This window comes from Streptomyces sp. NPDC055506 (genome assembly GCF_053643595.1).
This window is the reverse complement of record NZ_JBSHKH010000005.1, coordinates 55655-111069: the sequence shown is the minus strand read 5'-3', so window position 1 is coordinate 111069 and position 55415 is coordinate 55655. Positions and strand designations below refer to the sequence as shown.

The following is a 55415-nucleotide window of genomic DNA, read 5'->3' as shown; positions in this document are numbered from 1 at the left end:
ACCGGTAGGGACAGGGACGGCACCCCGGTGATATTGGCGGGTGCGGAGAGCCGCACATAGGCGTCCGAGACCCCCTCGACGGTACCGTCGGCCCAGGTGATCGTCTCCCGGCCGGCCGGGACCGCGGTCGCGGGGAGGGTGGGGGCGGCGATCAGGTCGACCTCGCGCAGCATGTCCGCCCACTCCTGCCGCATGAGGGTGCGGGAACGCTGGGCCCGCAAGTAGTCGCCGGCGGGCATCAGTTCGCCGGCCTCCAGGAGGATGCGGACGTCGGCCTGGTAGAGCTCGGGGACCGTGCGCAGGGTGCTCTCGTGGTAGGCGGTGGCCTCGGGCACCATCAGGCCCCACTGGGTGGCCTGGATGTAGCGGGTCATGGGGATCTCGACGTCGACGAGCCGGGCACCGAGATCCCGGAGCCGGTCGATCGCCTTCCGGACGGCGGCTTCCACCTCGGCGTCGACGTGGTCGAAGTACCAGGTGCGCGGCACGCCGACGCGCAGTCCGGTCAGGTCGGTGCCCTCGGCCGGCCGGTGGTCCGCCGGGGGTGTGACCAGGGAGGCGGGGTCGTGGGGGTCGGGGCCGGCCAGGGCGTCGAGGACCAGGCCCGCGTCCTCGACGGTGCGGGTGATCGGGCCGACGTGGTCCAGGGACCAGGACAGCGAGGTGACGCCGTGCCGCGGGACGAGGCCGTAGGTCGGCTTGAGGCCGACGACGCCGTTGAGCGCGGCGGGCACCCGGATGGATCCGCCGGTGTCGGTGCCCAGGGCGAAAGTGGCGGTGCCCGTGGCGACGGCGACCGCCGATCCGCCGCTGGAGCCGCCGGCGACCCGGTCACGGTCCCAGGCGTTGCCGGTCTGCGGGGTGGTCAGCCCGTAGGCGAACTCGTGGGTGTGGGTCTTGCCGACCAGGACGGCTCCGGCCGCCCGCAGACGCGCGGCGACGGTGCTGTCGGTGTGGGCGCGGTGGCCGGCCCTGACCCTGGAACTGGCTGACGTCGCCAGTCCGGCGGTGTCGATCAGGTCCTTCAGCCCCATCGGGATGCCGTGCAGCGGACCGCGGTGCCGGCCGGCCGCGATGTCCTGCTCGGCTTCGAGGGCGGCCCGGCGGGTGTGCTCGGCGGTGACGGTGACATAGGCCCCGAGCCGAGGCTCCACCTGTTCGACGCGCTCCAGCACGGAGTCCGCCAGCTCGACGGGAGACAGCCGCCGCGCCCGGATCAGCTCGGCGGCGGCGCCGAGGGTCAGTTCATACGGCTGCATCGTGGGCCTCCTGTGCCGCGCGATACGCGGGGGCGGGCGGGGTGTCGCCGAAGTCGAGCTCGCGCAGGACGGCGACCACGGAGTGGATGTGGTCGGCGGTGGCCGCGACCGCGGCATGGCGGTCGGCCGGCAGGACGAGCCCGGCGCGGTGGGCCCAGCGGGCCGCTTCCGGGGGTGTGAGTTCGGTGCGGGACATGGACTCCCCTGTGAGCGACAAAAGCTAACTGTTTGCGTTAGTGGACTGTAGGACCTACGGTCGACTTAACGCAAACACGTTGCTTTAACCGATCGCTTCAAGCTCTCGAGGAGAGACCGATGACCACATGGACCGTGGGCGACCTCACCGTCCACCGCGTCGACGAGGTCCCGCTGCCGCCGGCCACCGGACCGTGGCTGCTGCCCGACGCCACACCGGACGTCGTGGCGGGACAGGACTGGCTGCGCCCCCACTTCGCGGACGGCGACGGCGTCCCGCGCCTGGACAGCCACAGCTTCGCGTTCACCGCCGGCGGGCTTCGCGTGCTGGTGGACACGGGCATCGGCAACGGCAAACAGCGGGCCAATCCCGCCTGGCACGACCTCGACACCGACTACCTGCGGCGCCTCACCGCCGCCGGATTCCCCCCGGACTCGGTGGACTTGGTGATCCTCACCCATCTGCACGCCGACCACGTCGGCTGGAACACCCGGGAGGTGAACGGCGCGTGGGTGCCCACGTTCCCGCACGCCCGCTACCTGACCTCCCGCGCCGAGCGGGAGTTCTGGGCCGGGTACGCCATGGACGAGGCACGCGCGCAGATGTTCCGCGACTCCGTGATCCCGGTGGAGGAGGCCGGGCGGCTCGACCTCGTCGACGTCCCCGCCGAGGGTGCCGAAGTCGCTCCGGGCCTGCGTCTGATCCCGACCCCGGGGCACACCCCCGGCCACCTCGCCGTAGAACTGACCAGTCGCGGACGGACGGCGCTGATCACCGGCGACTGCGTCCACCACCCCGTCCAGCTCGCCCACCCCGGCATCGGCGCGTGCGTCGACATCGATCCCGTACAGTCCGAGGCCTCGCGCCGGAGGCTGCTCGACTCTCTGGCCGGCACGGACACCCTCCTGCTCGGCACCCACTTCGCGCCGCCCACCGCGGGTCGGGTCGTCGCCCACGAGGGCGCCTACCGGCTGGCACCCGCCCCCGCCGACTCGCCCTGAGCACCCCCCGGAAGGACTTTGCCCATCCTTTAACCTTGGATGGCCACTCGGTTCTGCATGAAAGGTTGTGAGCGTCCGCCCATGGGCGTGCCTCCCCGTGCGCGACACCGCGCGTTCCGCCCCGTCCTGGAGAACCATGGAACGGGGGTGAACCGATGACCGAAGTGCTGCTCCTTCTGGCGGCGATCCTGCTCTCGCTCGCCTGCGGCGCCTTCGTGGCGGCCGAGTTCTCCCTCACCACGGTCGAGCGCTCCGAGCTGGAGCGGGCGGTGGAGCGCGGCGATCGGGGCGCGCAGGGCGCGCTGAAGGCCGTACGGAGCCTGACGTTCCAGCTGTCCGGGGCGCAGCTCGGCATCACCGTCACGAACCTGGTCGTCGGCATGCTCGCCGAGCCGTCGATCGCGGCGCTGATCGCCGGGCCGCTGGAGGACGCCGGTGTCTCGCGGTCGGCGTCGCACAGCCTCGCGCTGGTGCTCGGCACGGCCGCCTCGACGGTGTTCCTGATGGTGGTCGGCGAGCTGGTCCCGAAGAACTGGGCGATCTCCTCTCCGCTGACGGTCGCCAAGACCGTGGGCAATGCCCAGCGCTGGTTCAGCGCCGCGTTCCGCCCCTTCATCACCCATCTCAACAACACGGCGAACCGGGTGGTGCGCCGGATCGGTGTGGAGCCCGCCGAGGAGCTGGCCTCGGCGCGCGGGCCGCAGGAGCTGGCGGCGCTGGCCCGCCACTCGGCCAAGGAAGGCGCGCTGGAGGCCGACACCGCGGAGCTGTTCGTGCGGACGCTGAACCTCGCCGACCTGACCGCCGAGAACGTGATGACGCCCCGGGTGCAGGTCGTCGCCCTGGAGGTGCAGGCGACCCTGGAGGACGTGGCGAACGCGACCCGGGCGACCGGTCTGTCACGGTTCCCCGTCTACCGCGGGACCCTCGACTCGGTCGTCGGGACCGCGCACGTCAAGGACGTACTGGCGGTACCGGCCGAACGCCGGACCCGGATCTACGTCTCCGAGCTGATGCGCGAACCGCTGCTGGTCCCGGAGACCCTCACCGTCGACCGGCTCCTGGACCGGCTCTCCGGCAAGCGCACGATGGCCGTCGTGATCGACGAGTACGGCGGCACGGCGGGCGTGGCCACCCTGGAGGACATCGTCGAGGAGGTCGTCGGCGAGGTGCGCGACGAGCACGACCCGCACGAGCTGCCCGACCTCGCCCCGGCCGGCACGGACGAGGCCGGCCATGCCCTGTACTCGGCCGACGGCTCCGCGCGCGTGGACCGTCTGGAGCGGGTCGGGCTGCGCGCGCCGGAGGGGCCGTACGAGACGCTCGCGGGGCTGGTGGCGACGGTGCTGGGCCGGATACCGGACGTCGGTGACACCCTCGAGGTCGCCGGCTGGCGGATGGAGGTCCTGGACGCGACCGGCCGCCGGGCGGCGCGCGTCCGGCTGCGGGCGCCGCTCGACGACGAGAAGCCCGACGAGAGGGGAGCGGAGCTGTGACCGCCGTACAGCTGCTGATCGGTCTGGCGACGCTCGTCGTCAACGCCTTCTTCGTCGGCGCCGAGTTCGCGCTGATCTCGGTGCGCCGCAGCCAGATCGAGCCCTACGCCGACCGGGGCGACCGGCGCGCCAAGAGCGTGCTGTGGGGCTTGGAGCACGTGTCGGCGCTGATGGCGGCCGCACAGCTCGGCATCACGCTGTGCACGCTGGTGCTGGGTGTGGTGGCCGAGCCGGCGATCGCGCATCTGCTGGAGCCGGTGTTCCACGCGGTGGGCGTGCCCGAGGGCGCGGGACACGCGGTGTCCTTCGTGATCGCGCTGGCCCTGGCCACGTATCTGCACATGCTGCTCGGCGAGATGGTGCCGAAGAACATCGCGCTCGCCGAGCCGGTGCGCAGCGCGCTGGCCCTCGGCCCGCCCCTGGTGGCGCTGTCCCGGGCACTGCGCCCGGTGATCTTCACGATCAACGCCTTCGCCAACACACTGCTGAAGCTGCTGCGCGTGGAGGCCCGGGAGGAGGTCGCCGCCTCCTACTCGGACGCGGAGATAGCGCAGATCGTGAAGGACTCCAGCGAGGCCGGCCTGATCGACGACCGCGCCCAGGAGCGGCTGCACGACGCGCTGGAGCTGGGCCGCCGCCCGGTGCGCGACGTGGTCCTGCCCCTGGAGAGAGTGGTGTACGCGAGGGTGGGCGTCACCCCGGACGAGCTGGAGCAGCTCACTGCGGACTCCGGGTTCTCCCGCTTCCCGGTGGTGGACGAGGGGCGGCGGATCGTCGGCTATCTGCATGTGAAGGACGCCCTGGACGCCCTCGGGCGCGACGTGCCGTTCCGGCTGCGGGACATGCGGCCCATCGCGCGCGTGCGGGAGCACACACCGCTGGACGACGTCCTCACCGCGATGCGCGGCAGCCGTACGCATCTCGCGGCCGTCCTCGGGGCGGACGGCCGGCTGGCCGGGCTCGTGACCATGGAGGACGTACTGCGGGAGCTGTTCGGCCAGCGGACGTGAGGGGTCTCTCGCCGGCCGACCGACTGCTGGGTATGTGCACGGGATATCATTTCCGGCGCCATGCACACGAACCCCACCCACAGCAGCCTCGTCGCGGTCGGCGACTCCTTCACCGAGGGCATGTCGGACCTGTTGCCCGACGGCACCTACCGCGGCTGGGCCGACCTGCTCGCCGCACGGATGGCGGCCGGCACTCCCGGCTTCCGCTACGCCAACCTCGCGGTGCGCGGCAAGCTGATCCAGCAGATCGTCGACGAGCAGGTGGACGTGGCGGCGGCCATGAAGCCCGATGTGATCACCCTGGTCGGCGGGCTCAACGACACGCTGCGGCCCAAGTGCGACATGGGCCGGGTGCGTGCCCTCCTGGAGGAGGCCGTGGAGCGGCTGGCCCCGTCGTGCAAACAGCTGGTGCTGATGCGCAGCCCGGGCCGGCGGGGCCCTGTCCTGGAGCGGTTCCGGCCGCGTATGGAGGAGCTGTTCGCCTGCGTCGACGAACTCGCCGACCGGCACGGCGCGCTCGTCGTCGACCTCTACGGCGCCCCCTCGCTCGGCGACCCCCGGCTGTGGGACGTGGACCGGCTGCATCTGACGGCCGAGGGCCACCGCCGGGTCGCCGAGGCCGTGTGGCAGACGCTCGGCTACGAGCCCGAGGACACCGAGTGGCGCACGCCGATGCCGACGACGCTGCCGCCGGGCTGGGTCATGCGCCGCGCCGCGGACGTCCGGTTCGCCCGGCAGTACCTGCTGCCCTGGATAGGCCGCCGTCTGACGGGCCGCTCCTCGGGCGACGGCCTGCCGCCCAAGCGCCCCGAGCTGCTGCCGTACGAGCTGTAGGTCCCGCCGTACCACCCCCTCGCCTACGGCATCGCGAGCCTCTCGTAGGTTCCGACGAAAAGGCCGGTGCGCTGGCCTGCACGAATCGCCAGTAGAATCCGTCCACGTGACTTCCGCTCCCGCCAAGCCCCGCATCCCGAACGTCCTCGCCGGACGGTACGCCTCCGCCGAGCTCGCCACGCTCTGGTCCCCCGAGCAGAAGGTGAGGCTGGAGCGGCAGCTCTGGCTCGCCGTGCTGCGCGCCCAGAAGGACCTCGGGATCGAGGTGCCGGACGCGGCGCTCGCCGACTACGAGCGGGTGCTCGACCAGGTCGACCTGGCCTCCATCGCCGAGCGTGAGAAGGTCACACGGCACGACGTGAAGGCGCGGATCGAGGAGTTCAACGACCTCGCCGGGCACGAGCACGTGCACAAGGGCATGACCTCCCGCGACCTCACCGAGAACGTCGAGCAGCTGCAGGTCCGGCTCTCGCTGGAGCTGATGCGCGACCGCACGGTCGCTGTCCTGGCGCGGCTGGGCAAGCTGGCCGGCGAGTACGGCGAGCTGGTCATGGCCGGCCGCTCGCACAATGTCGCCGCGCAGGCCACCACCCTCGGCAAGCGCTTCGCGACCGCCACCGACGAACTGCTCGTGGCCTACGGCCGCGTCGAGGAGCTGCTGGGCCGCTACCCGCTGCGCGGCATCAAGGGCCCGGTCGGCACCGCGCAGGACATGCTGGACCTGCTGGGCGGGGACGCCGCGAAGCTCGCGGAGCTGGAGCAGCGGATCGCCACCCACCTGGGCTTCTCGCAGGCGTTCACCTCGGTCGGCCAGGTCTACCCGCGCTCGCTGGACTACGAGGTCGTGACGACGCTGGTGCAGCTGGCGGCGGCGCCTTCGTCGCTGGCGAAGACGGTCCGGCTGATGGCCGGGCACGAGCTGGTCACGGAGGGCTTCAAGCCGGGCCAGGTCGGCTCCTCGGCGATGCCGCACAAGATGAACACCCGCTCCTGCGAGCGCGTCAACGGCCTGATGGTGATCCTGCGCGGCTACGCCTCGATGACGGGCGAGCTGGCGGGCGACCAGTGGAACGAGGGCGACGTGTCCTGCTCGGTGGTGCGCCGGGTCGCGCTGCCGGACGCGTTCTTCGCGCTGGACGGTCTGCTGGAGACGTTCCTGACGGTGCTCGACGAGTTCGGCGCGTTCCCGGCGGTCGTGGCCAGGGAGCTGGACCGGTACCTGCCGTTCCTCGCCACCACCAAGGTGCTGATGGGTGCCGTGCGCGCGGGCGTGGGCCGGGAGCTCGCACACGAGGCGATCAAGGAGAACGCCGTCGCCTCCGCGCTGGCGATGCGCGAGCAGGGCGCCGAGCGCAACGAACTGCTCGACAAGCTCGCCACCGACGAGCGCATTCCGCTCGACCGCGCCCAGCTGGACGCACTGATGGCCGACAAGCTGTCCTTCACGGGTGCCGCGGGCGACCAGGTCGCCACCGTGGTCGCCCGGGTCGAGGAGATCGTGAAGCAACACCCCCAGGCCGCGGGCTACACGCCCGGCGCGATTCTCTGACGCGCCGCATGGCGCGCTTCACGCCCGAGGAGCTGGAGGCCGCCCGCGACCGTGTCGTGCCCGACGTGGTCGCGGACGGTCTGCGGGTGCTGTTCTGCGGGATCAACCCCGGGCTGATGACGGCCGCGACGGGCCATCACTTCGCCCGCCCCGGCAACCGCTTCTGGCCCGTACTGCACCGATCCGGCTTCACGCCCCGGCTGCTGAAGCCGTCCGAACAGCGGGAGTTGCTCTCGTACGGGCTCGGCATCACCAACGTCGTGGCGCGGCCCACCGCTCGGGCCGACGAGCTGAGCGCCGAGGAGTACCGGGAGGGCGGGCGGCTGCTCGCGCTGAAGGCGGGGCGGCTGCGGCCGGGCTGGCTGGCGGTGGTGGGTGTGACCGCGTACCGCGCCGCGTTCGACGACCGGAAGGCTCAGGTCGGGCCGCAGTCGCGGACCTTCGGGGAGACGCGCGTGTGGGTGCTGCCCAACCCGAGCGGGCTGAACGCGCACTGGACGGCCGAGACCATGGCGGAGGAGTTCGGACGGCTGCGGGAGGCCGCGGAGGCCTGACCGGTCACGGCGGGTCCGTCTCCGTGATCACGGCCAGCAACCGCACGTCGTGGGAGGGGTCCTGGTCCGTGACCGCCACGGCGACCCAGCGGCCGGTGCCCTCCACCTCCCACACGTGCGCCACTCCGGCCCACGCGCTCAGCTCGGCCCAGGGCCGGGGTATCTCCTCCCGCTCGGTGCGCAGGAGGACGGTCTGCAGGTTGTAGGGGTCCGTGTCGCCCCAGCGCGAGGCCAGCAGTTCGTAGACGGCGTCACGGTCCTTCTCGAACTGGTCGACCGTCACCGCCCAGGTCGCGGGGTCGCCGTAGAGCCCGCTCTCTAACACCGCCACGTGGTAGCCGGGTCCTGACATGCCGACGTCCGACGGGCCGTGCTCCACCGGAAAGGGGCGGTAGCACAGCTCGTCGACGAGGGCGATGTGCTGTGCGATGCTCATGGGTCCAGTAAACCCGCCCCCACTGACACTTGGCGGGGCATCACCCCTGTCATCGGTCAGGCGTCCCGGCGGCGCACGCTCCACGCTCCCGCGAGCAGCGCGGCGGCCGTCCAGAGCGCGGTCACCGCGAGCCCCGACCACGGCCCGAGGGACGATCCCTCGGGCGTCCCACGGATGACCAACTGCCCCGCCTTGTCGGGCAGGAAGTCGGCGACGGTGCCCGTGGCGTCGCCGATCACGAACCCTACGACGAGGATGAACGGGATCAACAGCGACAGCGTGGCCACGCCGCTGCGCAGCAGTGCGGCCAGCCCGGCCGCGAACAGGGCCATGAGCATGAGGTAGACCCCGCAGCCCACGACGGCGCGCGCCTGCTCACCGGTGCCGAGCCCGTCGGCTGCCGGTCCGAGCCCCGCCCGTGCCACGAGGAGAGCGGCGAGAGCCGTCACCAGCCCCACCAGGAGCGCGGGTACGGCGATGACCGCCGCCTTGGCCGCGAACCACCGGCCGCGCCGGGGAACCGCGGTCAGCGAGAGCCGCAGTGCCCCCGAGTGGAACTCCGCCGACACGGCCATGGCCCCGAAGGCGATGGCCGCGATCTGGCCCGGTATGACACCCGAGAGGGAGGTGAACAGCGCGTCGAATCCCGGGTCCGAGGTCTCGGAGACACCGGCGATCGCGGAGAACGCCGTGGTCGCGGCGAACAGGGCCAGGAGGGCTCCCGGCAGCGAGCGGAGCGTACGGATCTTCAGCCACTCGGAGCGGAGTAGGGGCGTGATTTCCATGGTCAGGCCTCCTGGGGCTGTGCGGTGAACTCGGTCTCGGCGGACGTGAGGTCGAAGTAGGCCTGCTCCAAGGTGCCTTCCTCGGCCGCGAGTTCCAGGACGGGCACGCTCGCGGCGGAGGCGATGCGGCCGATGTCGTCCACGCGTGCGTGGGGCACGGTCCAGTGGCCGTCCGGGTGTTCCTCGGCCTCGTGGCCGTGCCGGGCGAGGGCGCTCTTGAGCGCGGCGGGGTCGCTCGTGCGGATCCGTACGAGCGGCCGCACGCGTGCGTGGATGAAGTCCCGCATCGGGGTGTCGGCCAACAGCCGGCCCCGGCCGAGGACGACGAGATGGTCCGCGAAGGACGCGGTCTCGTTCATCAGATGGCTGGAGACCAGGACCGTCCGTCCCTCCCCCGCGAGCCGTCGCAGCAACTGCCGGATCCACACGATGCCTTCGGGATCGAGGCCGTTGGACGGCTCGTCCAGCATGACCACCTCGGGATCGCCCAGCAGGGCGGCGGCGATGCCGAGTCGCTGGCGCATGCCCAGGGAGTACGTCCGCACACGGCGCCGGGCCACCGAGGCCAGGCCCGTCTCCTCCAGTACCTCGTCGACGCGGCGGTCCGGGATGCGGTTGCTCGCGGCCAGGACACGGAGGTGGTCGCGGGCGGTACGGGAGCCGTGCGCGGCCTGCGCGTCGAGCAGGGCGCCGACGTGGCGCAGGGGTTCGCTCAGGGCCGGGTAGGCGCGTCCGCCGATGGTCGCTGAACCGGCGGTCGGCCGGTCGAGGCCGAGCACCAGCCGCATGGTGGTGGACTTTCCGGCGCCGTTGGGGCCGAGGAAGCCGGTGACGCGACCGGGCAGCACACGGAACGTGAGGTCGTCGACGGCGCGCTTGGTGCCGAACTCCTTGGTGAGGGACTGGACGTCGATGCTGGTCATGACAGCAGCCTGACCCCTCGTGCGGGGTGCGGGCCTCCCCCGGCCGTGGAGATCGTCTCCCCCGTGCGGGGGAGGTCCGCTGTCAGTGGCGGCTGGCACGATGGCGCGATGGTCCGCATGCTGCGCCCGCTCACGCGGGCGGTGACGTACACGCGGTGGCTGCACATGATGGTGGCCATCGTGTGGCCGTCGCTGTGGCTGTTCATCCAGGAGGCGTGGTGGACCCAGGTCACGGCCGCGGTCCTGCTCGGACTCGCGGGCCTCGTGCCCGCCACACGGGTCGTGGAGGGGTTCCAGGCCAGGCTGCTGCTGACCGGTCACCGGCGGGACGGTGGGAGCGAGGAGATCGTGACCACCCCGTCGGTCACGTGGGCGGACCGCGGGCGGACGGTGGTGTGGCTGGAGACGCGGCTGTGCCTCGGCTGGATCGTGGCTCACCTCTCCGTCCAGTTACCCCTCCTCGCGGTCGACCTGCTGACGACCGGGCTCGGTTTCGAGCCCTTGGCCGACGGATTCGTGACCGTCGAGGAGAACCGCTGGTGGCACGCCGTGCTCGCACCTGTGCCGTTGGTTCTGTTCCCCGTGGTCGTGGTGTGGTCGGGCCACCTCATCACCGCGCTGGCCAGACGGCTCCTCGGACCGTCACCCGCCGAGCGGATGGAGGCGCTGGAGGAACGCACCGAACAGCTCCTGGAACGCACGCGTATCGCCCGCGAGTTGCACGACTCCATCGGCCACGCGCTCACGGTCGCCGTCGTGCAGGCGGGAGCCGCGCGGGCCGCCGGTGACGCGGAGTTCACCGACCGCGCCCTGGTCGCCATCGAGGAGACGGGCCGGGCCGCCCTGGAGGACCTGGAGCGTGTGCTCGGCGTCCTGCGCGAGTCGGAGAAACCGGTGAGCAGCAGGCCGACCCTCGTGGACGCCGACCGACTGCTGGAGTCCGCGCGTGCCTCCGGGGCGAAGGTCGACGCCGAGGTGACCGGCCCCGTGGACACCGTGCCGGGGCCGGTGTCCCGGGAGGGCTACCGGATCCTCCAGGAGGCGCTGACCAATGTGCTGCGGCACGCGGGCGCGGTCCCGGTGGAGGTCCGCGTCCGTGCCTGCGACGACACCCTCGTCCTCGCGATACGCAACCCGATGCCCGAGCCGATACCCGGCCTCGGACGGGGCAGCGGCCTGCGCGGCATACGCGAGCGCGCCGCCCTGCTCGGCGGACGGGCCAGAACCGGCCCCGACCAAGGTGACTGGCAGGTCCATGTCGAACTGCCGTTGAGTTGATCTACGCTGTCCGGATGTCGGTCACCGTTCTCCTCGTCGACGACGAACCCCTGGTACGCGCGGGTCTGCGGGCCGTGCTGGAGGCACAGCCCGACATCGAGGTCGTCGGGGAGGCCGCGGACGGGGCGGCGGTGATCCCGCTCGTGCGGCGGTTGCGGCCCGACGTGGTCGCCATGGACGTACGGATGCCGCTGCTGGACGGCATCGAGGCCACCCGGGCGCTGCTGCGGACGGTCGACGAGCCGCCGCGGATCCTGGTGGTGACGACCTTCGAGAACGACGAGTACGTGTACGAGGCGCTGCGGGCCGGCGCCGACGGGTTTCTGCTCAAGCGGGCCCGGCCGGCCGAGATCGTGCACGCGGTGCGGCTGATCGCCGAGGGCGAGTCCCTGCTGTTCCCGGCCTCGGTGCGGCAGCTCGCCGCCGAGTACGGCGACGACGGCGGGAACCGCGCGGCGCGGGCCGTGATGGAGCGGGCCCAGCTGACCGAGCGCGAGGCCGAGGTGCTGCGGCTGATGGCGCGGGGGCTGTCGAACGCGGAGATCGCCGCCCGGCTGGTCGTCGGGACGGAGACCGTGAAGTCGCATGTGAGCGCGGTGCTGGCGAAGTTGGGGGCGCGGGACCGGACCCAGGCGGTGATCGCCGCGTACGAGTCGGGGTTCGTGGCGCCGGGCTGATCGGCGAGGGCCGGTGCCGGACCCTCGCCGGGGCGCGCCGCGCCGAGTACGATCCGGCCAACACGCGCGCGACCTGGGAGGACGGACGGTGGGGCGGCTGACCGGCGGGGATCCCTCGCTGCTGCGAAGGATCAATTCCGCGGTGGTGCTGCACGCGCTGCGTGCCACGGACTGCGCGACGCTGACCGAGATCACCCGGGTGACAGGGCTGTCCCGGCCAACCGTCGAGGGCGTCGTCGAAGGGCTCATCGAGGCCGGGCTCGTGGTCGAGAAGGCGGCCGAGGAGGGTGCCGCGCGACGGCAGGGGCGCCCGGCGCGGCGGTTCCGGTTCCGGGCGGAGGCCGGGCATCTGCTGGGGCTGGAGATCGGGGCGCACCGGGTGGCGGCCATGCTGGCCGACCTGGACGGCCGGGTGATCGGCGCCCAGGCCAAGGAGGTGCCCGAGACGGCGGGGGCCGACGAGCGGCTGGAGCGGCTGCGCGGGGCGGTGGCCGAGCTGCTGCGGCGGGCCGGTGTCGCACGGGGCTCGCTGCGGGCCGTGGGCGTGGCGACGCCCGGGATCGTCGAGGCGGACGGCACGGTACGGCTGGGCACCGCGCTGCCGGGGTGGACGGGGCTGCGGCTGGGCGAACGGCTGAGCCGGTCCTTCAAGTGCCCGGTCCTGGTCGAGAACGACGCCAACGCGGCGGCCGTCGCCGAGCACTGGAAGGGCGCGGCCACCGAGTCGGACGACGTGGTGTTCGTGCTGGCGGGGCTCAGCCCGGGCGCCGGTGCGCTGATCGGGGGGCGGCTGCACCGGGGCTACGGCGGGGCGGCCGGCGAGATCGGCGCGCTGCATCTGCTGGGCAGGGAGGTCACGCCGGAGACCCTGCTCTCCACCACCGACGAACCCCTGCACCCGCTCGACGAGCAGGCGGTCGCCGAGGTGTTCGCGCAGGCCCGCGAGGGCGACCAGCGGGCCCGCGCTGCCGTCGACCGCTTCCTCCAGCGCCTGGTCCACGACGTGGCGGCGCTCGTCCTCGCCCTGGACCCGGAACTGGTCGTCATCGGCGGCTGGGCAGCGGGCCTGGACGGCGTCCTGGACCCCCTCCGCCAAGAACTCTCCCGCTACTGTCTGCGCCCCCCACAGGTCGCCCTCTCCCGCCTCGGAGACGCGGCAGTGGCGACCGGCGCCCTACGCCTCGCCTTGGACCACGTGGAGGAACAACTCTTCGCGGTGGAGCAACGGCCGCTCTTCTAAGGGCGCGGGGCTGTGTCGATATGCGGCTCCGCCGCGTGAGCGCGAGCAACCACAACGAACCCGCAGCCCCGACTCACGACACCCCCACGGCGCAAAGGTTCAGGACGCCCGCTGCTCAGGCCCGTCATGAATCTCCACCCCACCCGAGTCACCGAAGGTCAACCGGCACGTGTCAGCGCGATACGTCGCAACCGACAGCGCAGCCGTACGCCCCTCGGACACGAAACGAGTCGTGACCACAAGAACGGGTGCCCCAGGAAGCCGATCCAGCTCCTTCGCGTCATCGGCGCCGGCAGAGCCGAGCTCCACCGCGTTCTCCTGACGCCCCAGCTCCAGCCGCTGCAGCTCACGCAGTACCGCACGCGCACGTGCCGCCCCCGACGGCGCGTCTATGCCGGAGAGCTCGGGCACCGAGGACTCGGGGATGTAAAGCAGTTCCGCGGCCACCGGCCGGCCGTTCGACACACGGGAGCGGCGCACGACATGGACGGCCTCGTCACGGCCGGTCGCCAGCGCCTCGGCGACAGCGGCCGGCGGCACCGCCGCCACGCAGTCGACCGGCTGCCAGGCGTCCTCGGACCCGCCGGGCCAGGTGTGCGGGCCGGCACCGAGGGAGACGCCCATGCGCGGCGGGGCGACGGTCGTGCCGACACCGCGGCGGCGCTGCAGCCTGCCTTCCAGTTCGAGCTGCTCCAGGGCTTGGCGGAGCGTGGCGCGGGCGACGCCGAAGCGGGCCGCGAGGTCGCGCTCGTTGGGCAGGATCTCCCCCACCGAGAACTCCGAGTCGAGCGCTTCGCTGAGCACGGTCTTGAGATGCCAGTACTTCGGTTCCGGCACCGATTCCAGCTGCGTGGTCCCCACCCTGTCCTCCGCAATCGCCGTGGTCGGCGGCGTTTTAGCGCCCTTGTTTTTTAAAGGTTGTTTCACTTCTCTGCGACCATAGGGCGGCCCTGATCCTTGGTCAAGACCAATGGCCGGGAACGTTCACGGGGCGTTCATGCGAGGTCCCCGGGGCTGCCGGGGCGCCGCCTACCCGGCGGCCAGCGACCGGAGCTTGTCAGGGTTCCGGACGATGTAGACCGCTTGGACCCGCCCGTCGGCGACGTCGAGCTGGAAGACGGAGTCGGGCTTGTCGCCCGACAGGACCAGCATGGCCGGGCCGCCGTTGAGCTCCAGGAAACGCACGGAGAAGTCCGGGACGTCGCCCTTGCGCGCGGCGCCGACGAGGAAGCGGCCCACCTTGTCCGCCGTCCGCAGGACCCGCAGCGGCGCCCGCGCCTTGCCGCCGCTGTCGCCGACGAGACGGACGTCCGGGGCGAGCAGCGCCATCAGCCCTTCGAGGTCGCCGTCGGCCGCCGCGGCGAGGAACCGTTCGGTGAGGTCACGGCGCTGGGCGGGGTCGACCTCGTAGCGCGGCCGCCGCTCCTCGACGTGCTTGCGGGCCCGTCCGGCCAGCTGGCGCACCGCCGCCTCGCCGCGGTCGAGCATGGTGGCGATGTCGGCGTACGGGAAGCCGAAGGCCTCGCGGAGCACGAACACGGCCCGCTCCAGCGGTGAGAGCGACTCCAGCACGACGAGGACGGCGAGGGAGACGGAGTCGGCGAGCACGGCACGCTCGGCGGTGTCCGGCACGGTGTCGCCGAAGTCGGTGACGTACGGCTCGGGCAGCCACGGGCCGACGTACGTCTCCCCGCGGGACTTGATCTGGCGCAGCCGGTCGATGGCGAGGCGGGTCGTGATCCGTACGAGGTAGCCGCGCGGTTCGCGCACGTCGCCGCGGTCGCTGCCCGACCACCGCAGCCAGGCCTCCTGGACCACGTCCTCCGCGTCGGCCACGCGGCCCAGCATGCGGTAGGCGACGCCCAGCAGGACGGGGCGGTGCGCTTCGAAGAGGTCGGTCGCGGTCTCGGTGGTCACGGCTCCATCCCAGCCCACCGGTGCGGCCCTGTCCAGGCGGAATCACCCCTTCCCGGACAGAATGGGCGACAGGACGCCGGTGATCGCCGGCAGGGCTTCCGGAGGTGGCGATGCGGTACGCGGTTCTGGGCACGGGCGACGTCGGGCGCACCCTCGGCGGCCGGCTGGTGGAGCTGGGGCACGAGGTGTGGCTCGGCTCACGCACGAGGGACAACCCGGCGGCTCTGGAGTGGGCCGCCACCGCGGGTGCCGGGGCGGACGCGGGGACGTTCGCGGAGGCGGCGGCGTTCGGCGAGGTCGTGGTGAACGCCGTGGGCGGGCGGGTGGCCCTCGCCGCGCTGGAGGCGGCGGGCACGGAGAACCTCGGGGGGAAGGTCCTCGTGGACGTCTCCAACCCGCTGGCGTTCGAGGAGGGCGAGCTGCGGCTGTCCCCCGTCGCGTCGGACAGCGTGGGTGAGCAGATCCAGCGGGCTTTTCCGCACGCGCGCGTGGTGAAGTCGCTCAACACCGTCAACTGCCGGGTGATGGTGGAACCGGGAATGGTTCCGGGCGAACACAACCTCTTCGTCTGCGGGGACGACGCGGGCGCCAAGGAGCAGGTGACGGCCCTGCTCGGGGAGTTCGGCTGGCCGCCGGAGCGGGTGCTCGACCTCGGTGACATCCGGGCGGCGCGCGCCGTGGAGATGTGGCTGCCGCTGTGGGTCGGCCTGATGCAGAAGTTCGGGCACGCGCACTTCAACCTGGAGCTGCGCCGGGCCCGTTGAGCGGCCTGGGGCCGTGAAGGTGGCGACATCTCGGGGCTACCCGTCGGTAGCAATTGCTGACAAGCTGTCTACAGCGTCCGTCAGCGAGTACAGCCGAGGAGCACCCCATGTCCGCCACCGTCTCCTTCAAAGTCGCCTCCGCGCACGGCGAGCAGCACGTCACGCTGTCCTACACGCGCCGGGGCAGCGGCGACCCGTTGCTCCTGCTGCACGGCATCGGCCATCACCGGCAGGTGTGGGACCCGGTGATCCCGGCGCTGGCGGCCGAGCGCGATGTGATCGCCGTGGACCTGCCCGGGTGCGGCGAGTCGCCGGCGCTGCCGGACGGCATGGCGCACGACCTGCCGACGATGAACACCGTCCTCGTCGCGCTGTGCGAGGCGTTGGAGATCGAACGGCCGCATGTGGCGGGCAACTCGCTGGGCGGCCTGCTGGCCCTGGACCTGGCCCGGGCGCGGCTCGTCCGCTCCGTCACCGCGCTGTCCCCCGCCGGGTTCTGGAACGAGGCCGAGCGCCGCTACGCCTTCGCGGTGCTGATGGCCATGCGGCAGATCGCCCAGCGGATGCCGCTGCCCGTCGTCGAGCGGCTGGCCCGTCCGGCGGTCGGCCGTGCGCTGCTGACCAGCACGATCTACGCCCGCCCGGGCCGTCGTTCGCCCGAGGCCGTGGTCGCCGAGACGCTGGCGCTGGCCGGGGCGCAGGGCTTCTCCGAGACCCTCCGCTCCGGCAGGACCGTGCAGTTCAGCGACGACATCGTGGGCACCCCGGTAACCGTGGCCTGGGGCAGCCGGGACCGGCTCCTCATCCCCCGCCAGGGCGTGCGGGCCAAGGGCGTCATCCCCGGGGCCCGGCTGGTACGGCTGCCGGGCTGCGGCCACGTCCCGATGAACGACGACCCGGCACTGGTCGCCAGGGTCGTCCTCGACGGCAGCCGCTGACCCGTACCGGGGCTCGCGCGGGGCGAGGAGCCTCTAGGGTCTCCCTTCATGAAGCCACCGCAAAGCGCTCCGGACGGAGGTGCCGCGTCCGCGGCCTGGGAGCTGCTGCTCCCCGCCGCCGCGGCACCGGCACGCACGCGTGGCCGGTCCCTCCAGGCGGCGCTGCGCGAGGCGGTCCGCTCGGGCCGGCTCGCGCCGGGCACCCGGTTGCCGTCCAGCCGGGATCTCGCGGCGGACCTGGGAGTGTCGCGGGGGCTGGTCACTGAGGCGTACGAGCAGCTGACGGCCGAGGGGTATCTGCGCAGCGGCCGGGGCGCCGGGACCTGGGTCGGAGCGGCCGCGCGGGCCGCCCGGCCGCGGGCGCGCGACCTCGCCCCGCGCTCCCCCGGAACCCGCGCGGACTTCGTGCCCGGGACGCCGGACCTGTCGCTGTTCCCGCGCTCGGCGTGGGCCGCCGCGCACCGCGACGTACTGGCGGAACTGCCGCACCAGGACCTGGGGTACCCCGATCCGCGCGGGCTGCCCCGGCTGCGTACCGCGCTGGCCGGACTGCTCGCCCGGCGGCGGGGCGTGGTGGCCGACCCGGAGCGGATCGTGGTGGTCTCCGGGGTCGCCCAGGCGACGACCCTGCTCGGTTTCGCGCTGCACGCGCGCGGGGTGCGCACCGTCGGCGTGGAGGACCCCGGCAGTCCCCAGCACGACGCGCTGTACGCCTCGGCCGGGGTCACCGCCGTGCCGGTGCCCGTGGACGGCGAGGGAATCGCCCTGGAACCGCTGCGGGCGTCGGGCGTACGGGCCGTGGTGACGACTCCGGCCCATCAGTTCCCCACCGGCATCGCCTACTCGGCCGATTGCCGGGCCGGACTGCTGGACTGGGCACGCGAGGTGGACGGCATCGTCCTGGAGGACGACTACGACGGCGACTTCCGCTACGACCGCGCCCCTGTCGGCGCGCTCCAGGGCCTCGACCCGGACCATGTCGCCTACACGGGCTCCGTCAGCAAGTCCCTCGCCCCCGGGCTGCGGCTGGGCTGGCTGCTGGTGCCCGAGTCCTGGGCGGAGGAGATCGTCGAGCGCAAGCGCACCATGGACCTCGGCCACCCGGCCCTCGACCAGGCCCTGTTCGCCCGGTTCCTGGAACGCGGCGACTACGACCGCCAGCTGCGCCGCTGCCAGCGCGCCTACCGCGAGCGGCGTGACGCGCTGGTCGCCGCCCTGGACGAGCACTTCCCCGGCTCGGAGGTGTCCGGGATCGCGGCGGGACTGCATGTGATCGCCACGCTGCCGGAGCGGTACGGCCCCGAGGAGCGGTTCCTCGCGCGCGTGGCGGAGGCCGGGGTGGCGGTTCGCCCACTGTCGTCCTGCACCCACCCGCGGGCCGGGAGCGCCGAGACGAAGAAGGTGCGGCTCGTCCTGGGCTACGCCCATGTGCCGCCCGCCCGGATCGCCGAGGGCGTACGTCTGATGGCGGAGGCGGCCACCGGGTGACTCCGCCGGGCTCGCCCCCGCGTGCCGGTTCCCCCGCCCCTGCGGTCAGTTGTTCACTTGGGGTTCGTGTGTGCGCTGCGGCGTGCCAGTAGTTGTGGCTCTGCACACTGGCCGGATCCCGTCCCTGGAGGCGTATCCATGTCACACCGTCCGTTCCCCGGGCGCCGTAGCGTCCTGCGGGGCTCTCTCGCCGCGTCGGCGGCCCTGTCCCTGCCCACCGCTCTCGGAGCGGCGCCGGCCTTCGCCCGGTCCGGGCGCCCGAAGGCGGGGTGGGGTGTGCAGGCGGGAGACGTGACCTGCGACTCCGGGCTGGTGTGGGTGCGGTCCGACCGGCCCGCCCGAATGATCGTCGAGACGTCGGCGACCGAGTCGTTCCGCAACCCGCGCAGATGGCACGGCCCGCTGCTGGGCCCGGGCACGGACTTCACCGGCACGACCCCGCTGCGCGGACTGCCGTCCGGCGAGCAGATCCACTACCGGGTGCTGCTGGCCGACCCGGACGACCCGCGCCGCACCGGCGAGCCGGTCACCGGCAGCTTCCGCACCGCGTCCGCCAAGCGCCGCGACGGGGTGCGGTTCGTCTGGTCCGGCGACCTGGCCGGGCAGGGCTGGGGCATCAACCCGGAGCTCGGCGGCTACCGGATCTACGAGGCGATGGGCGCCCTGGACCCGGACTTCTTCCTCTGCAGCGGCGACAACATCTACGCCGACGGCCCGCTCACCGAGACCGTGGCCCTGCCCGACGGACGGACCTGGCGGAACATCACCACCGAGGAGAAGGCGAAGGTCGCCGAGACCCTGGCGGAGTTCCGCGGCAACTTCCGCTACAACCTCCTGGACGAGAACCTGCGCGCCTTCAACGCCCGCGTCCCGTCCATCATCCAGTGGGACGACCACGAGGTCACCAACAACTGGTACCCGGGCGAGATCCTCGGCGACACCCGGTACACCGAGAAGAACGTGGACGTGCTCGCCTCCCGTGCCCGCCAGGCGTTCTCGGAGTACTTCCCGATCTCGACGCTGCGCCGCCCCGGCGGCCGGGTGTACCGCGTGCAGCACCACGGCCCGCTGCTGGACGTCTTCGTCCTCGACATGCGCACCTACCGCAACGCCAACTCGACGGACGACCAGCCCACCGACGCGCAGGGCATCCTCGGCCGCGAGCAGCTGGAGTGGCTGAAGCGCGAGCTGTCCCGCTCCCGCGCGGTATGGAAGGTGATCGCCTCGGACATGCCGATCGGCCTGGTCGTCCCGGACACCGGTGACGGCAAGCCGAACATCGAGGCGGTAGCGCAGGGCGACCCCGGCAAGCCGCTGGGCCGCGAACTGCAGATCGCCGAGCTGCTGCGGTTCATCAAGCACCGGCGGATCACGGGCACGGTGTGGCTGACGGCCGATGTGCACTACACCTCGGCGCAGCACTACCAGCCGTCGAAGGCCGCCTTCACCGACTTCGAGCCCTTCTGGGAGTTCGTGTCGGGCCCGCTCAACGCCGGTGCGTTCCCGGCGAACACGCTCGACGGCACCTTCGGTCCGGACCGCGTGTTCCTCAAGGCGCCGACGACGGCCAATGTCTCGCCCGCCGGGGGCTACCAGTTCTTCGGCGAGGTCGACATCGACGGCGGCAGCGGCGAGCTGACGGTCCGTCTGCGCGAGCAGGACGGCACCGTGCTGTTCACGCAGGTGCTCCAGCCGGGCCGGGTCGGCCAGTAGGTTCCGGTGGGTCCGGCAAGTACGGAGCGCAACGTTTGAAGCGTCGATAAAGGGGGCAGACTGCCCCCTTTACCCGCCAGACACAAAGAGTTCGCGATCACGCAACACCGTTCCGTCACAGTGGGTGCATGACGCGAAAAGTGACTGAAGCGACGCACGCGAACGACAACTGCCGCCCCGCCACGACGATGCGGCGGTTCACCACGGCGTTCCGGGCCTGGCGGACACGACGCCACGAGAACGCGCCGCCGCCGGACCATACCGAGTCCCCGGCACCGGAGCCGGTGCCGGGGGCGAGCACGCTGTGGCGGATGCGGACCACGGTGCGGGACGAGCCGGGGTCACTGGCGGCGCTGTGCACGGCCCTCGCCGGGCAGCGCGTCGACATCCTGAGCCTGCAGACCCATCCGCTGGCCGACGGCACGGTGGACGAGTTCCTGCTGCGGGCCCCGGGTGAGTTGCCGGGGTCCGGGATCACCACGGCCGTCCGGGCGGCCGGCGGCACCGACACCTGGATCGAGCGGGCCGACGCCCACGACCTGGTGGACGCGCCGACCCGGGTCCTGGGCCTCGCCGCCCGCACCGCCCTGGACGCCGCGGAACTACCGCTGGCCCTGCGCCAGTTGCTGGGCCGCTGCACGATCCGCTCCCAGCCGGCACCGGTCGGCGGCGGCCGGGCGCCCGGCGGCGTACCCGTGGAGGGGGCCCTCGACGGCACCGTGCTGCGCCTGCGCGCCCCGGAAGGCGGAGTGATCATCGTGGAGCGGCCGCACCTGCCGTTCACCCCGACCGAGTTCGCCCGGGCCAGGGCCCTGGTGGAACTGGACGCCCGGCTGGGCCCGCGCGTCCCGCACGGCCAGGACACCCTCACTCTCGCCGAAGGCGCCGACATCACCGTGCGCCGGGCCGACACCCGTGATCTGGAGCCGGCCCGGGCGATGCACGAGCGGTGCTCGGACCGCACGCTGAGGCTTCGCTACCACGGTCCGGTCGGGGATGCCGACCGGTATCTGAACCACCTGCTCAGCCCCCGTTTCGGCCGTACGCTCGCCGTGCAGACCGCGTCGGGGCGGGTCGTCGGGCTCGGGCATCTGCTGTGGGACGGAGACGAGACGGAGGTCGCGCTGATCGTCGAGGATGCGTGGCAGCGGCGGGGTGTGGGGGCCGAGTTGCTGCGCAGGCTGGTGGCCATGGCCGTCGACGCCGGGTGCGGGAGTGTGTATGCCGTGACGCAGGCGTCGAACACGGGCATGGTCGCGGCGATGCGGGGGCTGGGGCTTCCGCTCGACTATCAGATCGAGGAGGGGACGTTGGTGATCACGGCGCGGCTGGGTGAGCGGGTTGCGTCGGCCGCGGGTGAGTTGGGGAGTGCATCGACGCCGTAGGGGGTTTCGTCAGTCGGCGGGTGCGGGTGCGCTGTGGCTGGTCGCGCCCACGCGGCGGAGCCGCATATCAGCACAGCCCCGCGCCCCTGAACGCGTAAGCGCACTGTCCAGATCCATCCACAGGTCCTCTACGTCCTCCAAACCCACCGACATCCTCAACAGCCGGTCACTCACCCCGGCGTCGCGACGGTCTGCCGCGTCCACGATGCGGTGGCTGATGGACGCCGGGTGCTGGATGAGGGTGTCGACGCTGCCGAGGCTGACGGCGGGGGTGATCAGGCGGACGCCGGCTATGACCTCGTGGGGATCGCCGTACACCTCGAAGGAGACCATCGCGCCGCCGATGCGCGGATAGTGCACTCGGGACACCCGCGGGTCGGCGGCCAGGCGGCGGACGAGTTCGGCGGCGTTGGCGGAGGCGGCCCGGACCCGTACGGGGAGGGTGGACAGTCCGCGCAGCAGCAGATAGCCGGCCAGCGGGTGCAGCACACCGCCCGTGGCGAACCGCACCTGGCGCAGCCTGCCCGCGAACTCCTCGTCGCAGGCGATCACCCCTGCCAGCACGTCCCCGTGTCCGCCGAGGTACTTGGTGGCGCTGTGCAGCACCAGCCGCGCGCCCTGCTCGGCGGGGCGCTGGAGGACCGGTGTGGCGAAGGTGTTGTCCACGAGCAGCGGCACCGAACCGCAGGCGTGGGCGACGGCCCGCAGGTCGACCTCGGCGAGCGTGGGGTTGGCCGGGGACTCCACCAGGACCAGCCCGGTGTCCGGGCGCAGCGCGTCGGCGATGCCGGCCGGGTCGGTCCAGGTCACCTCCGAGCCCAGCAGCCCGGCGGTCAGCAGATGGTCGCTGCAGCCGTAGAGGGGACGCACGGCCACCACGTGCCGCAGTCCCATCGAGGCGCGGACGAGCAGGACGGCGCTCAGCGCGGCCATGCCGCTGGCGAAGGCGACCGCCGCCTCGGTGCCCTCCAGGCGGGCCAGCGCGGTCTCGAAGCGGGCGACGGTCGGATTGCCCAGCCGTCCGTAGACGGGCGGGCCGTCCGGCTCCGAGCCCGTGGCGGCGAAGGCGTCGATCCGGGCCGCCTCACCGCGGCTGTCGTACGACGGGTAGGTGGTGGACAGGTCGATCGGCGGGGCGTGCAGCCCCTGGCGGGCGAGGTCGTCCCGGCCCGCGTGCACGGCCTCGGTGGCGAGAGCTCTCGGTGTGGTACCCGTGTTCATGTCCGTGTCCATGTCCATGTCCATGGAGGACAGGGTGAACACTGACCGGTTCTGGGCGAGGGCATGCCGTGTTACGTTCGGTTGATGGCCGAATCTGTCGTACTGGACCCGGTGGATCTCCACCTGCTGCGGTTGTTGCAGAACGACGCCCGGGCGACGTACCGGGATCTCGCCGCGCAGGTCGGCGTGGCGCCGTCGACGTGTCTGGACCGGGTGACCCGGCTGCGCCGCTCGGGCGTGATCCTCGGGCACCGGCTGGAGCTTGATCCGGCCAAGCTGGGGCGAGGCCTGGAGGCCCTGCTGTCGGTGCAGGTCAGGCCGCACCGGCGGGAACTGGTGGGGCCGTTCGTGGAGCGGATCCGGGCACTGCCGGAGTCGCGGACCGTGTTCCACCTGACCGGACCTGACGACTACCTGGTCCATGTCGCGGTCGCCGACATGGCCGACCTTCAGCGGCTCGTGCTGGACGGGTTCACCTCGCGGCCGGAGGTGGCGCGTGTGGAGACCCGGCTGATCTTCCAGCAGTGGGAGTGCGGGCCACTGCTGCCGCCTTCGCCCTCGGCTCAATCCGGATGACGTGCGCTTGTCGTCGTACGAGGATGGCCGCATGTCTGAGATCAAGAGCCCGCTGCCCCGTGAGGTCGCCGACGCCTACGTCGACGAACTCGTCGCCCTCGACCCGATCACCGGCACGTTCCTCGGCGTGAAGGAGAGTTCGAGCAGGCTGCCCGACACCTCGCCCGCGGGCCAGGAGGCGTCCGCTGAGCTGGCGCGCCGCACGCTGGCCCGGCTGGACGAGGCCGAGCGGCTGCCCGGCGCGGACAGTGAGATCGAACGCCGTTGCGGGCGGCTGCTGCGCGAGCGGCTCAACGCCGAACTCGCCGTGCACGACGCCGAGGAGAGCCTGCGGTCCGTCAGCAACCTGAGCTCCATCGCCCATGCGGTGCGGCAGGTGTTCACCGTGACGCCGGCGCAGACGGAGGAGGACTGGACGGCGATCGCGGAGCGGCTGCGCGCGGTCCCGGCCGCGCTGGAGGGGTACCGGGAGTCCCTGGCACTCGGCCTGGAGCGGAAGCTGCACGGCGGGCCCCGCGCCACGGCCACGTTCGTGGGGCAGCTCGGCGAGTGGGCCGACGCGGACGGCGAGGGACAGGGCTGGTTCGAGCAGTTCGCGGCCGCGGGCCCCGAGTCGCTGCGGTCCGATCTGGACACCGCCGCCCGCTCGGCCACCGAGGCCGTCCTGCGGCTGCGCGACTGGATGCGGGACGTGTACGCACCGGCGATCGAGGGCGCGCCGGACGTCGTGGGCCGGGAGCGGTACGCGCGCTGGGTGCGCTACTTCAACGGCACGGACCTCGACCTGGACGAGGCGTACGCCTACGGCTGGTCCGAGTACCACCGCCTCCTCGGCGAGATGAGGAACGAGGCCGAGAAGATCCTGCCGGGCGCGGCCACGCCGTGGGTGGCGCTGGCGCACCTGGACGAGCACGGCACGCACATCGAGGGCGTCGACGAGGTGCGGCAGTGGCTCCAGTCCCTCATGGACGAGGCGATCGACGCGCTCGACGGCACCCATTTCGACCTGGCCGAGCGCGTCCGCCGGGTGGAGTCGCGCATCGCCCCGCCCGGCAGCGCCGCGGCCCCGTACTACACCGAGCCGTCGGACGACTTCTCGCGACCGGGCTGCACCTGGCTGCCGACCATGGGAAACACGCGCTTCCCGGTCTACGACCTGGTCTCGACCTGGTACCACGAGGGTGTGCCCGGCCACCACCTCCAGCTGGCCCAATGGAAGCACGTGGCGCAGGACCTCTCCCGCTACCAGGCCGGTGTCGGCATGGTGAGCGCCAACGCCGAGGGCTGGGCGCTGTACGCGGAGCGGCTGATGGACGAACTGGGCTTCCTGACGGACCCGGAGCGCCGGCTGGGCTATCTGGACGCCCAGATGATGCGGGCCGTGCGCGTCATCATCGACATCGGCATGCACCTGGAGCTGACCATCCCGGACGACTCCCCCTTCCACCCCGGGGAGCGCTGGACGCCCGAGCTGGCGCAGGAGTTCTTCGGCTCGCACAGCAGCCGCCCCGCGGACTTCGTGGAGAGCGAGCTGACGCGCTATCTGTCCATGCCGGGCCAGGCCATCGGCTACAAGCTCGGCGAGCGGGCCTGGCTCCTGGGCCGCGAGAACGCCCGCGCCCGGCACGGCGACGCCTTCGACCCGAAGTCCTGGCACATGGCGGCCCTCTCCCAGGGCTCACTGGGCCTGGACGACCTGGTGGACGAGCTCTCCCATCTGTAGACGGGGCTGGCGCCGAACGTCCGCCTCATCCGTGGCCAGCCACGGATGAGGCGGGGTGGTAACGCCCTTCTTGGGGGCGCGGGGCTGTGCTGATATGCGGCTCCGCCGCGTGGGCGCGACCAGCCACAGCCAACCCGCACACGCCAATCGGCCACTCCCCCGCGGCTACCTGGGCGCCAACAAGCGAAGCTGCACCAGCCCCAGCCACACCTCGGGCCCCGGCTGCACCCGAGCCGCCCGAACCGCATACCTCCCCGGCTCCAGAACTACCCGCACCCGGTCGCTCCCCGAGGCCTCACCTCCAGGCCATGCCGCGTCGAACAGCAGCACCGGCCCGGGCACCTGCCAGCTGACCTCCGGCCCCCACTGCGCCGTCGCGACAGCGTCCGGCACACTCGCCAGCAGCTCGCCCTCGGAATCGCCCGCGCACCACCGCACGAAGACGCCCTGGTCGGGAAGATACGCGGTCGAGGCCGGCTCGTCGCCCAGTACCAGGGCCGTGCAGTCGCCGACCGGCAGCAGTCCGACGTGTCCGTCCACCTCACAGGCCCGGTCGTAGTCCGACGCCGTCTCCTCGCCGTCGGCACCCGCCCAGAAGGGCAGAACCGTCTCGGGCACCGCTATCAGCGGTCCGCCGCCCGACTCCACCCACTCCACCGTGCCCGGCTCCGCGTATCGCACCATGGGTCAAGAACCTACAATGCCAACTCGCGCCACGGGGCCTGGGGTTAGGGCCTCCCCACAAATCCCCCTAAGTCCCGCGCTGCCTCAGCACCGATCCGGACCGGCCCTTGACGACCTCCAGTTGCGCGTGGATCCGCCGTCGCAGATCGGGCACATGGCTGACGATGCCGACGCTGCGGTCGCGTTCGCGCAGGGAGTCGAGGACGTCGAGGACCTCGTCGAGGGTCTGGTCGTCGAGGCTGCCGAAGCCCTCGTCGATGAAGAGGGTGTCCAGCCGCACACCGCCCGCCTCGTCCGTGACGACGTCCGCGAGGCCGAGGGCGAGGGCGAGGGAGGCGAAGAACGTCTCGCCGCCCGACAGCGTCGCCGTGTCCCGCTCGCGGCCGGTCCACGCGTCGACGACATGCAGTCCCAGTCCGCTGCGCCCGCGCCCGGTGCGGTCGTCGGAGTGGACGAGGGTGTAGCGGCCGGACGACATGCGCCGCAGCCGTACGGTCGCGGCGGCGGCGACCTGTTCCAGCCGGGCCGCGAGGACGTACGACTCCAGGCGCATCCGGCGTTCGTTGTCGGCCGAGGTGCCCGCGGTGAGGCCGGCCATGCGGGCGACCCGGTCGTACTCCTCGCGCAGCGGCGCCAGCCGGCGCACGGAGGCGGTCGCCCGGGTGGACAGCCGGTCGAGTTCGGCGCAGCGCCGGGCGGCGGCGTCATGGGCGGAGGCGGCGTCGCGGGTCCGCCGGTCCGCGGCGGAGGCTGCCAGCTCCGCGGTCTCCAGGTCGGCGGGCCGCTGCCGGGCGGCGGCCGCGGTGTCGGCCTCGGCGAGGACGGCCCGGGCGGCGGCCTCCTCGTTCTGCCAGGCGTCCAGCCGCCGTTGCAGCTCGCGGTGGACGGCGTCGCCGAGAAGGGCGTCGGCCGCGGCCTGCGGGGTCTCGAAACCGGCGCGGAAGGCGGCGTCGGCGAGCCGGGCGTCGGCGTCCTTGAGCCGCTGGGCGGTGTCCTCGGCGGCGCGGGCGGTGTCGGCGGCGTCCGTGAGCAGCGCGGTCCGCCGCTCCAGCTGCGCGGCCCGGGCGGCGACACTGTCCAGGGTGCCTCTCGCCCGGTCCAGTTCCTCCTCCAGGCCGGCCCGTTCCCGATCCAGCCGCTCCCGGTGCCCGACCCGGGCGGCGGTCCGCACGGCGGCCTCCTGCCGGGCGGCGACGCGCCGTTCCTGCTCGTGCCCGGCCTGCCGCAGCCGCTCCCGCGCGGAGTGCAGCTCGGCGCCGGCACGGCGGGCCTGCTCGTACTGCTCCTCCAGCTCCTCGGCCTCATCGGCGAGTTGCCCGGTGGGTGTGTCACCGGCCTCGGCGGTGGCCGCCGCCAGCGCCTCCCGTACGTCGGCCAGCCGCTGTTCGTCCGCGGTGCGCTGTTCGTCGGCGCGCTGGTAGGCGGCCAGGGCGTGTTCCTCGGCCTCACGGTCGATGTGCCCGGCGACCTTGCGGGCGGGTGCGGGGTGTTCGGTGGCTCCGCAGACGGCGCAGGGCTCGCCGTCGCTGAGGTGCGCGGCCAGTTCGGCGGCGATGCCGGTCAGGCGCTGTTCCTTGAGGTCGAGCCAGTGCTGCTTGGCCCGCAGCGCCTGTTCTCGCACGTCGCGGACCCGGTCGGCGGCGTGGTCGGTGTCCTTGGCGAGCTGGTCGCGCAGCCGGGCCGCCTTCAGGCGCTGCCGCGCGGGCTCGCGCCGTACGGCGAGTTGTTCGGCGAGGGAGGCGGCCTGCTGCGCGGAATCCACCCGGGCCTGGAGCCCGGCGCGGGTCTCCTCCCAGCCGTCGAGCCAGTCCTCCGCCTCCCGCAGGATCTCCGCGTCGGCACGCTCCTCGCGGTCCAGGCCGGCGCGTTCGTCGCGGAGTTCGGCCAGCCGGCGCTCGGCGCGGCGGGCCGAGTCCAGTCCGCCCAGTTCCTCGGCGGCCCGGCGGGCGGCCGTCGCGAGTCCGGCGGCGCCCGCGTCGGCGAAGCTCTCGGGCAGCAGGGCTCGCGCGCGTGCCTCCGCGTCGGCGGCCCGCCGGTGTTCGGCGTCGGCGGACTCCCGCAGGTCCAGAGCGGGTGCGACCTTCTCGGCCTTGCGGGAGCGCTCCATGCGCGCCTGCGCCTCCCGGTAGGCCTCGGCGCCCTCCTCCAGGCGCGCCATCCGTTCCCGCGCCTCCGTGAACCGCCGCTGGAGCCGGGCGAGTTCGCGTACGTCGTCCAGGGCGCGGCCGGTGGCCGCCTGCGCGGACTCGGCGGCGTAGAGCGTGCACTCGGCGACGGTGAGCTGTTCCCGTGCGGTGCTGCGGGCGACGGCGGCGGCGCCCAGTACGGCCTCGGCGAGTCCGGGTTCGCCCGGGGCCAGCTCCGGGAGTTCCATGGCGTCGCCCGCGGCCTGGTGCATGCGGTGGGCGTCGGCCAGCAGGTCGGCGTCCCCGTCCCGCACCTGGGCCTCGGTGGCCCGGCGCCGCTCGGCGAGGCGCTTCTCGACGTCGGCGAAGCGACGGGTGTCGAAGAGGCGGCCGAGCAGTTTACCCCGGGCCTCGGCGTCGGCGCGCAGGAACCGGGCGAAGTCGCCCTGCGGCAGCAGCACGACTTGGCAGAACTGCTCCCGGCTCATGCCGAGCAGCTGCGTGATCTCCTCGCCGATCTCCTGGTGGGAGCGACTGAGGTCCTTCCAGGCCGCGGCCGTCGCGTCGTACTCGCGGAGCCAGGTCTGGGCCTTGTCGAGTGTCGTGCCGGTCCCGCGTTTCTTGGGGCGTTCCCAGGGCGGCTGGCGGGTGACCTCCAACCGGCGTCCGGCGACGGTGAGTTCGAGGGTGACCTCGGTGCGGGTCGCGGGTGCGGCGTGGTCGCTGCGGAGGGTCGCGCCCTGGCCGCCGCCCTGCCGGGCGCCCGGCACCGAGCCGTACAGGGCGTAGCACACGGCGTCGAGGACGGATGTCTTGCCGGCGCCGGTCGGTCCGTGGAGCAGGAACAGCCCGGCCGTCGACAGCTCGTCGAAGTCGACGGTCTGGGTGCCTCCGAAGGGGCCGAAGGCGGTGACCGTCAGCCGGTGGAGCCTCACCGGGCCACCTCCCGCACGGTCTCGTCGGCGCGGACCGCGTCGAACGCGTCCCGCAGCACGCCCTGTTCGTGCGCGTCGGGTCCGGCGCCGCGCACATGGGCGACGAAGTCCTCCGCGATCTGCTGGTCGCCGCGGCCGGCGAGGCGCCGGGCGTAGGACACGTCGGGGTCGTCCTCGGTGCGGTCGGGGTCGAAGACGAGGCTGAGCGTGTGCGGGAAGCGCTCGGTGAGCCGGGCCATCGGGTCGGCCGGGCGGACCGGGTCGGTGAGGGTCGCCTCGACCCACGACTCCTCGTGCCGCGCGTGCTCCGGGTCGGCGAGCAGGTCCTCCAGCGTGCCCCGGATCCGGGCGAGGGGCCGGGGCACGGGGCAGTCGACGCGCTCGGCCCCGACCGACCCGTCGGCCTCCAGGTCGACGAGCCACATGCTCTTGCGGTGCCCGGACTCGGAGAAGGAGTAGGGCAGCGGGGAGCCGGAGTAGCGGACGCGCTCGGTGAGGGTCTGGCAGCCGTGCAGATGCCCGAGCGCCACGTAGTCGACGCCGTCGAACACGCCCGCGGGCACCGCTGCCACGCCGCCGACGGTGATGTCCCGCTCGCTGTCGCTGGGCTCGCCGCCGGTGACGAAGGCGTGCGCGAGGACGACGGAGCGGGTGCCGGGCGCGCGAGTGGCGAGGTCGGCGCGGACCCGGTCCATGGCGGCGGCGAGCACGGGCTCGTGCCCGGCCTTCTCCACGCCGAACACGTCCTTCACCAGGGCCGGTTCGAGATAAGGGAGCCCGTAGAAGGCGACCTCGCCGTGGGCGTCGGCCAGCACCACCGGGGTGCCGGCCGCCGACGGCTCGGTCCGCAGATGGATGCCGGCCCGCCCGATCAGGCCCGCGCCGACGCCCAGACGGCGGGCCGAGTCGTGGTTCCCGGAGATCATCACGGTCGGCACGCCGAGGTCGGCGAGCCGGTGCAGGGCGTCGTCGAACAGCTCGACCGCGGCGAGCGGCGGAACCGCCCGGTCGTAGACGTCCCCCGACACGACCACCGCGTCCACGGACCGCTCCCGTACGGTCGCGACGAGGTGGCCGATGAACTCGGCCTGGGCGCCGAGCATGTTCACCCGGTGGAACGACCGGCCGAGGTGCCAGTCGGATGTGTGCAGCAGCCTCAAGACGCCGCTCCGACCCGCATGTCTCTCCCCGCCCCCACTCCGCAACCAGCGCGAACCGGCACGGCTCGCTGTCAGACCCACCACGCTAACGCGTGCGGGCACCTGATCCACCACGAACCTCGGCCTGCCACTGCCTTCCGCGGCGATTCAGCGGATATATCCGGATCCAGACCGCAGTGCGGTCATTCCGGCGCGATGTCGCTCACGGCCCGGTAGCCTCCGCCCGCGGCCCCCCGTTCACCGAACCGCCCCTTCCCCGGCCCGGCCGAGGCAGCAGAGCATGTCCCCGCGCGCCACGGCCCCGGCGGTGCTCCGCGGGCCGTCGTGCTCGGCCGGCGGGACGGCGGCCGACCGCGCGTCAGGCGTCGCCGTACGCCTCCCCGCCCGGTTCGAACCCGGCCGTCCCGGCGGTCGTGTCGGCGAGCCACGCCCGGAAGGCGTCCACCTCGGCGTCCGGGAGGGCGAGTTCGATCGTGACCGCCTCGCCGTAGCGCACGTCCCGCACCTCGCGGCCGGTGGTGCGCAGATCGTTCTCCAGTTTGCCCGCCCGCTGGTGGTCGACGGTGACGGTGGCCAGGCGGAACCTGCGGCGGGTGCGCGAGCCGAGGGTGTCCAGGGCCTCGCCGACCGCTCCGCCGTACGCCCGGATGAGGCCGCCGGCGCCGAGCTTGACGCCGCCGTAGTAGCGGGTGACGACGGCGACGACGTACCGCATGTCGCGGCGCAGCAGCATCTGGAGCATGGGGACGCCGGCGGTGCCGCCGGGTTCGCCGTCGTCGCTCGCCTTCTGGACCGAGGCGTCGGCGCCGATGACGTAGGCCCAGCAGTTGTGGCTGGCGGCGGCGTGCTCCTTGCGGACCGCGGCGATGAAGTCCTGCGCCTCCTGCTCGGTGGCCGCCGGGGCGAGGGCGCACAGGAAGCGGGAGCGGTTGACCTCGGTCTCGTGCACGCCCGCGCGGGCGACCGTGCGGTATTCGTCCTGCATCCGGCCAGCCTATGCGGGCGCCCGGGAGCGCCCCGGACCGGTCCGCGGCTACTTCTCCTTCCGGCCCCGGGGCACGATCACGGACGTGAGCAGCGCGGTGCCGGGGGTGAGGGACCGCCAGGTCGTGCCGCGCCAGGACAGGACGGCGATCGCCGAGGTGGGGAACTTCGTACGGACCCGCTCCAGGGTGTCGTCGAGGCCGTCGGCGGCGAGCGCCAGGACCAGTTCCTCCAGGCCGGGGTTGTGCCCGATCAGCAGCAGCGTCTCGACCTCGGCGGGCACCTCGTGCACGACGGCGAGCAGGCCGGAGGGGCCGGCGGCGTACAGCCGCCGGTCGTGGCGGACCGGCGGGGGCGTGCCCCACTGGCCGGCGGCCAGATCCCAGGTCCGGCGCGCGCGTACGGCCGTGGAGCACAGCGCGAGGTCCGGCAGCAGGTCGGCCTCCGCGAGGGCGCGCCCGGCCGCGGGGGCGTCCCGGCGGCCGCGCGGGGCGAGGTGGCGTTCGTGGTCGGCGACATCCATCGGCCAGGCGGACTTGGCGTGCCGCAGGACGACCAGGCGGCGCAGTGGGCCGGTTCCGGCGCGCTCGATCATGAGGGTGATCCCAGGTCGCGGGTGAGGTCGAGGCCGAGGAGCCGGTCGGCGTACGCGTACGTCTCGAAGCGCGCGCCGTCGGGCAGCTCCGGCTCCGTCTCGACATGGTGCAGGACATCAAGTACCCGGGGCACGTCCAGGTCATCCTCCCAGGCGTCGCGCAACCGCCCGCGCACCTCGTCGGGGACGGGCCGCGAGGGCCGCCGGGCCCAACGGGCGACCTCACCACGCCACCGGGCGAGGGTGCCCCGGGCCTCGTCGAACGCGGCCCCGTCCAGCCGGGCGGGGGCGCTGTGGTGCCGGGTGAGGAGGGCGAGACGCAGGACACCGGGGTCGATGCCCGTGCCCGTGCCGGTGTCGGTGCCCGTGCCGGTGTCGGTGCCCGTGCCCGTGCCGGTGTCGGTGCCCGTGCCGGTGTCGGTGCCGGTGCCGGTGCCGGTGTCGGTGCCGGTGTCGGTGTCGGTGCCGGTGTCGGTGTCGGTGCCGGTGTCGGTGTCGTCCGGTGTGCCCGGGTTCCCGGGATGCGCGGGGGCCCCGTCGATGTGCGCGGGGGCGACAGCGATCCGCACACCGTCAGTCGCCGTGCCGCCCTCGGCCGCGACGTGGATGACCTGGGCCTCGCCCAGCCCGGCACTCACCTCGGGGCTGTCCTCGAACGGCCGGATGCCGAGGGCGGTGGCCTCGGCCCGCAGCTCGGCCTGTCGTCCTCCCCCGGTCAGCAGCGCCCACACCGGTGTGCCGCCGAGTTCCAGGGCCCGGACGAGCAGGTCCGCGACGAGCAGCACCCGCAGGCTCGTCGCGTCGAAGCCGGGCGCGTGCACCTCGACACGGGTCAGGCCCCGGCGGGCCGGGGCGGCGTCGACCGGCTCGCCGCTACGGGCGTCGATGATGCGCAGCACGAGGCGAGCGTAGGCGGGTGGGCGGGCACACGCAGGCATGTTCGGTGTTTTCAGGCCACCGTGGCGGGAAGCACCCCACCAATGGCGTGCCCGGCACCAGGGCCGGCGGCCCTCAGGCCAGCGTGCCCAGGAAGCGCACATGAGGCCGCTGTTCGGGCCCCTCGCGGCTGACGGCGGCCCGCACCCCGTAGACCTCCGCGATGAGCTCTGCCGTGAGGACCTCCCCCGGAGCACCGCCCGCCACGACCGTTCCCCCGCGCAGGACCACGACCCGGTCGCAGTACATCGCCGCGAGGTTGAGGTCGTGCAGCGCGACGACGGTGGTGACCGGCAGAGCGGTGACCAGGGCGAGCAGGTCCAGCTGGTGGTGGATGTCGAGGTGGTTGGTCGGCTCGTCGAGGAGGAGCTCCCTGGGTTCCTGCGCGAGCGCACGGGCGATCTGGACGCGCTGGCGTTCGCCGCCGGAGAGGGTGTGCCAGGGCTGGCCGGCACGGGTGGCGAGGCCGGTGCGCTCCAGGGCCGCGTGTATCGCCCGCTCGTCGTCCGCCGAGGCGGGTGTCCAGGCCCGGCGGTGCGGCACGCGACCCAGCCGTACGACGTCCAGCACGGTCAACTCGACCTGCGTGTCCGCCTGTTGCTCGACCATGGCGAGGCGGCGGGCGACGGTACGGCGGGGCAGGTCGCCCAGCGGCGTGCCGTCGAGGGTGACGACTCCGGCGGTCGGCGTGAGCAGCCCGGCCAGCAGCCGCAGCAGTGTGGACTTGCCGGAGCCGTTCGGGCCGAGGACGCCGACGGTGGAGCCGGGTTCGGGGGCGAGGGCGACGCCGTCGAGGATGAGGCGCCCGTCGGTGCGACGGCTGACCCGGTCGGCCCGGAGCCCGGTTCGCACCGGCGCTTCCGTCTCACCGGTCTGTGTCTCGGTCACCGCACCCTCCGCGTCCGGTAGAGCACCGCAACGAACGCCGGCACCCCGATCAGCGAGGTCACGACTCCCACCGGCACCTCCTGCGGATCCAGGACCGTACGGGCCAGGGTGTCGACCCAGACCAGGAACACCGCGCCGGCGAGGGCGGTGACCGGCAGCAGCCGGGCGTGCCCCGGTCCGGCCAGGGCCCGGGCGGCGTGCGGCAGGACCAGCCCGACGAAGCCGATCGCCCCGGCCGAGCTGACCAGGGCGGCCGTGAGCAGGGCCGTGACGCACAGCAGCACCAGGCGGGTGCGGGCCACGGACACCCCGAGCGCGGCCGCCGCGTCCTGCCCGAACGCGAAGGCGTCGAGCGTGCGGGCGTACGACAGACACACCACCAGCGCCACGGCCAGGACCGCGAAGCACAGCCACACGTCGGTCCAGCCGGCCCCGCCGAGCGAGCCCAGGAGCCAGAACAGCACGCCCCGGGTGGTCTCGGCGTCGGCGGCGGTCAGCACGACGAAGGAGGTCAGCGCGGAGAACAGCTGCATGGCGGCGACGCCCGCGAGGACGACCCGGTCGGTGGTGTCGCCGAGGGTGTGGCTGAGCAGCAGGACCAGCGCGAAGGAGACCAGGGCGCCGAGGAACGCGCCGGCGGACACCGAGACGGCACCGCCGCCCACGCCCAGCACGACGATGACGACCGCGCCGGTGGAGGCGCCCGAGGACACCCCGAGCACGAACGGGTCGGCGAGCGGGTTGCGCAGCAGGGACTGCATCACGGCCCCGCACACGGCGAGTCCCGCCCCGCACACGGCCGCGAGCAGGGTGCGCGGCAGCCGCAGCTGCCAGACGATCCCGTCCCGGATCGGCGTCAGACCGGAGCTGCCGATCCCGAGGTGGGACGCGACGACGGACCACACGTCCCCGACCCTGATGTCGGCCGGTCCGATGGTGATCGCCAGGGCCACGGAGGCCACCAGCAGCAAGGCGCCCCCGGCGGCGAGCGCCGGTCCGCGCACGGTCACTTCACGAGCCCGAACTCACGCAGTCCGGCCGCGACCTTCTCCACGCCCTCGACCGTGCGGATGGTCGGGTTCATGGCCTGTCCGCTGAGCAGCACGTACCGCTTGTGCTTGACGGCGTCCATGTTCTTGGTGACCGGGTTGGACTCCAGGAAGGCGATCTTGCGCTTCGCCGACTCGGCGGTCTCCGAGTCGCGGGTCAGGTCGCCGATGACGAGGACGTCGGGGTTGCGGTCGGCGACGGTCTCCCAGTTGACCTGTGGCCACTCCTCGTGGGTGTCGTCGAAGACGTTCTTCGCGCCGAGGGCGCGGGTCATGATGCCGGGCGCTCCGCAGCAGCCGGCCAGGTAGGGCGACTCGGAGTTGGCGAACCAGTACAGCAGGGAGACACCGGAGGCGTCGACGCCCCGCGTGGCCTTCTTCATCCGCTGCTGGAGGGAGGCCACGAGTGTGTCGCCGCGGTCCTTCACTCCGAACACGGTCGCGAGGTCCCGCACCTCGCCGTAGACGGCGTCGATGCCCAGCGCCTTGTCCCGCTTGCCGTCGCCGCCGCCCGAGTTGTCCTTGCCTGCACAGTCGGACGGGGAGACGTACGTGGGCACGCCGAGCTTCTCGAACTGGTCGCGGGTGGCGACGCCGCCCTTGCCGAGGGTGGAGACGAAGGACGCGGCGACGAAATCGGGCTCGGAGTCCAGGACCCGTTCGAAGGAGGGGTTGTTCTCGGCGATGCGCGGCACCTTCGCGTTGGCCTTCTCCAGCCCCTTCATCACGGGGTCGGTCCAGGTGGCCGTGCCGGCTATCCGGTCGGCGAGACCGAGGGAGAGCAGGATCTCGGTGGTGCCCTGGTTGAGGGAGACGGCGTGCCGGGGCGCCTTGTCGACCCGGACCTTACGGCCGCAGTTGTCGAGGGTGGCGGCGGCCTCGGCCGTGGGGGTCTTCGAGCCTCCGCAGCCGCTGATGAGCAGGGAGCCGGTCGCGAGCAGGACGGCGGCACGGGCGGGTCGGGCGAGGGGCAAGGAAACCAGTCCTCAGTCGTCGAGGGCCCGATCGCGGAGCCCGGTCGTACGGTGCTCCCCCACCGCCGGCCGGCCGCGGGGGCCGCCAGCAGGTCTTCGGACTCGGGTTCACCCGGTGCGGGGCGCCTTCCCGTACGACGTCCAGCCGTACAGTGGCCGCGGCCCCGCCCGTCCCCCTCACCGCTGCGCGTCAGTTCCGGATTCGCACCGGATTCCCTGACCCACGTACATGGGTTCGACTGGCCTCGGCAAGCTATCACGGTGGCATCGGGGAATCACCGCGCGCCCCGCGTCGTTGCCCGGACAGCAGCTTTTCCGCGACTCCCGAGGAGGCCGCCGGTGTACGGCGACGACGCAACGGTCCGCAGGATCCTCACCGAGCTCGGCGACACCTGGGCCGTGGTGGGCCTGTCGTCGAACCGGCAGCGCGCGGCGTACGGCGTCGCCGCGGTGCTCCAGCGGTACGGCAAGCGCGTCGTGCCCGTGCACCCCAAGGCGGAGACCGTGCACGGCGAGCAGGGGTACGCGAGTCTGGCGGACATCCCCTTCGACGTGGACGTCGTGGACGTGTTCGTGAACAGCGACCTCGCCGGAGCGGTCGCGGACGAGGCGGTCGCGAAGGGCGCCGGGGCGGTGTGGTTCCAGCTCGGCGTCGTCGACGCGGCGGCGTACGACCGCGCCCGGGCCGCGGGCCTGGAGATGGTGATGGACCGCTGCCCGGCGATCGAGATCCCGCGGCTCGGGCCTTCATAATCGAGCGCATGACCCACGCCTCCTCCCCTTCGAACTCCGATGCCCCGCAGCGCTTCCCCGTCGTCGTCGTGGGCGCCGGTCCCGCCGGGCTGACCGTCGGCAACATCCTGCGGGCCGCCGGCGTGAACTGTCTGGTGCTGGAGACCGAGACCCGGGAGTTCATCGAACAGCGGCCCCGGGCCGGGGTCATCGAGGAGTGGGCCGTGCGGGGCCTGGAGAAGCGGGGCCTCGCCCGGAACCTGCTGGACCGCGCGGAGCTGCACACCGCGTGCGAGTTCCGCTTCGACGGGGAGCGGTACCGGTTCCGCTACGGCGAGATGACGGGCAGTCACCATTTCGTCTACCCGCAGCCTTTGCTGGTGACGGACCTGGTGCGCGAGTACGCCGACGTGCGCGGCGGGGAGATCCGCTTCGGGGTCCGGGATGTAGCGGTGCACGACATCGACACCGACCGGCCGTCCGTGTCGTACACCTGCCCGGAGACGGGTGAACGGCGGGTCGCGCACTGCGACTTCGTGGCCGGCTGCGACGGGGCGCGCGGAGTGACGCGGGCCGCGCTGGCGCCGGAGCGGGTCCGGGTCGCGCGGCACGACTACGGCGTCGGCTGGCTGGCGCTGCTCGCCGAGGCCCCGCCGTCCGCCGACTGCGTGCTGTTCGGCTGTCACGAGAACGGCTTCGCGGGCCAGATGCCCCGCAGCCCTGAGGTGACCCGCTACTACCTCCAGTGCCCGCCGGGCGACGACCCGGAGAACTGGCCTCACGAGCGTGTCTGGGCGGAGCTCCAGCAGCGGCTCGGGGCGGCCGGTGTGCCGCCGCTGACGGAGGGACGGCTGATCGAGAAGCGCGTGCTGGACATGCACGACTACGTGGTCGAGCCGATGGTGCACGGCCGGCTCCACCTCGCCGGCGACGCGGCCCATCTGGTCGCCCCCATCGCCGCCAAGGGCATGAACCTCGCCCTGCACGACGCCTTCCTGCTCGGCGACGCCCTGGTGGCCCGCCTGACCACGGAGGACGACAGCGGTCTGGCCGGCTATGCGGAGGCATGCCTGCGGCGCGTGTGGGACTACCAGGAGTTCTCGCAGTGGCTGGCCGAGGTGTTCCACGGGGCGGCGTCGGGCGACCCGTTCCGCGCGGGCACCGCGATCGCACGGCTGCGCCGCCTGTTCTCGTCGCCCGTGGCGGCCGCCGCCTTCGCCGAGCGGTATCTGGGGACGGCCGAGCGGTACTGATTCAGTCGTGCGGGGGGCGGTCGCTGAGACGGTGGTCGGCCACGTTCAGTGCCTCGTCCACGAGCCGGCGCAGATGGCCGTCGCGGAGTGAGTAGATCACGCGGCGGCCTTCTTTGCGGGTGTCCACCAGGCCCGCGAGACGCAACCGCGCCAGGTGCTGGCTGACGGCGGGCCGGGCCGCCCCGCAGGCCTCCGTGAGGGTCGTGACGTCGGCCTCTCCGCTGGTCAGCGCGTGCAGCAGGGCGAGCCGGGTCCGGTCCCCCAGGAGGGCGAGGAGTTCGGCGGCGAGCGCGAACTGTTCCTCGCCGGGGCTGCGCGGATGCGCATCGTGCGCAGGTGACAGGTGCATGCGTGCGCTCATACGCACATAATGGCCCTGTGGGCGTGTGCGCGTCCACTCCCGCGCACCGGAAGGGGACCCACGTGAGCGACCGGCACGAGCACTCCCGCCCTCACCACCACCGGCACGGCCTGCGCCACCGGCTGTCCCACCTCCTCACCCCCCACTCCCACGAGACGGCCGACAAGGTCGACTCCGCCCTGGAGTCCTCGGCCCGGGGGATGCGGGCGCTCTGGGTCTCGCTCGCGGTGCTCGGTGTGACGGCCCTGGCCCAGGCGCTCGTGGTGGCCGTCTCCGGCTCGGTGGCGCTGCTCGGGGACACCGTGCACAACACCGCGGACGCGCTGACCGCCGTACCGCTCGGGATCGCCTTCGTGCTGGGCCGGCGCGCGGCCACACGCCGCTTCACCTATGGCTACGGGCGGGCCGAGGACCTGGCGGGGCTGGTGATCGTGCTGACGATCGCCGCGTCCGCGGCCTTCGCGGGGTGGACCGCGATCGACCGCCTTCTCGACCCGCGTCCCGTCCAGCACGTTCCGGCGGTCGCCGTGGCGGCCCTCGCCGGGTTCGCGGGCAACGAGTGGGTGGCCCGCTACCGCATCCGGGTCGGCCGCGCGATCGGCTCGGCCGCGCTGGTCGCCGACGGGCTGCACGCCCGTACCGACGGCTTCACCTCACTGGCGGTGCTGCTGGGCGCCGGCGGCTCGGCCCTGGGCTGGCAACTGGCGGACCCGATCGTGGGGTTGGCGATCACGGCGGCGATCGCGCTGGTGCTGCGGGACGCGGCGCGGGAGGTGTTCCGGCGAGTGATGGACGCGGTCGACCCGGCCCTGGTGGACCGGGCCGAGGCCGCCCTGACCGAGGTCCCCGGAGTGCGGGCGGTGGGCGAACTGCGGCTGCGCTGGATCGGGCACCGGCTGCGCGCCGAGGTCGCGGTGGTGGTGGACGGCACCGCGACGGTACGCGAGGCCCACCGCATCGCCGTCGACGCCGAGCACGCGCTGCTGCACGCCGTGCCCCGCCTCACCGCCGCCCTGGTCCACGCCGACCCGGCACCGGTCCCGGGCGAGGCCGACCCGCATCTCGCACTGGCCCACCACACATCGGCGTAGCTCAGGCGATCCCGAGCCCCTCCAGCACCACACCCCCCGGCAGTTCCGCGAACGCCTTGCCCGGGACCAGCAGCTTGCCGCGCCGACGGCCGCTGCCGACCAGCACATACGGCAGGTCGACGACGGCCGCGTCCACCAGCACCGGCCAGCCGTCCGGCAGTCCGAGCGGGGTGATGCCGCCGTACTCCATGCCGGTCTCGCCGGTCGCGGCGTCCATGCTGGCGAACGAGGCCTTGCGGGCGCCCAGTTGACGGCGTACGACACCGTTCACGTCGACCCGGGTGGTGGACAGTACGACGCACGCGGCGAGCGTGGTCTCGTCGGCGCGCTTGCCCGCCACGACCACACAGTTCGCCGACCGTTCCAGCAGGTCCCGTCCGTAGTGCTCCACGAAGACGGCGGTGTCGGCCCACCGCGGGTCGGTGTCGACGTAGAGGATCTGGTCGGCGGGGACACTGCCCGGCCAGTGGCGTACGGCGCCGGCGACCGGGCGGATGAGGTCGTCCAGGCAGGCGGGGGCCGGACGGGCGTCGTCGAAGTGTCCGATGGGTGCGCGCATGACCGCACGCTAACAACAGCGGGACGCCCCCGACCGGGCGTCTCAGGAGACGGGCGGGACCGAGACGGCCATGATCATCTCCATCGGCACGTCGCCGGTGTTGCCGTACGTGTGCGGGACGTTGGCCTCGAAGTGGACGCTCGAGCCCGCGGGTACGCGGTACTCGACTCCGTCGGCGGTGAGGGTCAGCTCCCCGGCCGTGACGTGCAGCAGTTCGGTCGTGCCGGCGGGGTGCGGGTCCGAGGGGCTGCTCTCGCCGGGCATGAGCCGCCAGTCCCACATCTCCAGCGGGCCGGGTGCCTCGGTGCCCGCGAGCAGCCGGTTGTAGCTGCCGGCCTCGGTGTGCCACAGCCGTACGGTCTGCTCGGCGGGGACGATGTGGACGTTCGGGCCCTTCTCGTAGTCGAGCAGGGTCGTGATGCTGATGCCGAGCGCGTCGCCGATCTTGACGACGGTGCCGAGGCTGGGGTTGGTGCGGGCCTGCTCGATCTGGATGAGCATGCCGCGACTGACGCCCGCCCGGGCGGCGAGCACGTCCAGGGTGAAGCCGCGCACCGCGCGCCAGTGCTTGACGCTGCGCGCCAGGGACTGGGTCAGCAGCTCGAGGTCCGACACATTCCGTCCAATATTTTGTATGACACAGTGCAGCTGATTGCACTATGGTGTGGGTGGTTGACCTGATCGTTCACTGAACTGTACTGCGAGGCTCCGTGACCATGACAGCGCTCTTCGCCCTGGCCACCAGCCTGCTGTGGGGACTGGCCGACTTCGGCGGCGGACTGCTGACCCGGCGCACACCCGCGCTGACGGTGGTCGTGGTCTCGCAGTCGATCGCGGTGGTCGTGCTCGGCGCGGTCGTGGTGGCGACCGGCGGCTGGAGCGAGGCGGGGCCGCAGCTGTGGTTCGCCGTGGCGGCCGGACTCGTCGGGCCGGTGGCGATGCTCGCCTTCTACAAGGCGCTCGCGCTGGGCCCGATGGGCGTGGTCTCACCGCTGGGCTCGATCGGCGTGGCCGTGCCGGTCGGCGTCGGCCTGGTGCTGGGCGAGCGCCCCGGCCTGCTGCAGTTCATCGGCATCCTGGTCGCCGTCGCCGGTATCTGCCTGGCCGGCGGCCCCCAGTTCCGCGGCGCCCCCGTGCAGCGCCAGGCCATCGCCCTGACCCTCCTCGCCGCGTTCGGCTTCGGCGCGGTGATGGCCCTGATCGCCGAGGCGTCGACCACGCTCACGGGGCTCTTCCTCGCGCTGTTCGTGCAGCGGGTGACGAATGTGACCGCCGGCGGACTCGCGCTGCTGGTGTCGGTGCGGCGCGGATCGCCGGCCCTCCCGGCGGACGGCTTCCCCTGGCGCTCCCTGCCCGCGCTCGCCTTCGTCGGCCTCGCGGACGTCGCCGCGAACGGCACCTACTCGATCGCCGCACAGCACGGCCCGGTCACCGTCGCGGCCGTGCTCGCCTCCCTCTACCCGGTGGTGACGGCCGTGGCCGCGCGGGGGCTTCTCCGGGAACGGTTGCGGGCGGTGCAGGCCGCGGGCGCGGGCCTGGCCCTGGTGGGGACGGTCCTCCTGGCATCGGGCTGAGGTCAGGAGCCGGGTTCCAGCTCCGCGAGGCCGGCCGCCGCCTCCCCGTCCAGCTCGGCCAGCCGGGCCGCCGTCTTCTCGTCCAGGCCCGACAGCGAGCGCAACTGCTCGGGGGTGACGCCGTCCGGTATCGGCACCGGCGGCGGGGTGCGCAGCGGCGGCTGCCAGCCGTCCGCGGGTGTCCAGCGCCGTACGACTCGGGCCGGCGCGCCCGCCACCACGGAGTGGTCGGGCACCGCGCCCCGGACGACCGCGCCGGCGGCCACCACCACGTTCCGCCCGATCCGGGCACCCGGAAGGATCACCGCGCCGGTGCCGATCCAGCAGCCGGGCCCGATCTCCACCGGCTCCATCCGCGGCCACTGCCTGCCGATGGGCTCGTGCGGGTCGTCGTAGGAGTGGTTCGTGGACGTGACGTAGACGTACGGGCCGAAGTAGCAGTCGCTGCCGATGGTGACCGTCGTGTCCGCGATGACATGGCTGCCGCGGCCGAGGACGACGCCGTCGCCGAGGCGCAGGATCGGGTCGGGGCCGAGATCGAGGTCGGGCATCAGGCCCGCCGTGAGGGTGACCTGCTCGCCGATGATGCAGTGGGCGCCGAGGTGGATCCAGGGTTCGCCGAAGACGGTGCCGAGCGGGAAGGCGAGTCTGGTACCGGTTCCCATCGCGCCGAAGCGGTAGCGCCCGGGGTGCTCGGCCGTGACGGAGCCCGTGCGCTGCGCCAAGGCCCAGCCCGCGTGGACGGCACGCTGCGCGAGGCCCCGCCGCCAGGATGAGAACGTGTTCTTGCGCTTCGGCACGAGGTCACGGTACTCAGCGGTAGCTCCACGCGCGGCGTCGGAGGCCTGTGATCTTCGCCCCACCGGGTGTCGTACGGTTTGCGCGTTGTCTACGACGTTTCTGGAGGCGGACATGGCGCAGCGGGCGATGATCACGGGGATCGGCGGCAGGGAGCCGCAGGTCGATCCGGAGGCGTTCGTGGCGCCGACGGCTTCGGTGATCGGGGGCGTGACGCTGGGTGCGGGGGCGAGTGTCTGGTACGGGGCGGTGCTGCGCGGTGACGTCGAGTCGATCTCGGTCGGCGCCGGCAGCAACGTCCAGGACAACTGCACGCTCCACGCCGACCCGGGGTTTCCCGTGACGGTGGGTGAGCGGGTGTCCATCGGTCACAACGCCGTGGTGCACGGGGCGACCGTCGAGGACGACTGTCTGATCGGCATGGGGGCGACCGTGCTGAACGGGGCCGTGATCGGGGCCGGGTCCCTGGTCGCCGCGCAGGCGCTGGTGCCGCAGGGGATGATCGTGCCGCCCGGGTCACTGGTGGCGGGCGTTCCCGCGAAGGTCCGGCGGGAGCTGAGCGAGGAAGAGCGGCAGGGGGTCACCCTCAACGGCACGATGTACGCCGAGCTGGCGAAGGCGCATCGCGAGGTGCACGCGTAGGAGAGAAGCGCGTCCTACTCCGCGGCAGCCGCTACGGGCTGGGCCTTCTTCGCCTTGCGCTTGATCACCAGCATGGACGTGACACCGACGAGGACCGCCGCCACCAGGCCCAGCCACGAGAAGCGCTTCAGCCAGGACTCGGCGACGATGCCGACGTAGTAGATGACCGCCGTCGTACCGCCGGCCCAGACGATGCCGCCGAGGACGTTGGCGATGAGGAACTTCCAGTAGGGCATGCGGAGCACGCCGGCGAGGGGGCCGGCGAAGATACGGAGGAGGGCGACGAAGCGGCCGAAGAAGACGGCCCACATGCCCCACTTCTCGAAGGAGCGCTCGGCGGTGGCGATGTGCCCCTCGCTGAAGTGCCTGGGGAACCTCTTGCCCAGCCAGGCCAGCAGCGGGCGACCGCCCTTGCGGCCGATGGCGTAGCCGATCGAGTCGCCGATGATCGCGCCGGCCGTGGCGCAGGCGCCGAGGACGACGGGGTCGATGTCGCCGTGCTGGGAGGCGAGCAGCGCGGAGGAGACCAGGATGATCTCGCCCGGCAGCGGGATGCCCAGGCTTTCCAGGCCGATGACCACTCCCACCAGTGCGTAGACGGCGACGGCGGGTACGGTTTCGAGCCACTCCTGGACGTGCAACGCGGGTTCCTTTCCCTGAGCTTCCCTGCGGGCACGGGAAGCCTACCGGGTTGCAGGACGTGCCCCGGGGCTCAGGCGTTCCACGTCCACTCGGCGACTTCGGGCAGGTCGGTGCCGTGCTCGCGGATCCAGTCGTGGTGGCGGGTGCGGGCGTCGGCCATCCGCTGGCGTACGGCCGTGGCGCGCACCGCGAGGCCCGGGACGCGGTCGATGACGTCCATCACCAGGCGGTAGCGGTCGAGGTCGTTGCGGACGACCATGTCGAAGGGCGTGGTCGTGGTGCCGGACTCCTTGTAGCCGCGCACGTGCAGGTGCCGGTGGCCGGTGCGGCGGTAGGCGAGGCGGTGGATCAGCCACGGGTAGCCGTGGTAGGCGAAGATCACCGGCTTGTCGGTGGTGAACAGGCCGTCGTACTCGAACTCGCTCATGCCGTGCGGGTGCTCCTCCTGGGGCAGCAGCCGGGCCAGGTCCACGACGTTGACGACGCGGACCGCCAGGTCGGGCAGGTGCCGGCGGAGCAGGTGCGCGGCTGCCAGCACCTCCTGGGTGGGGACGTCCCCGGCGCAGGCCAGCACCACGTCGGGTTCCCGCAGGCCCTGCTCGGTGCCCGCCCACTCCCAGATGCCGGCGCCGCGGGCGCAGTGCACCCGGGCCTCGTCCATCGACAGCCAGTCGAAGCAGGGCTGCTTGCCGGCCACGACGACGTTGACGTAGTCACGGCTGCGCAGGGCGTGGTCCGCGACGGACAGCAGGGTGTTGGCGTCCGGCGGGAGGTAGACCCGGACGACCTCGGGGCTCTTGTTGAGGATGTGGTCGACGAAGCCGGGGTCCTGGTGGGAGAAGCCGTTGTGGTCCTGCCGCCACACGTGCGAGGTCAGCAGGTAGTTGAGGGAGGCGATCGGAGCGCGCCAGGGCAGCCGGCGGGAGGTGCGCAGCCACTTGATGTGCTGGTTGACCATCGAGTCGACGATGTGCACGAACGCCTCGTAGCAGGAGAACAGCCCGTGCCGACCGGTGAGCAGATAGCCCTCCAGCCAGCCCTGGCAGAGGTGTTCGGAGAGGATCTCCATCACCCGGCCGTGCCGGTCAAGGTCCTCGTCGACGGGCAGTGTCCCGGCCTGCCAGGTCTTGCCGCTGGCCTCGAAGACTGCCTGGAGCCGGTTGGAGGCGGTCTCGTCCGGGCCGACCAGGCGGAAGTCCCGGCGGTCGGCGGTGTCCCGCATGACCCGGGCGAGGAGGTCGCCCAGGACCCGGGTGGGCTCGTGCGTCGTCGTGCCCGGTTTGTCGACCGGGACGGCGAACTCGTCCAGGGACGGGACCGGCAGGTCGCGGAGCAGCAGTCCGCCGTTGGCGTGCGGGGTGGCGCCGAGCCGCCTGGTGCCCTCGGGGACGCAGTCGAGGACGTCCGCGACCGGGCGGCCCTCGGCGTCGAACAGTTCCTCGGGCCGGTACGAGCGCAGCCAGGCCTCCAGCTGCCTCAGGTGTTCCGGGTTGTCGCGGACACCGGCCAGCGGGACCTGGTGGGAGCGCCAGGTGCCTTCGACCGGCTCGCCGTCGACCTCGGCCGGTCCTGTCCAGCCCTTCGGGGTGCGCAGCACGATCACCGGCCACCGCGGGCGTTCGGTCACGCCCTCGTCGCGGGCGGCGCGCTGTGCCTCGGCGATGCGGTCGAGCGCGGTGTCCAGGGCGTGGGCCATCGCCCGGTGGACGGCGGCCGGGTCGTCGCCGCCGACATGGACGGGCTCGTGGCCGTAGCCGCGCAGGAGGGCGTCGAGTTCATCCTCCGGGAGCCGGGACAGCACGGTCGGGTTGGCGATCTTGTAGCCGTTGAGGTGGAGGATCGGCAGGACGGCACCGTCGTGGACGGGGTCCAGGAACTTGTTGGCGTGCCAGGAGCCGGCGAGCGGGCCGGTCTCCGCCTCGCCGTCGCCGATCACGCAGGCGACCAGCAGGCCCGGGTTGTCGAGGGCCGCGCCGTAGGCGTGGGCGAGGGAGTAGCCGAGTTCGCCGCCCTCGTGGATCGAGCCGGGGACCTCCGGGGCGACGTGGCTGGGCACGCCGCCGGGGAACGAGAACTGCCGCATCAGCAGCTCCATGCCCGGCGCGTCCCGCGTCGCGTCCGGGTACTTCTCGCTGTAGCTGCCCTCCAGCCAGGAGTTGGCCAGCACCGAGGGCCCGCCGTGGCCCGGACCCCAGACGCACAGGGCGTCGAGACCGCGGTTCTTGATCACGCGGTTGAGGTGGGTGTGGACGAGGTTCAGCCCGGGTGAGGTGCCCCAGTGGCCCAGCAGCCGGGGCTTGATGTGCTCGGGCCGCAGCGGCTCGGTCAGCAGGGGGTTCGCCAGCAGATAGATCTGACCGGCCGCCAGGTAGTTGGCGGCCCGCCAGTGGGCGTCCAGCCTGCGCAGCTCCTCGTCGGTCGGTGCGGTCCTGCTGTACTGGCGCGGGGCCTCGGGCATGAGTGACTCCCTGGGGGTTCTGCGACGGCCTCAGGAGGAGTACCAGTCTGTTCCGGTTCGATGCCAGGCGCCTGTCGGCCATGCGGTGCGGGCCGCTCGGCACTCGCCGGGTTTCAGCCGCCCACCCGCGCGCTCGTCCGCAGCCGCGTGTCCCGTGACGACGCCCCGATCCACAGCGTGCGCGGGCCGGTGCCGAGCACCCAGTCGTGGACCTTCGGGTCCCAGGAGGACAGGGTGCGCGGCTCGACGCGTACGGTGACACGCCGCTGTTCGCCCGCCCGCAGGGAGAGCCGCCGGTATCCGGCCAGGACGCGTACAGGCTGGTCGAGCCGGAGGTCCGGGGCCGGTCCCGCGTACACCTGCGGTACGGCCACGCCGTCGCGCGGGCCGGTGTTGCGGACGGTGAAGGCGACGTCGAGTCCGTCGGCCGTCCAGCGCGCGTCCGGATTCTCGTAGGCGAAGGTCGTGTACGACAGTCCGTGGCCGAAGGGGAACAGCGGCGCCACGTCCTCGGAGTCGTACCAGCGGTGGCCGACGTGGACGCCCTCCGTGTACTGCTCGGTGCCCTCCACCCCGGGGTAGCGGCGGGGATCCCCGGCGACGGGGTGGTGGTCGTCGTCGGCGGGGAAGCTCTGGGTGAGGCGGCCACCGGGATCGCGGTCACCGAACAGGACGGCGGCGGTGGCGGCCGCGCCCTCCTGGCCCGGGTAGTACATCTGGAGCACGGCGCCGGTGCGCTCCAGCCACGGCATCGACGTGGCGGACGAGGTGTTGAGGACGACAGTGGTGCGCGGGTTGGCCGCCGTCACGGCCTCGATGAGCCGTTCCTGGTTGCCCGGCAGGGCGATGGTCGTACGGTCCTGGCCCTCGATGGCGTCCTCGTAGGCGAACAGGACGACGTCCCGGGCGGCGCGGGCGGCCCGTACGGCCTCCGCGACGTCCCGGGCGCGGGTCGCGGAGGTGATGCGGCGCAGGCGGAACAGCTGCCCGGTGTCTCCGCCCTGTGCGGTGACCGACAGCCGGTGCGGTCCCCGGGCCGGCTTCCAGGTCTTGCGGCGCACAGACAGGCCGTCGGCCGCGTGGGTGAGCAGGCCGCCCATGAAGTACTCGTCCCAGCCGGGCACCAGAGGGAACAGTTCCTCTCCGTCGAGGAGGACCTTCGGGCGGAGCGGGGGCGTGCCGGAGTAGTGCAGGACGAACGTCCAGTCGTCGCCGGCTTCGGCGTCGGTCACCGTGAGGGTGCCGTCGTACGTCCAGGTGCGGCCGGCGTCGACGCGCTGGGCCTCGGTGTCGAAGGCGGGGTCGAGCGCGCTCGCCGGGAGTGGCTTGCCGAAGGCGTCCTCGCCGAGCGCGTAGGTCACCCGTGCGGCGCGCGACCGGAGGGCGTCGAGGGGGCTGTCGGCGTGCTCGGGCACCACGTGCGCGCTGCCGCCGCCGCTGACCAGGGGCCGGGCGCCGGTCGGCCCGATCACCGCCACGCTCCCGCCGGCGGTCAGGGGCAGGGTGCCGTGTGCGTTGCGCAGCAGGGTGGCGCCCGCCTCGGCGACCTCGCGCGCGACGGCCGCGCCGGCCTTCGCGTCACGGTCCGGACGGGGCGGGACGGTGCCGCCGAGCAGCCCGAAGCGGTCCATGACGGTCAGGACGCGGCGCACGGCCCGGTCGACATACCGCTCGGGCACGCCGCCGTCCCGCACGGCAGAGGCGAGGGGCGTGCCGAAGTGGGTGTCGTCGGGCATCTCCATGTCGAGGCCCGCCATGAGGGCCTCGCGGGTGCTGTGCGCGGCGGACCAGTCGGTCATCACCCAGCCGGTGAAGCCCCAGCGCTCGCGCAGGACACCGGTGAGCAGTTCCTCGTTCTCGCAGGCGAAGGTGCCGTTGACCTTGTTGTACGCGCCCATCACCGCACCGGTGCCCGCCACGACGGCCGCTTCGAAGCCGCGCAGCTCGGTCTCGTGCAGGGTCCGTTCGTCGACGCGCACATCGACGGAGGTGCGGTCGCGCTCCTGGTTGTTGAGCGCGAAGTGCTTGACGGTCGCGATGAGCCCCTCGGCCTGGATGCCCTCGATCTCGGCGGCGACCAGATGGGCGGAGAGCAGCGGGTCCTCGCTGAAGGTCTCGAAGTTGCGGCCGGCGTACGGCGTGCGGATGAGGTTGACCATCGGGGACAGCAGCACGTCCTGGCCGAGGGCGCGGCCCTCCCGTCCGATGACCTGGCCGTAGCGCCTGGCCAGATCGGGGTCGAAGGCGGAGGCCAGCAGGACGGGGGCGGGCAGGGCGGTGGCGTGCCGGGTGACGCGGACACCGGCCGGGCCGTCGGCGAGACGCAGCGGCGGGATACCGAGCCGTGCCACTCCGGGGACGTAACCCGCCTGGCCGAGCGGGCGCGGGTCGGTGGCGCCGTGCAGCAGGGAGATCTTCTCGTCGAGGGTGAGCCGGGCGAGCAGCCCCTCGACCCGGGCGCCGGTGCCCCGGCCGCGTCCGTCCCTCGCGTGCGCACGGGAGGCCGGGGCGAAGCCGCCGGTGGCCGCAGCGACCACGGCGACGGCTCCACCGAGCAGCCGGAGGGCGGACCGCCGGGGGAAACGAGAGACGGAGTCGGTCATTTACGCACTATGCGCCAAGCCCGCTTCCACCTTCGCCGGACACCACGGTCAGCTCGGGTGAACCTCTCCCAGCGAACGGGGCCCGGGGTCACCCGGCCGGGTGACCCCGGCCCCGGCCCTACGGACGTGTCACGGCGTGCAGTGTCAGCGCGGTCCTTGTGACACCGGCGGTCGCCCGCCCCAGTGCGCCGGGGCCGGGCTCGGCCGTGCCGTCGGGGTCCGGGTCGGGTTCGTCGCAGCAGTCGACCTGGGCGAGCCGTGGCTCGTACCGGTCCGGCGGGGGCTCCTGCTCGGACTTGACTCGCGGGGACTCGGGCGGGTGCGCCGAGGGGGCGTCGGCGTACGGCTCCTCCTTCTCCCGGCGGTCCTCTCGCGGCACGGCCCGGGAGTCCCGGGTCCGCTTCTTCCGGGACTCCCCCGCCTCCTCACGGGCGACCGCCGGTTCCAGCGCCCAGCGTTGCTCCCCGGATCCGTCGCGCCCGGTGACGATCACATGCCGGCCTTTCCCGGGGGCGACGGCCAGTCCGTTGCCGCCGCGCGGCAGGAGTTCGCCGCGCACGGTCAGGTCGTAGCGCACGACCCCGGCGTGCACGAGACACCCGGCCAGACCGACCGTCCCCTCGGCGGTGTCGGAGCCGAGGCAGAGCGTCGGGTCGGCGGCGCTGCGCAGCAGGCCGTCGTCCTGGTACGACCACTGCGGGGACCCGGCGGAGCAGGCGGTCAGCACGACACGGGTGTCGGCCCGGACCCGGCCGCCCCGGGTGTCGAGGCACAGTCCGGCGTCGAGGTTGCGCAGCCGCCCACGGGCCACCTCGGCGGAGTTGCCGGCGGAGGCGGCCGACGGGGCGCCGGCCGGGGACGGCTCCGTGGACGGGGATCCCGCGCCGTCCGGGTCGACGGAGTGGCCGCTGACCGCTCCCCAGGTGGCCTGAGGAGCGGCGGTACCGCCCTCCTCCGACCAGCCCCGGGCGGCGAGCAGGGTCGCGAGCAGCACGAGGGAGGTCAGCCCGACCGCGGCGGCCAGCGCTTTCGTGTGCTTCCTCGGAGGCCCCTGCCGGCCGCCCGCCGGCAAGGCGTGGGCCCGCAGGCGGTGGCGGCCACCGGCCGGGGGTGCGGGAAGGGCGTGCGGGCCCCCGTCGCGGCCCGGCCGCGATTCGAGGTAGCGGCGGGCGCCCCAGCCGAGCACGGTCTCGACGAGCAGCTCCTCCAGACCGCCCTCGAAATGGCTGAGTTGCTCGGCGGCGTGACGGCAGTAGCGGCAGGCCATGAGATGCCGTTGCACATCCGGCAGCAGAGCCCCGCCGCGGCGCATCGGAACGTCCAGCAAGCGGTTGTAGTACCGGCATTCCGGCGTCGGCGCGAGTTCCCGGTGCGCCCGTACGCACCCCGCCCGGAATTGCTCGCGCGCCTGCTCCAGGGCGGCCGACGCGGTACGGGGGTCCACGCCCAGCAGACCGGCCGGTACGGATATGGGCTCGGCCTCGACCTCCGTGTGCCAGAGCAGGCATTGGGAAGCCCCGGGAAGGGCCCGGAATGCGCGTTCCGCGAGGCGCCGCCTTTCGGGCGTCATGGACCGGGCGGCGCGCAGCCCGCGGGCACCGACGGTTTTGCGGAGTTCCGGCAGCACGACGGAAATGCCGTCGTCGGCGGCCCATTCCCCGACCGTGTCCCGCACGGCCGCGAGCAGGCGCGGACGCAGGGCACCGCCGCCGGGCCCGGCGAGTTCCCGGCGGAAAGCGGCCGCGGCCGCCATGGACGCCGAATCCGCCGAGGACGCCAGACAGATCACGGCGTACTCGTAGACGGCCCGCCAGTGCCGCGAGAGCAACAGCGCGACGGCGCGCGGGCCTTCACCGCGTTCGCCGACCCGGGCGAGAAGATCGCGGTCGGACTCCGCAGGCCCCGCTCCGGGTCGTGGCGGGTACGGCGGGCGTGGGGGGTACGGGGATTGCACTGAACCATTTCCTTCCAGCCGCAGGACGGCATGCGAATTGCGCGTCCGTCGGAAAGCAGGTGCGTGATTGGTGCATACCTATGCCGCGTCAGTCGCGGACTTGGGTGTGAGCCGGCTCACTTTCGCACATGCGACTCACAGGTAACAAGGAGTTCGGATGACCCGAGTTCAAAACGCCGGGAATTCAGATATGTTACCGGCGGTATCCGCACCGGCATTCGAAAACCGCACGGCCGAGAGCCTCAAGTTGTGTGCACGCAAAGGCGGTTGGCACACGAAATCTCCAACTCCACAGCGCACTCCCATGTGACTCTCGGCGCGCTCTCAGCCGGGCGGGTCAGCATGGGCCGCATGATCGCCCCCCACCCTTCCACCCCGGTCACACCCGCCCGGACCACCCGCACCGTCCGCAAGGCGGTCGTCCCGGCCGCCGGCCTCGGCACCCGCTTCCTGCCCGCCACGAAGGCGACGCCCAAGGAGATGCTGCCGGTCGTCGACAAGCCGGCCATCCAGTACGTCGTCGAGGAGGCGGCAGCGGCGGGACTCGACGACGTCCTGATGGTCACCGGCCGGCACAAGCGGGCCATCGAGGACCACTTCGACCACGCCTTCGAACTGGAGCAGGCCCTCGCCGCCAAGGGCGACACCGTACGGCTCGACGCGGTGCGCGACCCGGGCCGGCTGGCGAGCATCCACCACATCCGGCAGGGCGACCCGCTCGGCCTCGGCCACGCCGTCCTGTGCGCCCGCCGGCACGTCGGCGACCAGCCCTTCGCGGTCCTCCTCGGCGACGACCTGATCGACCCGCGCGAGACGCTGCTCAGCCGGATGCTCGACGTCCGCGACCGCCGGCTCGGCAGCGTCGTCGCCCTGCTGGAGGTCCCTCCGGAGCAGATCCACCTCTACGGCTGCGCCGCCGTCGAACCGACCGGCGAGGACGACGTCGTCCGTGTCACCGGCCTGATAGAGAAGCCGGCCCGGCAGGACGCGCCGAGCCGTTACGCGGTCATCGGGCGCTACGTCCTCGACCCGGCCGTCTTCGGCGTCCTGGAGCGCACCCCGCCGGGCCGGGGCGGGGAGATCCAGCTGACCGACGCCCTCCAGGAGCTGGCCGCGGGCGGCACGGTACACGGGGTCGTCTTCAAGGGCCTGCGCTACGACACCGGCGACAGGGCGGACTACCTTCGCACGGTGGTCCGGCTGGCCTGCGACCGGCCCGACCTGGGACCGGAGTTCGTGGCATGGCTCAAGGGGTTCGTCGCGGAGCTGGACGGCACACACCCGGCGTCCCCCACGCGACGGCACATCGCGGCCTGAGGCAACGCGAGGGCCCCGGGCCGGGATTCGCCCGTCGTCCGGGGCCTCAGCCGCGCGACAGCGCGCTCAGCCGTTGGGGCGCAGCGTCCAGACGACCGTCATCTCGCCCGTCACGGCACCGTCAGCCCGCTGGATGGCGATGGCCACCGGAAACTGGGGGCGCCCGCCGGCGTCCAGTTCGGCGACGACCTCGGCGGCCGGGCGGCCGAGGGTCGCGGTCGCCGTGACCGCGCCCATCGCCAGCTTCTTGTAGGCGATCTCGGCACTGACGGCGAGCGGCACGGCACGCGAGAGCTGATCCCCGAACGCGGCCAGCACGATCGCCCCGCTCGCGGACTCACCCAGCGTGAACATCGCGCCGGCGTGCGGCCCGCCCACGTGGTTGTGGTAGTCGCTCTGGTCCGGCAGGGACACCACCGCCCGCTCCGGCGTGGTCTCGAGGAACTCGAGGTTCAGGGTCCGGGCCATGGGCACCGTGGCGGCGAGCATCTCGCCGATGGACATCTGGTCTGCGCTCATGGCCGCATGTTACTCACGAGTAGAGACGCCTGGCCAGGCCTTGCCCAGGCCGTGTGACGACCGCCGCATCGGTCCGCCGCACGGCGATTCGCGCCGCATCGTCCCCGCGTTGCTACGTCTCCGTCCACAGGCGGTGACCGAATCGTGTCGGGGCGCGGCTAGGGTGACTGCCCATGTGGCCAGGACAGCAGCCGCCCGGGGGCGAGCAGAACCCGCAAGCGAACAACCCGTACCAGCAGCCGGGGTACCAGCAGCCGAATCCGTACCAGCAGCCGGGCTATCAGCAACAGCCGGCCTACGGGCAGCAGCCGCAGTGGGGCGCCCCGGCGCCGGCCGGCGCGCCCCAGCCTCCGCAGGGTGGTGGCGGCGGCAACCGGACGAAGCTGGTCGCGATCATCGCGGCCACGGCGGTGGTCGTGGCGGCCGGTGTCACCGGCTTCCTGGTGCTGGGCGGCGACAAGGACGACACGGCCGACACGGCCGACGGGAAGAACAAGAAGCCGGCCAAGGCCGCGTCCAAGGAGGCCTCCACGGAGCCGAGTGCCTCGGCTTCCGAGGACAACCCGCGCGGCGGCGCGGAGGAGAAGGCGACCATTCCCGGCTGGAAGGTCGTCGTCAACACGCGCTTCGGCACCCAGTTCGACGTCCCCGCCGACTGGGAGATCGAGACTCCCGGTACGAGCGTGGGCTTCGAGTGGGAGAAGAAGGACGGTGAGATGGATCGCACCACCGTCACCGCCCCCGCCTATCTGAAGTCCAAGTGGTGCACGGACGACGACGACAAGGACGGCCGCGAGGACGACACCGCCCTGGCCACCGTCGGCACCCGCGGTGAGGACGGCGCGAAGACCACGGACGAGGCGGCCGAGACCCGCGTGCCGTGGTGGATCTTCGGCGGCTACACCCAGCCGGACAAGAAGAGCGTGAAGTTCACCAAGCCCAAGCCGTACACCACCAAGTCGGGCATCAAGGGCAGTGTCGCCACGGCGCACTCGGAGAACACCCCGCAGAACGGCAAGTGCGACAGCGACGGCAAGGCGATCACCTTCGCCTTCAAGAACAGCGCGGGCGACTTCGTCACCTGGAACCTGTACGGCGCCAAGGGCGTCAAGGGCGAACTGTCCGAGGCGACCATCCAGAAGATCCTCGGCACCGTGCGGCTCACCAAGGACGGGCCACAGGGAGCGTGACCGGCCTGGGCCGCGACAAAATCGTTTGGCAAGGGGCCGGGCCCCCGCGATAGTCACGGGGTGCCGACCACCAAGCGTCGCCCCGCCTGGGCGGGCCGCAACTACTCCCTGCTGACCGCCGCCGCGGTCGTCACCAATCTGGGCAGCCACGGCGCCCTGGTCGCGGCGGCGTTCGCCGTTCTCGAAGCGGGCGGTGACAGCGGTGACGTCGGCTTGGTGGCGGCGGCACGGACGCTCCCGCTGGTGCTGTTCCTGCTGATCGGCGGCGCCGTCGCGGACCGGCTGCCGCGGCACCATGTGATGGTCGCGGCCAACGCCCTGAACTGCCTTTCGCAGGCCGCCTTCGCCGCCCTCGTGCTGGCCGGGGAGCCCCTGCTGTGGCACATGATGCTGCTCGCCGCCCTGGGCGGGACCGGCCAGGCCTTCTTCGGCCCGGCCGCCGAGGGCATGCTGATGTCCTCGGTCGAGGGCGAGCAGGCGGGCCGCGCGTTCGCGGTGTTCCGGATGGCGATGCAGGGCGCGGCCCTGGGCGGTGCCGCGCTCGGCGGGGCCATGGTCGCCGCGATCGGTCCCGGCTGGGTGCTCGCGGCGGACGCCGCGGCCTTCGCGCTCGCCGGGGCGCTCCGCGCCTTCCTCGACGTCGGTCACATCGCGCCGCGCGCACCGGGCGGCGGGATGCTCGCCGATCTGCGGGAGGGCTGGCGGGAGTTCGCCGGCCGGCCCTGGCTGTGGGCGATCGTCCTTCAGTTCTCGATCGCCAACGCCGTGGTCGCCACCGCCGAAGCGGTGTACGGTCCGCTCGTCGCCCGCGACCACCTCGGTGGCGCGGGCCCCTGGGGCCTCGCCCTGGCGGCGTTCGGGGCCGGCACGGTCGCCGGCGCCCTGCTGATGACCCGCTGGAAACCCCGCCGTCTGCTCCTCGCGGGCACCCTGTGCGTGTTCCCCCTGGCCCTGCCCGCGGCCGCACTAGCCGTCCCGGTCCCCGTCGGGGTCCTGTTCGTGGTGATGTTCGTCGCGGGCGCGACCGTGGAGGTGTTCGGCGTCTCCTGGATGACGGCCCTGCACCAGGAGATCCCCGAGGACAAGCTCTCGCGCGTCTCGGCGTACGACTGGTTCGGCTCCGTCGCGCTGTCCCCGCTCGCCACGGCCGGGGCGGGCCCGGCGGAGGAGGCGTTCGGCCGTACGACGGCGCTGTGGGGCTGCGCGGGCCTGGTCGTCCTGGTCACGGCGGGCGCGCTGTGCGTACCGGACGTACGCAATCTGCGACGCCGGACCACGCCGGTGGCGCAGGGCGGCGTCGAGCGCGCTTCAGCCGATACCGAACGCCCCGTCGGGGGGCTCGGGTGACGGCACGGCATCCTCGTCCCGCACCGCCGGCGCGCCCCCGATGAACCGCCGCAGGGAAGCGCCGTGTTCGACCCGGGCCGGAAAGGCGTCGGCGGCCGTGCGCCGCGCCAGAGCGGTCAGATCGATCTCGTGGTGTCCCGCCACGAGCACCGCGTTGCCGAACCGCCGCCCCCGCAGCACGCCCGGCTCGGCGATCAGCACGAGTTCCTCGAACGCCGTCGCCAGGGTGGCGAGCTGGGACCGCAGAAAGGCGAACGGCGCCGCGTCGGGGAGATTGGCCAGATAGACCCCGCCGTCCCGCAGCACCCGCGCGGCCTCGCGGACATAGGGAACGGACGTGAGGTGCGCCGGCACCCGCGAACCGCCGAACACATCGGCGACGATCACATCGGCCGAGTCCGCCGCGGCCTTCTCCAGCCAGTCCCGCGCGTCCGCCGCGTGCGACGCGACCCGGGCGCCCTCCGGCAACGGCAGCCGCTCGGCCACCAGCTCCAGCAGCCCCCTGTCCGCCTCGACGACGTCCTGCCGTGATCCCGGCCGGGTGGCGGCCACATACCGGGGCAGCGTGAGCGCCCCACCCCCGAGGTGCACCACGTCCAGCACCCGCCCCGGCTCCGCCACGACATCCAGCACATGCCCGAGCCGCCGCGTGTACTCGAACTCCAGATGCGTCGGATCGTCCAGATCGACATACGACTGAGGCGCCCCGTCGACGGTCAGCAGCCAGGCCCTTTCACGGTCGACGTCGGGCATGAGCTTGGCGAACCCGTGATCGACGGGCCGGGCGACGGCGATGGCTTCGTTCACTCCCCCATTGTGCCGTTGTGCAACAGACCTTTAGGGGCGCGGGGAACTGCGCGACCAGCCACAACGGCCGCGCAGCTCCCCGACAACCTCAACCCACCACGGTCACGGTCCCCGCGCCAACCGTCCTGCCACCCTCACGAATGGCAAACCCGAGCCCCGCCTCCAACGGCACCTCCCGCCCCAACTCCACGGTCATGACAACCGTGTCACCGGGCCGCGCGACACCGACCTCACCGAGATCGACGTCTCCCACCACATCCGCCGTACGGATATA

At 73.0% G+C, this 55415-nt stretch carries 52 protein-coding genes and 1 riboswitch (2 of these 53 running past the window's edge); of the genes, 24 read left to right on the top strand and 28 right to left on the bottom strand.

The genetic code is table 11. The features are described from left to right. Positions 1-1259, bottom strand: partial view of an amidase gene (locus ACWIF2_RS03725; protein ID WP_454358398.1) — the 5' portion only. Its footprint begins 133 nt before the window's first position; 1259 of the gene's 1392 nt are visible here — the first part of the coding sequence; it begins with the start codon at positions 1257-1259; its stop codon lies beyond the left edge, outside the window. Then, on the bottom strand, positions 1246-1455 hold the full coding sequence (locus ACWIF2_RS03720) for a hypothetical protein (RefSeq protein WP_454358397.1): 210 nt from the start codon (positions 1453-1455) through the stop codon (positions 1246-1248). The genes ACWIF2_RS03725 and ACWIF2_RS03720 overlap by 14 nt, the downstream gene beginning before the upstream one ends. 119 nt (positions 1456-1574) lie before the next feature. On the opposite strand from ACWIF2_RS03720, the gene ACWIF2_RS03715 reads away from it, so the two are divergent. The 6 genes from ACWIF2_RS03715 (at position 1575) to mug (ending at position 7899) form a co-directional block, all read left to right on the top strand. After that, the gene (locus ACWIF2_RS03715; RefSeq protein WP_454358396.1) at positions 1575-2456 is read left to right on the top strand and encodes an MBL fold metallo-hydrolase; all 882 of its coding nucleotides are present in this window, start codon (positions 1575-1577) and stop codon (positions 2454-2456) included. A gap of 155 nt (positions 2457-2611) precedes the next feature. Next, complete coding sequence (locus ACWIF2_RS03710; protein ID WP_454358395.1) at positions 2612-3952, top strand: hemolysin family protein; 1341 nt, start codon at positions 2612-2614, stop codon at positions 3950-3952. Next, entirely contained in the window at positions 3949-4962 is a 1014-nt protein-coding gene (locus ACWIF2_RS03705) for a hemolysin family protein (protein WP_454358394.1), read from the top strand. Before ACWIF2_RS03710 ends, ACWIF2_RS03705 begins: the two co-directional genes overlap by 4 nt. Positions 4963-5022: 60 nt before the next feature. Further along, positions 5023-5796, top strand: coding sequence for an SGNH/GDSL hydrolase family protein (locus ACWIF2_RS03700; protein WP_454358393.1), 774 nt, complete (start codon positions 5023-5025; stop codon positions 5794-5796). Positions 5797-5902: 106 nt separating this feature from the next. Then, entirely contained in the window at positions 5903-7345 is a 1443-nt protein-coding gene (gene purB / locus ACWIF2_RS03695; RefSeq protein WP_454358392.1) for an adenylosuccinate lyase, read from the top strand. A gap of 8 nt (positions 7346-7353) precedes the next feature. After that, positions 7354-7899: a G/U mismatch-specific DNA glycosylase gene (gene mug / locus ACWIF2_RS03690; protein WP_454358391.1), complete on the top strand. Its 546-nt coding sequence runs from the start codon at positions 7354-7356 to the stop codon at positions 7897-7899. 4 nt (positions 7900-7903) lie between these two features. Here mug and ACWIF2_RS03685 read toward each other — a convergent pair whose 3' ends face one another. Genes ACWIF2_RS03685 through ACWIF2_RS03675 form a run of 3 tightly spaced genes read right to left on the bottom strand, consistent with a single transcriptional unit; the run spans position 7904 to position 10043 of the window. Beyond that, a complete protein-coding gene (locus tag ACWIF2_RS03685; RefSeq protein WP_454358390.1) occupies positions 7904-8335 on the bottom strand; it encodes a hypothetical protein in 432 nt (143 codons plus the stop codon). Positions 8336-8391: 56 nt separating this feature from the next. After that, complete coding sequence (locus tag ACWIF2_RS03680; protein ID WP_454358389.1) at positions 8392-9120, bottom strand: ABC transporter permease; 729 nt, start codon at positions 9118-9120, stop codon at positions 8392-8394. A gap of 2 nt (positions 9121-9122) precedes the next feature. Continuing rightward, entirely contained in the window at positions 9123-10043 is a 921-nt protein-coding gene (locus ACWIF2_RS03675; RefSeq protein ID WP_454358388.1) for an ABC transporter ATP-binding protein, read from the bottom strand. A gap of 108 nt (positions 10044-10151) precedes the next feature. Between ACWIF2_RS03675 and ACWIF2_RS03670 the strand changes: the two genes are divergently transcribed. From ACWIF2_RS03670 to ACWIF2_RS03660, 3 genes are all read left to right on the top strand, one after another. Then, positions 10152-11321 carry a sensor histidine kinase gene (locus ACWIF2_RS03670; RefSeq protein WP_454358387.1) on the top strand — a complete coding sequence of 390 codons (1170 nt, stop codon included), beginning with the start codon at positions 10152-10154 and terminating at the stop codon, positions 11319-11321. Positions 11322-11335: 14 nt separating this feature from the next. Next, entirely contained in the window at positions 11336-11998 is a 663-nt protein-coding gene (locus ACWIF2_RS03665; protein ID WP_454358386.1) for a response regulator, read from the top strand. Between the two features lie 88 nt (positions 11999-12086). Then, positions 12087-13238 carry an ROK family transcriptional regulator gene (locus tag ACWIF2_RS03660; protein WP_454358385.1) on the top strand — a complete coding sequence of 384 codons (1152 nt, stop codon included), beginning with the start codon at positions 12087-12089 and terminating at the stop codon, positions 13236-13238. 99 nt (positions 13239-13337) lie between these two features. On the opposite strand, the gene ACWIF2_RS03655 is transcribed toward ACWIF2_RS03660, so the two are convergent. Both ACWIF2_RS03655 and sigJ read right to left on the bottom strand, forming a co-directional pair. Continuing rightward, entirely contained in the window at positions 13338-14099 is a 762-nt protein-coding gene (locus tag ACWIF2_RS03655) for a GntR family transcriptional regulator (RefSeq protein WP_454358384.1), read from the bottom strand. A gap of 168 nt (positions 14100-14267) precedes the next feature. Further along, positions 14268-15155 (bottom strand): RNA polymerase sigma factor SigJ, encoded by an 888-nt coding sequence (gene sigJ / locus ACWIF2_RS03650; RefSeq protein WP_454358383.1) that lies wholly within the window; start codon positions 15153-15155, stop codon positions 14268-14270. Positions 15156-15265: 110 nt separating this feature from the next. On the opposite strand from sigJ, the gene ACWIF2_RS03645 reads away from it, so the two are divergent. From ACWIF2_RS03645 to ACWIF2_RS03625, 5 genes are all read left to right on the top strand, one after another. Next, on the top strand, positions 15266-15919 hold the full coding sequence (locus tag ACWIF2_RS03645; protein WP_454358382.1) for an NADPH-dependent F420 reductase: 654 nt from the start codon (positions 15266-15268) through the stop codon (positions 15917-15919). A 107-nt stretch (positions 15920-16026) separates the two neighbouring features. Then, positions 16027-16857, top strand: a complete 831-nt coding sequence (locus ACWIF2_RS03640) for an alpha/beta fold hydrolase (RefSeq protein ID WP_454358381.1) — start codon at positions 16027-16029, stop codon at positions 16855-16857. Between the two features lie 48 nt (positions 16858-16905). Next, positions 16906-18345 (top strand): MocR-like pyridoxine biosynthesis transcription factor PdxR, encoded by a 1440-nt coding sequence (gene pdxR / locus ACWIF2_RS03635; RefSeq protein ID WP_454358380.1) that lies wholly within the window; start codon positions 16906-16908, stop codon positions 18343-18345. Between the two features lie 138 nt (positions 18346-18483). Next, a complete protein-coding gene (locus ACWIF2_RS03630) occupies positions 18484-20058 on the top strand; it encodes an alkaline phosphatase D family protein (RefSeq protein WP_454358379.1) in 1575 nt (524 codons plus the stop codon). Between the two features lie 128 nt (positions 20059-20186). Then, the gene (locus ACWIF2_RS03625; RefSeq protein ID WP_454358378.1) at positions 20187-21443 is read left to right on the top strand and encodes a GNAT family N-acetyltransferase; all 1257 of its coding nucleotides are present in this window, start codon (positions 20187-20189) and stop codon (positions 21441-21443) included. Between the two features lie 9 nt (positions 21444-21452). Here ACWIF2_RS03625 and ACWIF2_RS03620 read toward each other — a convergent pair whose 3' ends face one another. Beyond that, positions 21453-22688 (bottom strand): trans-sulfuration enzyme family protein, encoded by a 1236-nt coding sequence (locus ACWIF2_RS03620; protein ID WP_454358377.1) that lies wholly within the window; start codon positions 22686-22688, stop codon positions 21453-21455. Between the two features lie 60 nt (positions 22689-22748). Here ACWIF2_RS03620 and ACWIF2_RS03615 point away from each other — a divergent pair, with 60 nt between their 5' ends. After that, entirely contained in the window at positions 22749-23240 is a 492-nt protein-coding gene (locus ACWIF2_RS03615; protein WP_454358376.1) for an Lrp/AsnC family transcriptional regulator, read from the top strand. 31 nt (positions 23241-23271) lie between these two features. Then, positions 23272-24963, top strand: a complete 1692-nt coding sequence (locus ACWIF2_RS03610) for a DUF885 domain-containing protein (RefSeq protein WP_454358375.1) — start codon at positions 23272-23274, stop codon at positions 24961-24963. Positions 24964-25128: 165 nt separating this feature from the next. On the opposite strand, the gene ACWIF2_RS03605 is transcribed toward ACWIF2_RS03610, so the two are convergent. From ACWIF2_RS03605 to ACWIF2_RS03565, 9 genes are all read right to left on the bottom strand, one after another. Continuing rightward, positions 25129-25647, bottom strand: coding sequence for an immunity 21 family protein (locus ACWIF2_RS03605; RefSeq protein WP_454358374.1), 519 nt, complete (start codon positions 25645-25647; stop codon positions 25129-25131). Between the two features lie 67 nt (positions 25648-25714). Beyond that, entirely contained in the window at positions 25715-28708 is a 2994-nt protein-coding gene (locus tag ACWIF2_RS03600) for an AAA family ATPase (RefSeq protein WP_454358373.1), read from the bottom strand. Beyond that, the gene (locus ACWIF2_RS03595) at positions 28705-29868 is read right to left on the bottom strand and encodes an exonuclease SbcCD subunit D (RefSeq protein ID WP_454358372.1); all 1164 of its coding nucleotides are present in this window, start codon (positions 29866-29868) and stop codon (positions 28705-28707) included. Before ACWIF2_RS03595 ends, ACWIF2_RS03600 begins: the two co-directional genes overlap by 4 nt. Positions 29869-30226: 358 nt before the next feature. Then, positions 30227-30853, bottom strand: coding sequence for a YigZ family protein (locus ACWIF2_RS03590; RefSeq protein ID WP_454358371.1), 627 nt, complete (start codon positions 30851-30853; stop codon positions 30227-30229). A gap of 48 nt (positions 30854-30901) precedes the next feature. Continuing rightward, entirely contained in the window at positions 30902-31447 is a 546-nt protein-coding gene (locus ACWIF2_RS03585; protein ID WP_454358370.1) for a SixA phosphatase family protein, read from the bottom strand. Beyond that, positions 31444-32346 (bottom strand): hypothetical protein, encoded by a 903-nt coding sequence (locus ACWIF2_RS03580; protein ID WP_454358369.1) that lies wholly within the window; start codon positions 32344-32346, stop codon positions 31444-31446. The genes ACWIF2_RS03585 and ACWIF2_RS03580 overlap by 4 nt, the downstream gene beginning before the upstream one ends. Before the next feature lie 112 nt (positions 32347-32458). Further along, entirely contained in the window at positions 32459-33271 is an 813-nt protein-coding gene (locus ACWIF2_RS03575; RefSeq protein WP_454358367.1) for an ABC transporter ATP-binding protein, read from the bottom strand. Beyond that, positions 33268-34281, bottom strand: coding sequence for a FecCD family ABC transporter permease (locus ACWIF2_RS03570; protein ID WP_454358366.1), 1014 nt, complete (start codon positions 34279-34281; stop codon positions 33268-33270). The genes ACWIF2_RS03575 and ACWIF2_RS03570 overlap by 4 nt, the downstream gene beginning before the upstream one ends. Next, positions 34278-35294 (bottom strand): ABC transporter substrate-binding protein, encoded by a 1017-nt coding sequence (locus ACWIF2_RS03565; RefSeq protein ID WP_454358365.1) that lies wholly within the window; start codon positions 35292-35294, stop codon positions 34278-34280. The genes ACWIF2_RS03570 and ACWIF2_RS03565 overlap by 4 nt, the downstream gene beginning before the upstream one ends. Before the next feature lie 70 nt (positions 35295-35364). Further along, positions 35365-35553, bottom strand: a riboswitch (cobalamin riboswitch). 80 nt (positions 35554-35633) lie between these two features. On the opposite strand from ACWIF2_RS03565, the gene ACWIF2_RS03560 reads away from it, so the two are divergent. Both ACWIF2_RS03560 and ACWIF2_RS03555 read left to right on the top strand, forming a co-directional pair. Continuing rightward, the gene (locus ACWIF2_RS03560; protein WP_454358364.1) at positions 35634-36047 is read left to right on the top strand and encodes a CoA-binding protein; all 414 of its coding nucleotides are present in this window, start codon (positions 35634-35636) and stop codon (positions 36045-36047) included. Positions 36048-36055: 8 nt separating this feature from the next. After that, positions 36056-37279 (top strand): 4-hydroxybenzoate 3-monooxygenase, encoded by a 1224-nt coding sequence (locus ACWIF2_RS03555; protein WP_454358363.1) that lies wholly within the window; start codon positions 36056-36058, stop codon positions 37277-37279. 1 nt (position 37280) lies between these two features. Here ACWIF2_RS03555 and ACWIF2_RS03550 read toward each other — a convergent pair whose 3' ends face one another. Beyond that, the gene (locus ACWIF2_RS03550; protein WP_454358362.1) at positions 37281-37640 is read right to left on the bottom strand and encodes an ArsR/SmtB family transcription factor; all 360 of its coding nucleotides are present in this window, start codon (positions 37638-37640) and stop codon (positions 37281-37283) included. Positions 37641-37702: 62 nt separating this feature from the next. Between ACWIF2_RS03550 and ACWIF2_RS03545 the strand changes: the two genes are divergently transcribed. Next, complete coding sequence (locus ACWIF2_RS03545) at positions 37703-38731, top strand: cation diffusion facilitator family transporter (protein WP_454358361.1); 1029 nt, start codon at positions 37703-37705, stop codon at positions 38729-38731. 1 nt (position 38732) lies between these two features. Here ACWIF2_RS03545 and ACWIF2_RS03540 read toward each other — a convergent pair whose 3' ends face one another. Together ACWIF2_RS03540 and ACWIF2_RS03535 are read right to left on the bottom strand one after the other, a co-directional pair. Then, positions 38733-39290 (bottom strand): YbaK/EbsC family protein, encoded by a 558-nt coding sequence (locus tag ACWIF2_RS03540; RefSeq protein ID WP_454358360.1) that lies wholly within the window; start codon positions 39288-39290, stop codon positions 38733-38735. Between the two features lie 42 nt (positions 39291-39332). After that, complete coding sequence (locus tag ACWIF2_RS03535) at positions 39333-39905, bottom strand: helix-turn-helix domain-containing protein (protein WP_454358359.1); 573 nt, start codon at positions 39903-39905, stop codon at positions 39333-39335. A gap of 101 nt (positions 39906-40006) precedes the next feature. Here ACWIF2_RS03535 and ACWIF2_RS03530 point away from each other — a divergent pair, with 101 nt between their 5' ends. Further along, complete coding sequence (locus tag ACWIF2_RS03530; protein ID WP_454358358.1) at positions 40007-40864, top strand: EamA family transporter; 858 nt, start codon at positions 40007-40009, stop codon at positions 40862-40864. A 2-nt stretch (positions 40865-40866) separates the two neighbouring features. Here the strand turns inward: ACWIF2_RS03530 and ACWIF2_RS03525 are convergent, their stop codons facing one another. Then, a complete protein-coding gene (locus ACWIF2_RS03525; protein ID WP_454358357.1) occupies positions 40867-41664 on the bottom strand; it encodes an acyltransferase in 798 nt (265 codons plus the stop codon). 112 nt (positions 41665-41776) lie between these two features. On the opposite strand from ACWIF2_RS03525, the gene ACWIF2_RS03520 reads away from it, so the two are divergent. Continuing rightward, entirely contained in the window at positions 41777-42304 is a 528-nt protein-coding gene (locus ACWIF2_RS03520; protein WP_454358434.1) for a gamma carbonic anhydrase family protein, read from the top strand. A 14-nt stretch (positions 42305-42318) separates the two neighbouring features. Here ACWIF2_RS03520 and ACWIF2_RS03515 read toward each other — a convergent pair whose 3' ends face one another. The 4 genes from ACWIF2_RS03515 to ACWIF2_RS03500 all read right to left on the bottom strand — a co-directional run bounded on the left by ACWIF2_RS03515 (position 42319) and on the right by ACWIF2_RS03500 (position 49961). Further along, positions 42319-42945, bottom strand: a complete 627-nt coding sequence (locus ACWIF2_RS03515; RefSeq protein ID WP_454358356.1) for a DedA family protein — start codon at positions 42943-42945, stop codon at positions 42319-42321. A 71-nt stretch (positions 42946-43016) separates the two neighbouring features. Further along, a complete protein-coding gene (locus tag ACWIF2_RS03510; protein ID WP_454358355.1) occupies positions 43017-45404 on the bottom strand; it encodes a phosphoketolase family protein in 2388 nt (795 codons plus the stop codon). Positions 45405-45517: 113 nt separating this feature from the next. Then, positions 45518-48007 (bottom strand): beta-glucosidase, encoded by a 2490-nt coding sequence (locus ACWIF2_RS03505; protein ID WP_454358354.1) that lies wholly within the window; start codon positions 48005-48007, stop codon positions 45518-45520. A 118-nt stretch (positions 48008-48125) separates the two neighbouring features. Further along, positions 48126-49961, bottom strand: a complete 1836-nt coding sequence (locus tag ACWIF2_RS03500) for a ricin-type beta-trefoil lectin domain protein (RefSeq protein WP_454358353.1) — start codon at positions 49959-49961, stop codon at positions 48126-48128. A gap of 351 nt (positions 49962-50312) precedes the next feature. On the opposite strand from ACWIF2_RS03500, the gene galU reads away from it, so the two are divergent. Beyond that, positions 50313-51278: a UTP--glucose-1-phosphate uridylyltransferase GalU gene (gene galU / locus ACWIF2_RS03495; protein ID WP_454358352.1), complete on the top strand. Its 966-nt coding sequence runs from the start codon at positions 50313-50315 to the stop codon at positions 51276-51278. A 66-nt stretch (positions 51279-51344) separates the two neighbouring features. On the opposite strand, the gene ACWIF2_RS03490 is transcribed toward galU, so the two are convergent. Beyond that, complete coding sequence (locus ACWIF2_RS03490; RefSeq protein ID WP_454358351.1) at positions 51345-51797, bottom strand: DUF4442 domain-containing protein; 453 nt, start codon at positions 51795-51797, stop codon at positions 51345-51347. A gap of 173 nt (positions 51798-51970) precedes the next feature. Here ACWIF2_RS03490 and ACWIF2_RS03485 point away from each other — a divergent pair, with 173 nt between their 5' ends. Together ACWIF2_RS03485 and ACWIF2_RS03480 are read left to right on the top strand one after the other, a co-directional pair. Continuing rightward, complete coding sequence (locus ACWIF2_RS03485; RefSeq protein ID WP_454358350.1) at positions 51971-52987, top strand: hypothetical protein; 1017 nt, start codon at positions 51971-51973, stop codon at positions 52985-52987. Positions 52988-53047: 60 nt separating this feature from the next. Next, complete coding sequence (locus tag ACWIF2_RS03480) at positions 53048-54334, top strand: MFS transporter (RefSeq protein ID WP_454358349.1); 1287 nt, start codon at positions 53048-53050, stop codon at positions 54332-54334. On the opposite strand, the gene ACWIF2_RS03475 is transcribed toward ACWIF2_RS03480, so the two are convergent. Continuing rightward, positions 54296-55141: a spermidine synthase gene (locus tag ACWIF2_RS03475; protein WP_454358348.1), complete on the bottom strand. Its 846-nt coding sequence runs from the start codon at positions 55139-55141 to the stop codon at positions 54296-54298. The two genes, ACWIF2_RS03480 and ACWIF2_RS03475, sit on opposite strands and share 39 nt — an antisense overlap. A gap of 88 nt (positions 55142-55229) precedes the next feature. Further along, on the bottom strand, positions 55230-55415 hold the 3' end of the coding sequence (gene tuf / locus ACWIF2_RS03470; protein ID WP_454358347.1) for an elongation factor Tu. Its footprint extends 984 nt past the window's final position; 186 of the gene's 1170 nt are visible here — the last part of the coding sequence; its start codon lies beyond the right edge, outside the window; its stop codon occupies positions 55230-55232.

What these genes read in the sequence shown, in the direction of transcription:
- ACWIF2_RS03585 (WP_454358370.1), bottom strand. Translation starts at nt 31,447, where the DNA reads ATGATCGAGCGCGCCGGAACCGGCCCACTGCGCCGCCTGGTCGTCCTG.
- ACWIF2_RS03640 (WP_454358381.1), top strand. Translation starts at nt 16,027, where the DNA reads ATGTCCGCCACCGTCTCCTTCAAAGTCGCCTCCGCGCACGGCGAGCAG.
- ACWIF2_RS03485 (WP_454358350.1), top strand. Translation starts at nt 51,971, where the DNA reads ATGTGGCCAGGACAGCAGCCGCCCGGGGGCGAGCAGAACCCGCAAGCG.
- ACWIF2_RS03675 (WP_454358388.1), bottom strand. Translation starts at nt 10,043, where the DNA reads ATGACCAGCATCGACGTCCAGTCCCTCACCAAGGAGTTCGGCACCAAG.
- ACWIF2_RS03710 (WP_454358395.1), top strand. Translation starts at nt 2,612, where the DNA reads ATGACCGAAGTGCTGCTCCTTCTGGCGGCGATCCTGCTCTCGCTCGCC.
- ACWIF2_RS03670 (WP_454358387.1), top strand. Translation starts at nt 10,152, where the DNA reads ATGGTCCGCATGCTGCGCCCGCTCACGCGGGCGGTGACGTACACGCGG.
- ACWIF2_RS03625 (WP_454358378.1), top strand. Translation starts at nt 20,187, where the DNA reads ATGACGCGAAAAGTGACTGAAGCGACGCACGCGAACGACAACTGCCGC.
- ACWIF2_RS03685 (WP_454358390.1), bottom strand. Translation starts at nt 8,335, where the DNA reads ATGAGCATCGCACAGCACATCGCCCTCGTCGACGAGCTGTGCTACCGC.
- ACWIF2_RS03620 (WP_454358377.1), bottom strand. Translation starts at nt 22,688, where the DNA reads ATGGACATGGACATGGACACGGACATGAACACGGGTACCACACCGAGA.
- ACWIF2_RS03520 (WP_454358434.1), top strand. Translation starts at nt 41,777, where the DNA reads ATGGCGCAGCGGGCGATGATCACGGGGATCGGCGGCAGGGAGCCGCAG.
- ACWIF2_RS03610 (WP_454358375.1), top strand. Translation starts at nt 23,272, where the DNA reads ATGTCTGAGATCAAGAGCCCGCTGCCCCGTGAGGTCGCCGACGCCTAC.
- ACWIF2_RS03700 (WP_454358393.1), top strand. Translation starts at nt 5,023, where the DNA reads ATGCACACGAACCCCACCCACAGCAGCCTCGTCGCGGTCGGCGACTCC.
- ACWIF2_RS03540 (WP_454358360.1), bottom strand. Translation starts at nt 39,290, where the DNA reads ATGCGCGCACCCATCGGACACTTCGACGACGCCCGTCCGGCCCCCGCC.
- mug (WP_454358391.1), top strand. Translation starts at nt 7,354, where the DNA reads ATGGCGCGCTTCACGCCCGAGGAGCTGGAGGCCGCCCGCGACCGTGTC.
- ACWIF2_RS03615 (WP_454358376.1), top strand. Translation starts at nt 22,749, where the DNA reads ATGGCCGAATCTGTCGTACTGGACCCGGTGGATCTCCACCTGCTGCGG.
- ACWIF2_RS03680 (WP_454358389.1), bottom strand. Translation starts at nt 9,120, where the DNA reads ATGGAAATCACGCCCCTACTCCGCTCCGAGTGGCTGAAGATCCGTACG.
- galU (WP_454358352.1), top strand. Translation starts at nt 50,313, where the DNA reads ATGATCGCCCCCCACCCTTCCACCCCGGTCACACCCGCCCGGACCACC.
- ACWIF2_RS03605 (WP_454358374.1), bottom strand. Translation starts at nt 25,647, where the DNA reads ATGGTGCGATACGCGGAGCCGGGCACGGTGGAGTGGGTGGAGTCGGGC.
- ACWIF2_RS03645 (WP_454358382.1), top strand. Translation starts at nt 15,266, where the DNA reads ATGCGGTACGCGGTTCTGGGCACGGGCGACGTCGGGCGCACCCTCGGC.
- ACWIF2_RS03505 (WP_454358354.1), bottom strand. Translation starts at nt 48,007, where the DNA reads ATGACCGACTCCGTCTCTCGTTTCCCCCGGCGGTCCGCCCTCCGGCTG.
- ACWIF2_RS03530 (WP_454358358.1), top strand. Translation starts at nt 40,007, where the DNA reads ATGACAGCGCTCTTCGCCCTGGCCACCAGCCTGCTGTGGGGACTGGCC.
- pdxR (WP_454358380.1), top strand. Translation starts at nt 16,906, where the DNA reads ATGAAGCCACCGCAAAGCGCTCCGGACGGAGGTGCCGCGTCCGCGGCC.
- ACWIF2_RS03720 (WP_454358397.1), bottom strand. Translation starts at nt 1,455, where the DNA reads ATGTCCCGCACCGAACTCACACCCCCGGAAGCGGCCCGCTGGGCCCAC.
- ACWIF2_RS03715 (WP_454358396.1), top strand. Translation starts at nt 1,575, where the DNA reads ATGACCACATGGACCGTGGGCGACCTCACCGTCCACCGCGTCGACGAG.
- ACWIF2_RS03510 (WP_454358355.1), bottom strand. Translation starts at nt 45,404, where the DNA reads ATGCCCGAGGCCCCGCGCCAGTACAGCAGGACCGCACCGACCGACGAG.
- ACWIF2_RS03665 (WP_454358386.1), top strand. Translation starts at nt 11,336, where the DNA reads ATGTCGGTCACCGTTCTCCTCGTCGACGACGAACCCCTGGTACGCGCG.
- ACWIF2_RS03630 (WP_454358379.1), top strand. Translation starts at nt 18,484, where the DNA reads ATGTCACACCGTCCGTTCCCCGGGCGCCGTAGCGTCCTGCGGGGCTCT.
- ACWIF2_RS03550 (WP_454358362.1), bottom strand. Translation starts at nt 37,640, where the DNA reads ATGAGCGCACGCATGCACCTGTCACCTGCGCACGATGCGCATCCGCGC.
- ACWIF2_RS03490 (WP_454358351.1), bottom strand. Translation starts at nt 51,797, where the DNA reads ATGAGCGCAGACCAGATGTCCATCGGCGAGATGCTCGCCGCCACGGTG.
- ACWIF2_RS03590 (WP_454358371.1), bottom strand. Translation starts at nt 30,853, where the DNA reads ATGCAGGACGAATACCGCACGGTCGCCCGCGCGGGCGTGCACGAGACC.
- ACWIF2_RS03555 (WP_454358363.1), top strand. Translation starts at nt 36,056, where the DNA reads ATGACCCACGCCTCCTCCCCTTCGAACTCCGATGCCCCGCAGCGCTTC.